General features: G+C 34.9%; 56 protein-coding genes and 1 pseudogene (2 of these 57 cut by a window edge). 44 read left to right on the top strand and 13 right to left on the bottom strand.

Features of this window, described 5'->3' with window-relative positions:
* The 21 genes from FN817_RS09145 to FN817_RS09045 form a co-directional block, all read left to right on the top strand.
* On the top strand, positions 1-31 hold the 3' end of the coding sequence (locus FN817_RS09145; protein WP_142717662.1) for an acyltransferase. Its footprint begins 542 nt before the window's first position; 31 of the gene's 573 nt are visible here — the last part of the coding sequence; the start codon falls outside the window, past its left edge; the stop codon is at positions 29-31.
* Positions 32-41: 10 nt separating this feature from the next.
* Entirely contained in the window at positions 42-1,052 is a 1,011-nt protein-coding gene (locus FN817_RS09140; RefSeq protein WP_142717661.1) for a Gfo/Idh/MocA family protein, read from the top strand.
* Positions 1,053-1,076: 24 nt separating this feature from the next.
* Positions 1,077-2,456 carry a polysaccharide deacetylase family protein gene (locus FN817_RS09135; protein ID WP_142717660.1) on the top strand — a complete coding sequence of 460 codons (1,380 nt, stop codon included), beginning with the start codon at positions 1,077-1,079 and terminating at the stop codon, positions 2,454-2,456.
* Positions 2,453-3,520, top strand: a complete 1,068-nt coding sequence (locus FN817_RS09130) for an ATP-grasp domain-containing protein (protein WP_142717659.1) — start codon at positions 2,453-2,455, stop codon at positions 3,518-3,520. The genes FN817_RS09135 and FN817_RS09130 overlap by 4 nt, the downstream gene beginning before the upstream one ends.
* Positions 3,490-4,233, top strand: a complete 744-nt coding sequence (locus FN817_RS09125) for a PHP domain-containing protein (RefSeq protein WP_142717658.1) — start codon at positions 3,490-3,492, stop codon at positions 4,231-4,233. Before FN817_RS09130 ends, FN817_RS09125 begins: the two co-directional genes overlap by 31 nt.
* Positions 4,230-5,411: a lipopolysaccharide biosynthesis protein gene (locus FN817_RS09120; RefSeq protein WP_142717657.1), complete on the top strand. Its 1,182-nt coding sequence runs from the start codon at positions 4,230-4,232 to the stop codon at positions 5,409-5,411. Before FN817_RS09125 ends, FN817_RS09120 begins: the two co-directional genes overlap by 4 nt.
* Before the next feature lie 13 nt (positions 5,412-5,424).
* Entirely contained in the window at positions 5,425-6,684 is a 1,260-nt protein-coding gene (locus FN817_RS09115; RefSeq protein ID WP_142717656.1) for an O-antigen polymerase, read from the top strand.
* Complete coding sequence (locus FN817_RS09110) at positions 6,677-7,828, top strand: glycosyltransferase (RefSeq protein WP_142717655.1); 1,152 nt, start codon at positions 6,677-6,679, stop codon at positions 7,826-7,828. Before FN817_RS09115 ends, FN817_RS09110 begins: the two co-directional genes overlap by 8 nt.
* Before the next feature lie 13 nt (positions 7,829-7,841).
* Positions 7,842-9,671: a glucosamine 6-phosphate synthetase gene (locus FN817_RS09105; RefSeq protein ID WP_142717654.1), complete on the top strand. Its 1,830-nt coding sequence runs from the start codon at positions 7,842-7,844 to the stop codon at positions 9,669-9,671.
* A gap of 31 nt (positions 9,672-9,702) precedes the next feature.
* Positions 9,703-10,947, top strand: a complete 1,245-nt coding sequence (locus FN817_RS09100) for a hypothetical protein (RefSeq protein WP_142717653.1) — start codon at positions 9,703-9,705, stop codon at positions 10,945-10,947.
* A gap of 14 nt (positions 10,948-10,961) precedes the next feature.
* Positions 10,962-12,194: a glycosyltransferase family 4 protein gene (locus FN817_RS09095; RefSeq protein WP_142717652.1), complete on the top strand. Its 1,233-nt coding sequence runs from the start codon at positions 10,962-10,964 to the stop codon at positions 12,192-12,194.
* An 88-nt stretch (positions 12,195-12,282) separates the two neighbouring features.
* Entirely contained in the window at positions 12,283-13,407 is a 1,125-nt protein-coding gene (locus tag FN817_RS23520; protein WP_317129977.1) for an O-antigen ligase family protein, read from the top strand.
* Positions 13,408-13,457: 50 nt separating this feature from the next.
* On the top strand, positions 13,458-14,060 hold the full coding sequence (locus FN817_RS09085; RefSeq protein ID WP_142717650.1) for a sugar transferase: 603 nt from the start codon (positions 13,458-13,460) through the stop codon (positions 14,058-14,060).
* Positions 14,061-14,069: 9 nt separating this feature from the next.
* Entirely contained in the window at positions 14,070-14,663 is a 594-nt protein-coding gene (locus FN817_RS09080; RefSeq protein ID WP_142717649.1) for an acetyltransferase, read from the top strand.
* A 20-nt stretch (positions 14,664-14,683) separates the two neighbouring features.
* A complete protein-coding gene (locus FN817_RS09075) occupies positions 14,684-15,820 on the top strand; it encodes an aminotransferase class I/II-fold pyridoxal phosphate-dependent enzyme (protein WP_142717648.1) in 1,137 nt (378 codons plus the stop codon).
* Between the two features lie 14 nt (positions 15,821-15,834).
* Positions 15,835-16,404 carry a sugar transferase gene (locus FN817_RS09070; RefSeq protein WP_142717647.1) on the top strand — a complete coding sequence of 190 codons (570 nt, stop codon included), beginning with the start codon at positions 15,835-15,837 and terminating at the stop codon, positions 16,402-16,404.
* Positions 16,405-16,419: 15 nt separating this feature from the next.
* A complete protein-coding gene (gene rfbC, locus FN817_RS09065) occupies positions 16,420-16,965 on the top strand; it encodes a dTDP-4-dehydrorhamnose 3,5-epimerase (RefSeq protein ID WP_142717646.1) in 546 nt (181 codons plus the stop codon).
* Between the two features lie 96 nt (positions 16,966-17,061).
* Positions 17,062-18,363, top strand: a complete 1,302-nt coding sequence (rimO, locus tag FN817_RS09060; RefSeq protein WP_142717645.1) for a 30S ribosomal protein S12 methylthiotransferase RimO — start codon at positions 17,062-17,064, stop codon at positions 18,361-18,363.
* Between the two features lie 439 nt (positions 18,364-18,802).
* Positions 18,803-19,357: a hypothetical protein gene (locus tag FN817_RS09055; protein ID WP_142717644.1), complete on the top strand. Its 555-nt coding sequence runs from the start codon at positions 18,803-18,805 to the stop codon at positions 19,355-19,357.
* A 15-nt stretch (positions 19,358-19,372) separates the two neighbouring features.
* The gene (locus FN817_RS09050; protein ID WP_142717643.1) at positions 19,373-20,086 is read left to right on the top strand and encodes a hypothetical protein; all 714 of its coding nucleotides are present in this window, start codon (positions 19,373-19,375) and stop codon (positions 20,084-20,086) included.
* Positions 20,087-20,648: 562 nt separating this feature from the next.
* Entirely contained in the window at positions 20,649-21,020 is a 372-nt protein-coding gene (locus FN817_RS09045) for a septal ring lytic transglycosylase RlpA family protein (RefSeq protein ID WP_047420840.1), read from the top strand.
* Between the two features lie 70 nt (positions 21,021-21,090).
* Here the strand turns inward: FN817_RS09045 and FN817_RS09040 are convergent, their stop codons facing one another.
* The 4 genes from FN817_RS09040 to FN817_RS09025 form a co-directional block, all read right to left on the bottom strand.
* A complete protein-coding gene (locus FN817_RS09040; RefSeq protein WP_142717642.1) occupies positions 21,091-21,855 on the bottom strand; it encodes an exodeoxyribonuclease III in 765 nt (254 codons plus the stop codon).
* Positions 21,855-22,145: a YciI family protein gene (locus tag FN817_RS09035; RefSeq protein ID WP_142717641.1), complete on the bottom strand. Its 291-nt coding sequence runs from the start codon at positions 22,143-22,145 to the stop codon at positions 21,855-21,857. Before FN817_RS09035 ends, FN817_RS09040 begins: the two co-directional genes overlap by 1 nt.
* A gap of 100 nt (positions 22,146-22,245) precedes the next feature.
* Positions 22,246-23,790 (bottom strand): T9SS response regulator signal transducer PorX, encoded by a 1,545-nt coding sequence (porX, locus tag FN817_RS09030; protein WP_142717640.1) that lies wholly within the window; start codon positions 23,788-23,790, stop codon positions 22,246-22,248.
* Positions 23,791-23,922: 132 nt separating this feature from the next.
* Positions 23,923-25,563 carry a S41 family peptidase gene (locus FN817_RS09025; RefSeq protein ID WP_142717639.1) on the bottom strand — a complete coding sequence of 547 codons (1,641 nt, stop codon included), beginning with the start codon at positions 25,561-25,563 and terminating at the stop codon, positions 23,923-23,925.
* Positions 25,564-25,802: 239 nt separating this feature from the next.
* On the opposite strand from FN817_RS09025, the gene FN817_RS09020 reads away from it, so the two are divergent.
* From FN817_RS09020 to FN817_RS08980, 9 genes are all read left to right on the top strand, one after another.
* A complete protein-coding gene (locus tag FN817_RS09020; protein WP_142717893.1) occupies positions 25,803-27,029 on the top strand; it encodes an HD domain-containing protein in 1,227 nt (408 codons plus the stop codon).
* A 71-nt stretch (positions 27,030-27,100) separates the two neighbouring features.
* The gene (lpxD, locus tag FN817_RS09015) at positions 27,101-28,132 is read left to right on the top strand and encodes a UDP-3-O-(3-hydroxymyristoyl)glucosamine N-acyltransferase (RefSeq protein WP_047420847.1); all 1,032 of its coding nucleotides are present in this window, start codon (positions 27,101-27,103) and stop codon (positions 28,130-28,132) included.
* A complete protein-coding gene (locus tag FN817_RS09010; protein ID WP_047420848.1) occupies positions 28,125-29,522 on the top strand; it encodes a bifunctional UDP-3-O-[3-hydroxymyristoyl] N-acetylglucosamine deacetylase/3-hydroxyacyl-ACP dehydratase in 1,398 nt (465 codons plus the stop codon). The genes lpxD and FN817_RS09010 overlap by 8 nt, the downstream gene beginning before the upstream one ends.
* Positions 29,523-30,317 (top strand): acyl-ACP--UDP-N-acetylglucosamine O-acyltransferase, encoded by a 795-nt coding sequence (gene lpxA, locus FN817_RS09005; RefSeq protein WP_047420849.1) that lies wholly within the window; start codon positions 29,523-29,525, stop codon positions 30,315-30,317.
* Between the two features lie 23 nt (positions 30,318-30,340).
* Complete coding sequence (locus FN817_RS09000) at positions 30,341-30,652, top strand: hypothetical protein (protein WP_142717638.1); 312 nt, start codon at positions 30,341-30,343, stop codon at positions 30,650-30,652.
* A 15-nt stretch (positions 30,653-30,667) separates the two neighbouring features.
* Positions 30,668-31,231 (top strand): elongation factor P, encoded by a 564-nt coding sequence (gene efp, locus FN817_RS08995; RefSeq protein WP_047420850.1) that lies wholly within the window; start codon positions 30,668-30,670, stop codon positions 31,229-31,231.
* Positions 31,232-31,301: 70 nt separating this feature from the next.
* The gene (locus FN817_RS08990) at positions 31,302-32,204 is read left to right on the top strand and encodes a UDP-3-O-(3-hydroxymyristoyl)glucosamine N-acyltransferase (RefSeq protein ID WP_142717637.1); all 903 of its coding nucleotides are present in this window, start codon (positions 31,302-31,304) and stop codon (positions 32,202-32,204) included.
* Positions 32,205-32,294: 90 nt separating this feature from the next.
* On the top strand, positions 32,295-33,167 hold the full coding sequence (sucD, locus tag FN817_RS08985) for a succinate--CoA ligase subunit alpha (protein ID WP_047378735.1): 873 nt from the start codon (positions 32,295-32,297) through the stop codon (positions 33,165-33,167).
* Positions 33,168-33,183: 16 nt separating this feature from the next.
* Positions 33,184-33,855 carry a porin family protein gene (locus tag FN817_RS08980; protein ID WP_142717636.1) on the top strand — a complete coding sequence of 224 codons (672 nt, stop codon included), beginning with the start codon at positions 33,184-33,186 and terminating at the stop codon, positions 33,853-33,855.
* 91 nt (positions 33,856-33,946) lie between these two features.
* Here FN817_RS08980 and FN817_RS08975 read toward each other — a convergent pair whose 3' ends face one another.
* The 3 genes from FN817_RS08975 to FN817_RS08965 all read right to left on the bottom strand — a co-directional run bounded on the left by FN817_RS08975 (position 33,947) and on the right by FN817_RS08965 (position 36,631).
* A complete protein-coding gene (locus FN817_RS08975; protein ID WP_047420854.1) occupies positions 33,947-35,257 on the bottom strand; it encodes an ABC transporter permease in 1,311 nt (436 codons plus the stop codon).
* A gap of 3 nt (positions 35,258-35,260) precedes the next feature.
* Positions 35,261-36,172 (bottom strand): ABC transporter ATP-binding protein, encoded by a 912-nt coding sequence (locus FN817_RS08970; RefSeq protein ID WP_142717635.1) that lies wholly within the window; start codon positions 36,170-36,172, stop codon positions 35,261-35,263.
* 108 nt (positions 36,173-36,280) lie between these two features.
* Positions 36,281-36,631: a T9SS type A sorting domain-containing protein gene (locus FN817_RS08965; protein ID WP_047378731.1), complete on the bottom strand. Its 351-nt coding sequence runs from the start codon at positions 36,629-36,631 to the stop codon at positions 36,281-36,283.
* A gap of 118 nt (positions 36,632-36,749) precedes the next feature.
* Here FN817_RS08965 and hemB point away from each other — a divergent pair, with 118 nt between their 5' ends.
* Positions 36,750-37,739 (top strand): porphobilinogen synthase, encoded by a 990-nt coding sequence (gene hemB / locus FN817_RS08960; protein ID WP_142717634.1) that lies wholly within the window; start codon positions 36,750-36,752, stop codon positions 37,737-37,739.
* Between the two features lie 145 nt (positions 37,740-37,884).
* Positions 37,885-38,031 (top strand): bacteriocin-like protein, encoded by a 147-nt coding sequence (locus tag FN817_RS23120; protein ID WP_167498837.1) that lies wholly within the window; start codon positions 37,885-37,887, stop codon positions 38,029-38,031.
* Between the two features lie 79 nt (positions 38,032-38,110).
* On the opposite strand, the gene FN817_RS08955 is transcribed toward FN817_RS23120, so the two are convergent.
* Positions 38,111-38,404 (bottom strand): TM2 domain-containing protein, encoded by a 294-nt coding sequence (locus FN817_RS08955; RefSeq protein ID WP_047434469.1) that lies wholly within the window; start codon positions 38,402-38,404, stop codon positions 38,111-38,113.
* A 153-nt stretch (positions 38,405-38,557) separates the two neighbouring features.
* Between FN817_RS08955 and lptB the strand changes: the two are divergent.
* Together lptB and FN817_RS08945 are read left to right on the top strand one after the other, a co-directional pair.
* Positions 38,558-39,283 (top strand): annotated as a pseudogene (gene lptB / locus FN817_RS08950) (LPS export ABC transporter ATP-binding protein); the annotation flags it as partial.
* 505 nt (positions 39,284-39,788) lie between these two features.
* Positions 39,789-41,516 (top strand): ABC transporter ATP-binding protein, encoded by a 1,728-nt coding sequence (locus FN817_RS08945; protein WP_142717892.1) that lies wholly within the window; start codon positions 39,789-39,791, stop codon positions 41,514-41,516.
* A gap of 49 nt (positions 41,517-41,565) precedes the next feature.
* Here the strand turns inward: FN817_RS08945 and FN817_RS08940 are convergent, their stop codons facing one another.
* Both FN817_RS08940 and FN817_RS08935 read right to left on the bottom strand, forming a co-directional pair.
* Positions 41,566-42,030, bottom strand: coding sequence for a carboxymuconolactone decarboxylase family protein (locus FN817_RS08940; RefSeq protein ID WP_142717632.1), 465 nt, complete (start codon positions 42,028-42,030; stop codon positions 41,566-41,568).
* A 190-nt stretch (positions 42,031-42,220) separates the two neighbouring features.
* Positions 42,221-42,793: a Crp/Fnr family transcriptional regulator gene (locus FN817_RS08935; RefSeq protein ID WP_142717631.1), complete on the bottom strand. Its 573-nt coding sequence runs from the start codon at positions 42,791-42,793 to the stop codon at positions 42,221-42,223.
* Between the two features lie 95 nt (positions 42,794-42,888).
* On the opposite strand from FN817_RS08935, the gene FN817_RS08930 reads away from it, so the two are divergent.
* Entirely contained in the window at positions 42,889-43,842 is a 954-nt protein-coding gene (locus FN817_RS08930; RefSeq protein WP_047420861.1) for a helix-turn-helix transcriptional regulator, read from the top strand.
* Positions 43,843-44,071: 229 nt separating this feature from the next.
* Here FN817_RS08930 and FN817_RS08925 read toward each other — a convergent pair whose 3' ends face one another.
* A complete protein-coding gene (locus FN817_RS08925) occupies positions 44,072-44,563 on the bottom strand; it encodes a DinB family protein (RefSeq protein WP_142717630.1) in 492 nt (163 codons plus the stop codon).
* Between the two features lie 170 nt (positions 44,564-44,733).
* Here FN817_RS08925 and FN817_RS08920 point away from each other — a divergent pair, with 170 nt between their 5' ends.
* The 6 genes from FN817_RS08920 (at position 44,734) to FN817_RS08895 (ending at position 51,949) form a co-directional block, all read left to right on the top strand.
* Positions 44,734-45,318: a hypothetical protein gene (locus FN817_RS08920; RefSeq protein ID WP_142717629.1), complete on the top strand. Its 585-nt coding sequence runs from the start codon at positions 44,734-44,736 to the stop codon at positions 45,316-45,318.
* A 341-nt stretch (positions 45,319-45,659) separates the two neighbouring features.
* Positions 45,660-48,080 (top strand): TonB-dependent receptor plug domain-containing protein, encoded by a 2,421-nt coding sequence (locus FN817_RS08915; RefSeq protein ID WP_142717628.1) that lies wholly within the window; start codon positions 45,660-45,662, stop codon positions 48,078-48,080.
* Between the two features lie 175 nt (positions 48,081-48,255).
* A complete protein-coding gene (locus tag FN817_RS08910; RefSeq protein ID WP_034699206.1) occupies positions 48,256-48,825 on the top strand; it encodes a cob(I)yrinic acid a,c-diamide adenosyltransferase in 570 nt (189 codons plus the stop codon).
* A complete protein-coding gene (locus FN817_RS08905; RefSeq protein ID WP_142717627.1) occupies positions 48,815-49,462 on the top strand; it encodes a thiamine diphosphokinase in 648 nt (215 codons plus the stop codon). Before FN817_RS08910 ends, FN817_RS08905 begins: the two co-directional genes overlap by 11 nt.
* A gap of 94 nt (positions 49,463-49,556) precedes the next feature.
* Positions 49,557-50,432 carry a tyrosine-protein phosphatase gene (locus FN817_RS08900; protein ID WP_142717626.1) on the top strand — a complete coding sequence of 292 codons (876 nt, stop codon included), beginning with the start codon at positions 49,557-49,559 and terminating at the stop codon, positions 50,430-50,432.
* A gap of 122 nt (positions 50,433-50,554) precedes the next feature.
* Positions 50,555-51,949 (top strand): type III PLP-dependent enzyme domain-containing protein, encoded by a 1,395-nt coding sequence (locus tag FN817_RS08895; RefSeq protein ID WP_047378719.1) that lies wholly within the window; start codon positions 50,555-50,557, stop codon positions 51,947-51,949.
* 247 nt (positions 51,950-52,196) lie between these two features.
* Here the strand turns inward: FN817_RS08895 and FN817_RS08890 are convergent, their stop codons facing one another.
* Positions 52,197-52,856 carry an HAD family hydrolase gene (locus FN817_RS08890; protein ID WP_142717625.1) on the bottom strand — a complete coding sequence of 220 codons (660 nt, stop codon included), beginning with the start codon at positions 52,854-52,856 and terminating at the stop codon, positions 52,197-52,199.
* Between the two features lie 200 nt (positions 52,857-53,056).
* On the opposite strand from FN817_RS08890, the gene speB reads away from it, so the two are divergent.
* The 3 genes from speB to FN817_RS08875 all read left to right on the top strand — a co-directional run bounded on the left by speB (position 53,057) and on the right by FN817_RS08875 (position 55,636).
* Entirely contained in the window at positions 53,057-53,914 is an 858-nt protein-coding gene (gene speB, locus FN817_RS08885; RefSeq protein ID WP_047095921.1) for an agmatinase, read from the top strand.
* Positions 53,915-53,983: 69 nt separating this feature from the next.
* Complete coding sequence (locus FN817_RS08880) at positions 53,984-54,826, top strand: bifunctional helix-turn-helix domain-containing protein/methylated-DNA--[protein]-cysteine S-methyltransferase (protein ID WP_142717624.1); 843 nt, start codon at positions 53,984-53,986, stop codon at positions 54,824-54,826.
* Between the two features lie 201 nt (positions 54,827-55,027).
* The gene (locus FN817_RS08875; protein ID WP_142717891.1) at positions 55,028-55,636 is read left to right on the top strand and encodes an alpha-ketoglutarate-dependent dioxygenase AlkB family protein; all 609 of its coding nucleotides are present in this window, start codon (positions 55,028-55,030) and stop codon (positions 55,634-55,636) included.
* A 225-nt stretch (positions 55,637-55,861) separates the two neighbouring features.
* On the opposite strand, the gene FN817_RS08870 is transcribed toward FN817_RS08875, so the two are convergent.
* On the bottom strand, positions 55,862-57,671 hold the 3' portion of the coding sequence (locus tag FN817_RS08870) for a CocE/NonD family hydrolase (RefSeq protein ID WP_142717623.1). 50 nt of this gene lie beyond the right edge of the window; only the last 1,810 of its 1,860 coding nucleotides appear in the window; its start codon lies off the right edge, out of view — the gene reads right to left on this strand; the stop codon is at positions 55,862-55,864.

Raw genomic sequence — 57,671 nt, 5'->3', positions numbered from 1 at the left:
GTTAGAAAACAATAAAGTTTCAAAAATTTAAAAACATACAAATGAGTGAAAAAATAAAGTTTGCAGTCGTTGGCTGCGGGCATATCGGAAAAAGACATGCCGAAATGATCTCAAGAAATGAGGAATGCGAATTGGTTGGATTGATTGATGTTAAAGATAAATCTGTACTGGGCATTGAAAATTATGAAGTTCCCTTTTTTGCATCACTCGATGAATTCTTAGCTTCCGGAATTGAAGTAGATGTTATTAATATTGCATCCCCAAACGGATTCCATTTTGAACAATCTTATAAAGTGATCGATGCCGGAAAGCACGTTGTGGTAGAAAAGCCAATGGCTCTGAAAAAACAACATGCTGAAAAACTTATTTTTCAAGCATTGCACAAGCATAAGCAGGTGTTTGCAGTGATGCAAAACAGATATTCACCGCCTTCTGCATGGGTAAAAGAAATGGTAGAGAGCGGAAAACTGGGAAAAATATATATGGTTCAGCTTAATTGTTACTGGAACCGTGATGACCGATATTATAAACCGGAATCATGGCATGGAAAGAAAGATCTTGATGGAGGAACTTTATTTACACAGTTTTCTCATTTTATAGATATTATGTACTGGTTATTCGGTGATATTACCAATATTCAGGCAAAATTTGCAGACTTTAATCACGAAATGCTTACAGATTTTGAAGATTCAGGTTTCGTGAGTTTTGATTTTGTAGACGGAGGAATGGGATCATTAAACTATTCTACTTCGGTATGGAATCAGAATCTTGAAAGTTCTATGACAATCATTGCAGAACATGGAGCAGTGAAAATCGGAGGACAATACATGGATAAAGTAGAAGTTTGTAATATAAAAGACTATGTAATGCCGGAATTAGCTCCAACGAATCCTGGAAATGATTATGGTGCTTATAAAGGATCTGCAGCCAATCACCACTACATCATTGAAAATGTTGTGGATGTACTGAAAGGAAGAAATACCATTACAACCAATGCTCTGGAAGGATTGAAAGTGGTGGATATTATTGAGAGAATATATGATAAAAAGTAGACAATTTTCATAATAGCTTAAATTTTGGTAACAAGTAATTATTTCTCAGAAATACTTTCCGATAATCAGCTGCAAGATTGGGTGGGTAATATTTTTAGAGAGAGATTTGATGTAAATGTCCAGGTTAAGTTCTCTGAGGACCGCTTTTGTCTGATTTTTTCTAAAAACAGTCATTTTGTAACGATTAACTTTACAAATAACGGTAGACAAGCATTTTTCAATAAAGAAAAAGTCTTCAGTTATGTGTCTGGAGAATCTATTTCAAAAACAGCAGGGCTGGAAATTCCAAATGAAAATTTAGTTTTATTTGGAGTTTCGGAAATAGACTGGTTTATCAGGAAAGAAAATAATGTTTTTACAATAAATTATGACTTCGTATCATACATGATATGGTCTCTCAATAGATTAGAGGAATATGGAGTGAATTCTGAAGATAAACATTCCAGATTTGAGCTGAAAAACTCACATTTATTTAAGGATGAATTATACCTGAGGCCAATAGTTGATGAGTGGGTCTATTTTATTGGAAGTATACTTTTAGCCTCTGAAATTGATTGTAAACAAAATACGTTTTCTTATGAAGTAAGCCACGATGTAGATAAAATATCAAGATATATTAGTGTTCCGAAAATTAAATTTATTGCCCTTTTTCTTATAGATTCCGTAAAAAGACCAAAATTGGCTATTTCTTATCTGATGAACAGAAAATCTTTTTTTGATAATGAGGCTTCAAATACATTTGATTGGCTTATGGATGTTTCAGAGAAACACGGTATAATCAGTAAATTTTATTTTATTCCAGCCAATACCTCTTTCAAATTTGATTTTAGATACAACTATACCAGTTTTGTAAAGCGTCTTATAAAAAAAATTAATGATAGAGGCCATGAAGTAGGTATTCATTATAGTTACAATGCATCATCAAAATTTAATATTAAGACAGAGTGGATGAAGCTCAGAAAAATTTTGTCTGAATTGAACATTCCTACAGAAATGGGAGGTAGAATGCATTATTTAAGAATTAATTTTCTCGAAACACTAAGACAAATTTCTACAGTTGGGCAGAAGTATGATAATACTCTAACCTTTTATGAAACAGGTGGTTTTAGATGCGGAACATGTTTCCCCTATAAACCATTTGATATCTATAACAAATCAATTTTAAATGTAGAAATAAGACCTCTGATTATAATGGAAGGAAGTGTCCTGGATTATTCTAAAATAAGAATAGATGATGATAAAGCTCTTAATTACGTCAAAAAAATAGTTCTTCAGTGTTATAAAGTGGGTGGGAGATTTTCATTACTTTGGCACAATGATGAATTTGAGAATGAAAAAAAGAAAGAGCTATACTGGCAGATCCTCGAATTTTGTTCAACCCTGAATAATACAAAGCAAGTATGAGAATTTTGATAACGGATGCAAATTACAAAAACTCTATAGCAATACAGCGGGAATTGTATAAAGACAATATGCATGAGGTTTTTGCTACAGATAAGGAAGCCGTTTTTTTTACTAAAAGATTGGGATATTGCAAAGATTATATTGTGGGGAATTTGGAGGAATCAGTCAAACAGATTAACCCCGAATTTATAATTCCTGTAGGGAGCGAAGCTGTAAAGATATGCTCTGAAAAATATAGGGAATTATGTTTAATACCTACAAAAGAGAGTCTTGAAATAGCATTAAATAAAGATAAAATGCTAATTTTGAACTCTCTTAGTAATGTAAATTATCCTGAATGTAAATTATTTTCAAATCTGGAGGAATTAAGACTATACAGTAGAGATAAGAATTGTGTTGTTAAATCAAGTAATGAAAGCTTAGCCAAATTTGATCCGTTATATGTAAAATTAGGTTCTGAATCCGAATTTGAAAAAATAGAAAAATACTTGTCAGGGGGAGTAAAACTATTAATGCAAGAGCAGGTGTCAGGAGTAGGCAGAGGCTTTTTTTGTATTGCTAAAGAAGGTAAAATCATTAGCTATTACATGCACCAACGTATTAGAGAAATACCAATTACCGGAGGATCTAGTACAGCTGCCAAGTCTATTTTTTGTGAAAAAATGTTTTATATATCTAAACAAATTATAGAATATTTAAATTGGTCCGGCCCATTAATGATTGAGTATAAATATGATGAGACAAAACAGCAATATTATTTAATTGAGTTAAATCCCAAATTTTGGGGTTCATTAGATTTATCTTATGTCGTAGGACTCAATTTTGGAAAAACCTTGATTGAAGCTTATTCAAATAAGGTGGAAGAACAAATTGAGAAAAAATATGAAGTTGAAAAAAAGTTCTTCTGGGTTTTAGACGGAGATCTTTTGGTTTTGCTTAAAACAGGAAAACTATATAAAATAAAAGAATATTTTTATAAGGATTCTTATACGAATTTGTTTGAAAACTTTTTCGTCGATTCAATCAAATTAATATGGACCATAAAGAAAATTTTCTCAAAGTAAATAAAATGAAAAAGGGAATTTTTCATTTTCACAGTACCTATTCCTATGATGGAATAAATACGATTGAAAAAATAGTTAAAACAATAAAAGATAAAAAACTTGATTTTGTTGTTTTAACTGATCATGAGACCATAAAAGGAAGTTTAGAGCTTCAAAGAAAAATAAAAGAACAAAATCTGAATGTAGAGATACCTACTGCTGCAGAATATAAAACGGATCGGGGAGATGTAATTGCATTAAATATAAAGAATGAAATTACAGATATGAAATGGGAAGAGTTTTATAAAAATGCAAAAGAACAAAATGCAATACTGATTTTACCTCATCCATACGACGGGCACACCCAAATAGAAGAGCTGGCACAAGCTGTTGATGTTATAGAAGTATTTAACGCCAGATCATCAGTCATTAATAACTACAAGTCTTATCTGTTGGCTCTAAAATATAAAAAACCGGTAATCTGGAGCTCTGATTCTCATATTCCTCAAACTCTCTTAAATGTAGTGGTAGGATATGAAAAAAAAGATTTGAAATTTCATGAAGCATTAACGAATGGCGAAATTGCCCCATTATTTCTTAAAAAAAGTTCAGTATCAGATATTTTTTTATCACAACTTAAAAAAGCGTATGTGAACAAAAATTTTAAATTGTTTATATATATTGTATATAAAACTCTTTTTAAGAGAACTAAAGAAGATTATTTAAATTTATGAAAAGAAAAATAATATCTTTTTTAGGGAGCAATATATTATCTCAATTAATATTACTGATTGCAGTTCCATTAACAGGAAGGATTTATTCTGATTACGAAATTGGAGTACTTTCCTTTATCTTATCAATTTCAGCCCCATTAGCATACTTTTATACTTTGTCCTACAACAAAGCAATTATGTTACCAGCAAAGAGCGAAGAATATAGTATGCTATATGCTGTTTCTATTTTTTTAAGTATAACCATCTCATTAATTTCCTTTTTCGTTATACTTATTTCAATGTTATTTTTTGATATAGATTCCTATTTTTTAATTGTACCATTAGTTGCATTTAGTCAATCTTTATATAGTGCATCAAAAGATATTCTTATAAAAAAAGGCTTGTTGAATATTGTCAGTAAATCAATGATACTAAACTCTGTGTTTGCAGTTATCATCATACTTTCCGGTTACTATATAAAATTATCATACTGGGTTTTGATATTATCTTATGTGATACCTAATTTTTTGGCGACTCTATTTATATTATTTTATATCAAAATACAAAGAAGAAATTTTGTTTACAGAGAGTTTTATAACATTATAATAAAATATAAGTCCTTTCCATTGCATCAGATGCCAGCTTATTTTATTAATACTTTTAATGCAGAGCTGCCTAGTTTCTTTATAAAGCATTATTTTGGAGAAGCTATTCTGGGAAATTATTTTATGGCTTCTAAAATTGTGAATAAACCATTAAGTTTAATATCTGAAAGCTTGAATGGGTTAATTTACAAGGATTTGTCAGAAACCAATAAAACTAAACTTAATAAGAAAATGAATACTTATGTTGGATTATTATTTTTAGTTGCCTTGTTATTTGCTATAGTATATTTAATTTTTGGTGAATATTTTTTCTCTTTATTTTTTGATATTAATAAATGGAGAAAAGCCTTCGATATGAGTAAAATAATAATTTTTACCACTATTATTTCTGCATCATTTTCTCATTACTCAAGCGGAGTATTGGTTAAGCGGAAAAATAAAATTTTTCTCGTTTGGGAGGTAATTACTACTTTGGTTTTGCTTGTTTCATTTTTTTTAGGAAAGAGTTCTACAATAGATTTATTTATATGGATTTATGTGGGAGTAATTCTATTTAGATATTTATTACTTTCTTTACTGTTTAATAAGTCTTGATTTGTTTGTTGCTATGAAGTATTTTACATTACTAATATTTTTTATTATATATAAATTATCTTTAGATTATCTCTATGTTAATTCAATATCTGTACATTACGGATATCTTGGTTATGTAAGAGAATTTAGTCATACAATTAACAATCTTTCATACGTTGCTATATTATTTTATACTTATTTTTTTAAAAAGATTTTAGAGAAAGATACTCCTGCAAGTTTAATTCTTATGGTAATATATCTCTTATACTTTTTACCGAATTTAACTTTTTGCGTATATACCAATAATTTTGAGTTCTTTTTGTATAGTGTTATATACTGTGCCATGCTCTTTTTGTTTTATATAAGATATGGAAAAGTGAAATATTATAAAATTTTTGACAATTCTCAATCGATGATTTTGTTTAAAATTTTGCTATACACAGTGGTGCTGATGATGATTGTTTTCTCCGTCATATATAATGGTTTTAATATTAAGTTTGACTTTGAAGAAGTATATGAAATACGGGCAAAAGTCAGTGAATTAAATATGCCGTCGTTTATCAATTATCTCCGCCCGATAGCAAGTATGTTTATTACCATTTCTTTTATGTATTATCTGATACAAAAAAATGTTTTTCTGAGCTGTGTATTTTTCTTCTTTGGCTTAATGATGTATTCCTTTGGTGCACATAAGACAGATTTTGTATTGTTAATATTGACCATACTTATTTACTTTTTTTATAAGAAAGAATATAATAAGTATCTCCTGCATGCATTTATCGGCTTCAATCTTATTTTGATATTTTTTGTCGAATTTGGAAGTGAGAGTGTTCAGATCAGTATTGCCGGTCTTTATTCAAGAACCTATTTTACACCTACGCTATTAGCCTATTTTCATTATGATTACTTTTCTACTCATGAATTACTTTATCTCAGAGAGCATTTCGGGCATTGGTTTGAAACCACTGTAAATCATAAGAATAATTCTCCTTATATAATAGCAGCAACCTATTTTAATGACCCGGATATGTCTTCCAATACAGGTTTGATTGGAAGTGATTACGCACAATTTGGATGGGTTTCTCTACTGGTATTTCCACTTTTGAGAGCTTTTTTCTTTAGAGTATTTGATATGTCAAGCTTTAAATTAGATGCAAGAATATATTTGATTTCTAGTTTTTCTTTCGGAGCCCTATTTATCAATGGAGCTTTTTTTACAGCACTTATTTCAGGTGGGTTTTTAGCCGTTTGCTTTTTACTTTATTTAATGCCTAGATATAAAAAAAATGAATAAAAAAATACTTCATCTTTCACCTACAGATATCCGATATGACAGTAGGATATTAAAAGAGCTGAAGGCTGTCCGGAAAATCGAAAATACCACCTTGGTTGCTTATGGCATTGATGATTCTGAAGGACATAAATACGAAACAGAACATATGCCTTTTATTAAGGTGTTCAATATCGCTACAAAAAATCTGAAATTTTTACCAAGACCTGTCAGATATTTTCTTAATCTTATAGAGGCATTTATTAGAATGGTTTTCCCTGGGATCAAATATAAACCGGATATCATTCATTGTCATGATACCCTGTATTTGCCCATAGCTAAAATGATCAAATTATTTTGTGGATCAAAACTGATCTATGATGCCCATGAACTTGAATCAGACAAGGCAGGCCAATCAAAAATACTTTCAAAGTATACTCTTTTTATTGAAAAAATATTATGGAAAGATATTGATATCCTGATTAGTGTGAGCCCTTCAATTATTGATTGGTATGATGAGCATCTTGGGAAAAAGGAAAGTGTATTAATATTAAATTCTCCTTTGCTTGATCCTTCTCAAAAAGAAAACATTAAAAATAATTATCTCAGGGAAAAATTTAATATTCCTGAAGGGAAAAAAATATTTTTATACCTGGGAATAATAAGTGAAGTAGGAAGAGGTGTAAATTTGTATCTGGATGTTTTCCAAAGAAAAGAAGTAGATTCCCATATTGTTTTTATTGGTTATGGTGAATATGTTGATGAAATTAAAAAAATAGCACTCAATAATGATAATATTCATTATCATCCGGCGGTTCCGCATCATCAGGTCGTAGAGGTGTCTACCTCTGCAGATGTAGGACTTTGTCTGGTGGAAGCTGTCTCTTTAAGTGACTATTATTGCTTACCGAATAAATTATTTGAATATGCCTTTTCAGAATTATATATTTTAGCATCAGATTTTCCTGATATCAAAAAAATTGTTGCTGAATATAATTTAGGAAAATGTAGTAGCTTGAACGCTGAAAATTTATTTGAAATTGTAAAAGATGTTGAGCATTTAGATTTGAATAATAGGGTGAAAAAAGATCTTTACCCGCTTAGCTGGAACTTTCAGGAAAGTGAGCTGCTAAAAATGTATAATAATATTTTAAAAAATAAAGAATAAATAATAAAGACAAATGTGTGGAATTTTTGGAGTCGTATCAAAGACTCATATCAACAAGCAGAAGTTTCAAACTCTGGTAAAACATTCTGAGCAAAGAGGAGTGGACTCCAGTGGTTTGATCTATTATCAAAATAATCACTATAAGGTAAACAGAGCAGATTATAGTATTGAAAAATTACTGAACAAAGTACAGCCGTATAATAATAATATTGTACTGGGACATAGTAGGTTAATTACCAATGGTCTGGGGGATAACCAGCCTGTGGTGAGAGGAAATATATGTGCTATACACAACGGTATCATTGTAAATGAAGATGAAGTTTGGAATAAATTATCAGTAAGCAGACAGCTGAAGATTGATTCCGAGGTTATTGTAGCCATTGCAGAAGAATTTCTTAATAATAAGGAGAACAAAATTGAAGATCTTCCTAAAGAAATACTTTCCTTATGTAAAGGGGTTGTTGCGTGTGCCCTTGTGTTGCCGGAAATAGGAAAGTTGCTTCTTTTCTCCAATAACGGAAGTTTATACGTGGGGTATAATGAAGATAAAACTTATTTTGCTTCAGAGAATTATGGGCTTAAAATTATTGGCTGTGAGAATATCAGTCAGATAAAAGATGAAGCTATGATTCTTGACATCCCTGTTTCAGGAGAAAAATTGGATATTGTAGATGAGAAAAGCAGAGTAGAAAATTTGATTCCTGAATTTAAATTTAATACAATTGAAGAAGGCTTACTGGAATACAAAAAAATAAACATCAAGAGATGTACAAAATGTATACTGCCGGAAACAATGCCTTTTATAAAATTTGATGAAGCAGGAGTATGCAATTACTGTAAAAATTATAAACCAAGAAATAATCCGAAACCGAAAGAAGAATTATTCAAATTGGTTGAGCCATACAGAAGAAAAGGAAAAGAATTAGACTGTATCGTTCCTTTTTCAGGAGGTAGAGACAGCTGTTATGGATTACACCTTATTGTAAAAGAGCTGGAAATGAAACCTGTAACGTATACCTATGATTGGGGAATGGTAACAGATCTTGGCCGAAGAAATATCAGCCGTATGTGTGCGGATCTTGGGGTAGAAAATATTATTGTTGCAGCAGATATCTCACTCAAAAGAAAGAATATCAGAATGAATCTTGAAGCATGGCTTAAAGCTCCGCATTTAGGAATGATGGCAATGCTTACAGCAGGAGATAAACATTTCTTCAGATATGTAGAAGATATCAAGAAACAAACGGGAATCAACCTTAATCTTTGGGGGGTGAATCCATTGGAGGTAACTCACTTTAAGACAGGATTTCTAGATATTGAACCTGATTTTGAAGAAAAAAGAGTATACAGCCATGGTGCTATGAAACAGCTGAGATACCATTCTAAAAGATTCAGAGCGATGATGCAGAGTCCGGGATATTTCAACAGCTCACTTTGGGATACTCTTTCAGGAGAATATTACCGTAGCTTTACTGATAAGCAGGATTATTATCATATTTTTGATTACTGGAGATGGGATGAAGAGCAGGTAGATGATACTCTTTTAAATCATTATGATTGGGAAAAAGCAATAGACACCACTACTACCTGGAGAATTGGAGATGGTACGGCAGCTTTTTATAATTATGTATATTATACCGTAGCCGGCTTTACAGAACATGATACATTCAGAAGTAATCAGATCAGAGAAGGACAAATGACAAGAGAAAGAGCTTTAGAACTTGTCGAAATAGAGAACGCTCCACGTTATCAGAACATCAGATGGTATCTTGATACTTTAGGACTGGATTTTGAACGTGTGATAAAAATCGTTAACAATATTCCAAAATTGTATAAGCAATAATTGATACTAATTATTAAATGCCTATTTATAGATGAAAAATTTATTAATTTATAAACTGAGGTTTATTTTTATTTATTTGTTTTGTACCATCAGCATTTGTCCGGTGGTACAAGCATCTGTAAATAAAACTTCATTAATATCGGTTGAGCCTGTTTTCAGACAGCAAAATCTGAAAACGACAGAAATCGTTACTCTCATCAACCATTACAATGATATTTTTGCTTCCGAAACAAAAATGGCAAATTGGCCCAATGCAGCTTATGATTGTGCCGCTTTTTTATATATTCCTATACAATATGGTTATGATACGAAAAATCAGGAAATTATAAAAAGACTGCAGGTGCTTTTTACTTATGAAAGGCTGCTTACCATAAAGAATAGAGCAGATATAGATGATTTAAGTAAAAGAACTTTCTATTTTACAGTTTCCGAATATCTTAGAAGAAGTGGCATACGTGGCGATGCAGAAAAGACCAAAATGTTTAATTTCATCAAAAAAGAGATATTAAACTATTGGAACAATGCCTATGCAAATATTTGGGAAGCAGAATCCAGGAAATTCTATGGAGTAAAACAGAGAGTAGAGTTTTTGCTGACGGGTGAATATAATGGAGATATGAGCTATTATAGTGCATTTACTGATCTTGAGCTTTATATTATGGGAACAGGAGTTAGTCTTTCACTTATAGAAAAAGATGCCTCGCTTACCGCTACAAGGGATTTGATAAACATTAGAAACTCTTTTTATCAGGTAATGCAGAAAAAAGTAGTATTCCAGGATAATGTATGGTATCTTCAGCCCAATGTCTGGAAAGATCACCCTAATTTTCAGGATGTGGTATTAAAAAAGAATCAAAATGTTAATTGGGATGCGTCTCATTTTTCAAGAATGCCGGCTTATCTCCATATTCTGAAATTAGCATTTCAGTCTGATACTACAAAATTTCAATATTTAGATAAACTTAATACCCTGCTTTCAAGGCAATTATTGAATAATATTGCAATGTATAACCCTAAAGATGGGATTTACACCTTCAATAATTTTGTCGATGGGAATAACAGTAATTTTAGAAGTAATCTTAAAAAAGGAGATAAGGGATTATCACCTTCTGAAGATTATACCCATATTTTTTATGGATGGTGGAAGATGTTGAATACGAACGAAGTAAATATGATGTATGATAAAATTTCACTTAAATATTCATATTATTCCAATCAAAATCCTTATATCAATGATAATAAAGGGTATTTTCAAGAAATTGTAAATTTAAAATAAACACATACTTACTGATGAATATCTGGCTGATTTCCAAATATGCCTCACCACCGCAATACGCAAAAGTTCCATCACGTTTGTTTTATCTGGCAAGAGAATTTAAAAGACAGGGGAATAATACCCTCATGATAACTTCAGATTCTAATCATTTTACCCATTGTCCTGAAACTGACAAGATCTATAATGATGAAGAACAGGATGGGGTGGCAATAAGATGGATTAAGACAAAAAAATATACTAAAACAGCATCTATAGACAGGATTTTATCGTGGTTTGATTTTGAAAGAAAGCTATTTTCTATGAAACTTTCCGGGATGACAAAACCTGATGTGGTTATTGTTTCATCACTTTCTATTTTTACTATTATTTATGGTTATTATCTGAAAAAGAAATTTGGCAGTTTTCTGGTTTTTGAAATCCGTGATATCTGGCCTTTAACGATGACAGAAGAGGCCGGTTTTTCCAAATCACATCCCCTTGTTTTACTGATAGGATTTATAGAAAAGTTTGGATACAAGAAAGCTGATCTGGTTGCAGGAACAATGCCGAGGCTGGATTTACACGTAGAAGAATTACTCGGATATAAAAAACCTTTTCATTGCTCACCATTAGGATTTGATCCTGAAAACTATTCTGAAGACTTCCTGAAAGAAAAAAATCCGTTTTCGGAGATAATACCATCAGACAAAGTAATCATTGGCTATGCCGGAAGTATGGGAGTTACCAATGCGTTGGAACCTTTTATTGAAACCATACAGATGATGAAGGAAGATCGTAATATCCATTTTGTACTTGTTGGAAGTGGTGATCTCAGAGAATCTTACGAAGAACAGTTAAAAGATTGTTCCAATGTTACATTTTTACAAAGAATCCAGCAAAGTGAAGTTAAATATTTTCTTGATGCTTGCGATATTCTGTACCTATCTACTAAAGATTCAAAAGTGTGGGACTATGGACAATCCATGAATAAAGTAGTTGAATATATGTTGGCTGCAAAACCAATTATTGCTTCGTACACCGGATATCCTTCGATGATTAATGAAGCAGATTGTGGAAAATTTATCAATAGCACATCTGCAGAGGATATCAAAGATGCAATTTTGTATTATGCCCAAATGAGCTCAGAAGAAAGAATTGCCATAGGTGATAAAGGCAGAAAATGGATTTTTGAAAACAGAACGTATCCTGTGTTGGGAAAAGAATACATGGATGCTATTTTATTTCATTCCCTAAAGCAAAAGAAGTAGCTTTGCACTGGCTGAAATAAAAAAATAGGCAATTTTGAAAATTACTATTAATAATAATTTCATTGATAAACTATTCCTGTTGTCTGTTATGGTGGGAAATACTATCGCCATTTCTTTTGCAAAACCTTTGGGAATGGACCCCAGGAATTTTTCTGTTCCCTATAGAATATTAATCATTTTGTTTTCTTTATTGATTATCTATAAAGAAAGAAGAAATATTAATCTTAAAAATGTTTCAATAATAAGCCTTGTTGGATTCTGGATTTTTTATATCATCAAGCTTATCTATTCGTTTAATAATTATCCTTTTAATCAGGAAGTACTATTATCAGAGAATGAAGACATCTTCAGGATCTTATTTATAGTACTTTTACCAAGTTTTGCATTATTATGTATTAATTACAATAAAGTCGATTTCAAGAGCATAACAAATTATTCTATCACTATTTTATGCGGTCTTCTCATTGTAAACTATATATATGGTTTTATCACATTAGATCATATTTTTAGTACATATTATATCATGTACGGACATATTGGCGCCTCATTATTTATCATATCGTTATTTCTAATTCTGTTTTGTAAAAAAGATTATAACTCATTTTTTTTATTTTTCTGTCTTTTTTTAGGTCTCTTCAATGTGATTCAGTCTATGGCGAGAAGTCCGTTATTAGCTGTTTTTGTGTGTTCTTTTTACATGATTCTTTTAAAAGGAAATAAAAAATATCTGTTATATATGATTACATTGGTTTTGTTATTCATAGGCTTGGTTATTTTACATGAATATTATGGAAACGAGCAAATAACAAGCTTTAACAGAATGTATAAATGGGTTGCACATGGTGATACATCGGGAAGAGAACCATTATACAGCAGAGCTATTGAAATCTTTAATTCAAATCGTTTTTTAGGGGGAAGGATTTTATATGAGGACGGTGTTCATCCGCATAACATCTTTTTAGAGCTTTTAATGGCTACGGGTATTTTAGGATTAATTATTTATTTCCTAAAGTTTTTACCTGTTTTAAAAAATGCTGCCTTATTTTGGGAAATTCAAAAGGGAAATATATACTATAAACTGATTTTTGCGTTATTTTTGCAATACTTTACCTTAGTACAGACTTCCTGCAATCTTTTCAATATACCGGAATTTTTGTACTTTAGCTCAATAATTATAGGTATTGGTTATACAGCAAAAACACAGGAAATTTAAAAAAATATTTATAAAAAGTATATGATGATTGATACACTTAATTTCTAAAAATGTACAAAAATTATTTAAAGAGGATTTTCGACTTTGTAATTTCTCTCATAGGAATTACCTTTCTACTACCCATTTTTCTTATTGTAATGATTGGATTGTTTATTTCCAATAATGGTAAACCCTTTTTCTTTCAACAGAGACCTGGCAGAAATGGTAAGATATTTAAAATTATAAAGTTTAAAACAATGAATGATAAAAAGGATTCTAACGGAAACCTTTTATCAGATGCAGAAAGACTAACAGCAATAGGATCTTTCGTCCGTAAAACATCTTTGGATGAAATTCCACAATTAATCAATGTTTTGAAGGGAGATATGTCACTTATCGGACCAAGACCTCTTCTGGTTCAGTATTTACCTTTATATAATCAACATCAGGCCAGAAGACATGACGTGAGACCAGGAATTACAGGTTGGGCACAGGTAAATGGTAGAAATGCAATATCGTGGAACCAAAAGTTTGATTACGACGTATGGTATGTAGAAAATATATCATTGATGTTAGATGTAAAAATCTTCTTTTTAACCGCTAAAAAAGTTTTTATAAGAGAAGGAGTTTCTGCTGACGGACATGTAACCATAGAACCCTTTCAGGGAAATTAATTGATCGTTATGTATTTATTTGGAGCAAGTGGACACGGAAAAGTAATTGCAGATATTGCAATGGCTAATGACATAAAGATTAAGGCATTTATTGATCAGGATATCACTAAAAATGAATGCTATGGATTTCCTGTATTGAATAATTTACCTGAAGATAAAGAAAAACTGATTATTTCAATCGGAAATAATTCTACCCGAAAAAAAATATCGGAACAAATTAAACATGAAATAGGTATCTTAATACACCCAAAATCTGTAATTTCTCAGTCTGTAAAGATTGAATCGGGAACAGTAGTAATGGGCGGTGTAGTGATTAATGCTGATACCACTGTTGGTAAACACTGTATCATCAATACCAATGCCTCTGTAGATCATGATTGTATGATTGAAGACTTTGTTCATATTTCACCCAATTCGGCACTTGCAGGAGGAGTGGAAATTGGAGAAGGTTCTCAGATTGGAATCGGAGCTTCGGTAATACAAGGAATTAAAGTAGGAAAATGGTGTGTAATAGGTGCCGGAGCGGTAATTATTAATGACATCCCTGATTATTCAGTTGTAGTGGGCAATCCCGGTAGAATTATTAAGAAAAATATTATATAAACAAATTACTAATCAAAAATATGAATACTAAAATCTGGTTGTCTTCACCCCATATGGGAGGTAACGAACAAAAATATATCAATGAAGCATTTGAAGAAAACTGGGTAGCACCATTGGGACCTAATGTTGACGGACTTGAAAAAGATCTGGAGCAGTTTTTGGGCGAAAATGCAAAAGTTGCCGTTCTTTCAGCAGGTACCGCAGCATTACACCTTGCACTTATTGAATGTGGAGTAGAGCATGGTGATGAGGTCATCTGCCAGTCAATGACTTTCTCAGCATCAGCCAATCCTATTGCTTACTGTGGAGGAACTCCTGTTTTTGTAGACAGCGAGCCTGATACCTGGAATATGTGTCCAAAAGCTTTAAGAGAAGCCGTTGAAGACAGAATTCAAAAAGGAATAAAACCTAAAGCTATCATTGTAGTTCATTTGTATGGGATGCCTGCAAAAATGGACGAAATTACAGCTATTGCTCAGGAATTCCAGATTCCTGTTATAGAAGATGCCGCAGAAGCTCTTGGTTCTACTTACAAAGGACAGGCTTGTGGAACATTTGGACGTTTTGGAGTATTAAGCTTTAACGGGAACAAAATTATTACCACATCAGGAGGAGGAGCTTTGGTTTGCCACACTCAGGAAGATAAAGATAAAACGGTTTTCCTTTCTACTCAGGCAAGAGACAATGCACCTCATTACCAGCATTCACATATTGGTTTCAACTACAGAATGAGCAATATTGTTGCAGGAATAGGAAGAGGGCAGATGGAAGTACTTAAAAATAGAGTGGAAGCGCGTAGAGCAATGCATGATTTCTATTTTGAGACTTTCAAAAATATTGAAGGAGTGACCGTATTCTCTGAGCCTGGAAATGATTTTTATTCAAATCACTGGTTATCTGCCATTATTGTTGATCCGCAGGTTACAGGAAAAAACAGAGAAGGTTTAAGACTTGCATTTTTAGAAGATAATATAGAATCAAGACCACTTTGGAAGCCTATGCATCTACAGCCGGTTTTTGAATCTTCTCCTTATTACGGAGGAAAAATTTCCGAGAATCTTTTTGATAACGGATTATGTCTTCCATCAGGGTCTAACTTGTCAGATGATGACAGAGAAAGAATAGCAACCGTCATCCGTAGCTACTTTGGAGCTTAATATCATTGCATTTAATGAATCAGTACAAATATTGGAAAGTTGTTTTTGATTTTATCTTAGCGGTAATATTGATCCTCTTTCTTATGCCGGTACTGATTATTTTATTTGTGGTTGCAAGTCTTGATACATCATCAAATGGAATTTTTTTTCAGACCCGGATAGGACAGCATGGAAAGCCATTTACCATATATAAATTTAAAACAATTCATGATAACAAAAGAATATGCTCCAAAATAGGGCAGACCCTCAGGAAATTTAAATTTGATGAATTTCCCCAGTTATTTAATATTTTAAAAGGTGATATGAGTTTTGTGGGCCCCAGACCAGATATTGAAGGGTATTACGATAAACTTGCCGGAGCAGATAGAAAAGTTCTGGAATTAAAACCAGGGTTAACCTGTGAAGCAAGCATTAAATACAGGGACGAAGAAAATCTTCTGAACAACCAGGAGAATCCGTTGAAGTATAATGATGAAATATTATTTCCGAACAAAGTAAAAATGAATCTTGATTATTTTGAAAATATGTCTTTCAAAAATGATACAAAGATTTTATTTAAAACAATAATAACCATATTGAAATAGAGTTTTTTTACTATTATGAAAATTAAAGAAACCCCGCTTAAAGATTGCTATATCATAGAGCCTACCCTATTTGAGGATGAAAGAGGCTACTTCTTTGAAAAGTTCAACGAAAAAAAATTCGAAGAACTCACAGGAATGAACGGCCACTTTGTACAGGATAATATTTCCAGATCATCTTATGGTGTATTACGAGGATTACATCTCCAGAAAGGGGAGCATGCACAGGCAAAACTGGTATCTTGCCTGGAAGGCAGTGTATGGGATGTTGCCGTAGATCTTAGAGAAGATTCTCCTACCTTTGGGAAATGGTTCGGAATAGAGCTTACCGCAGAAAACAAACTACAGCTTTATGTACCGAGAGGTTTTGGACACGGGTTTGCCGTATTAAGTACTCACGCTGTATTTTCCTACAAATGCGATAACTTTTATAACAAAGAATCAGAAGGCAGCGTAAAGTTTAATGATCCGGATCTTAATATCGATTGGAAAGTGGATGAAAAAGATGCCATACTTTCGGAAAAAGACCAGAACGCTCCTGGATTTAAAGACAAAAACTTTTAAAATATATCCCTGAAAACCACTTTTATAAAGTGGTTTTTATTTTTTAATTCTTAACTCTTCAATATTTTGTATCTTTGCAGACTCAAAATCAAAACGATGCGTACAAAATCTGTAGGGAAGAAGAAAATCAATGTAGTCACTCTTGGGTGTTCCAAGAATGTATATGATTCTGAAGTATTAATGAGCCAGCTGAAGGCTAATGGCAAAGAAGTGGTTCATGAAGACCGTGGTGACATTGTTGTCATCAATACCTGCGGATTTATTGATAATGCTAAAGAAGAATCTATTAACACCATCCTTGATTATGTGGAGGCTAAAAATAGAGGAGAGGTTGAGAAAGTATTCGTTACAGGATGTTTATCAGAAAGATACAAGCCGGATTTGATAAAAGAGATTCCGGATGTAGACCAGTATTTCGGAACAAGAGACCTTCCGGTGCTTCTTAAACATCTTGGAGCAGATTATAAACATGAACTGGTAGGAGAGAGACTTACAACGACTCCAAAACATTATGCCTACCTTAAAATTTCAGAAGGTTGTGACAGACCATGTTCTTTCTGCGCAATCCCATTGATGAGAGGAGGACATATGTCAACCCCTATCGAAAAGCTGGTTTTAGAAGCTCAGAAACTGGCAAAAAAAGGAACAAAAGAATTGATTCTTATCGCACAGGATCTTACTTACTATGGTCTTGATCTTTATAAAAAAAGAGCATTAGGAGATCTTTTAAAAGAATTGGTGAAAGTAGAAGGTGTAGAATGGATTCGTCTTCATTATGCTTTCCCAAGCGGTTTCCCTGAAGATGTTCTTGATATTATCCGTGAAGAACCTAAAGTTTGTAACTATATAGATATCCCTCTTCAACATATCAATTCCGATTTGTTGAAATCTATGAAGAGAGGAACTACTCATGAGAAAACAGATGCTCTTTTAGGAAAGTTCAGAGAAATAGTTCCGGATATGGCAATCAGAACAACGCTTATCGTTGGATATCCTGGGGAAACAGAAGAAAGATTCCAGGAACTGAAAGACTGGGTAAGAGAGCAGAAATTTGACAGATTGGGATGCTTTACTTATTCTCATGAAGAGAATACTACGGCTTACGTATTAGAAGATGATATTCCACAGGAGGTAAAGGAAGCAAGAGTAGAAGAAATCATGGAATTGCAGTCTCAGATTTCGTGGGAGAAAAACCAGGAAAAAGTAGGTAAAATATTCAGATGTATTTTTGACCGTAAAGAAGGGAATTATTTTATCGGAAGAACGGAGTATGACTCACCGGATGTGGACAATACAGTTTTGGTTTCTGCTGAAGATACTTATATCTCTATAGGTGAATTTGCAGAGGTTAAAATTACTTCAGCCGAAGAGTTTGACTTATACGGAGAATTAGTCTAGCTAAATACTTATTAATCAGTTGGAAGTAAGATTTGTAAAATTAAGTTATTAACGAAAATTAACATAGAATTTTCTCGGTGGCTTGTTTTTATTTTATTGATAATCAATTGGTTGATATTTTGCATAATTAAGATTTTTCAAATTTCTTTTATAAAGTATATAAATTCGAAAATTATATCTTAAATTTGCGCAATAAGCAATATTTTTAAATAATATGCTTTCAATAAGTTAATCATTAAAATGAAGCTTAAATTCAATTAAAATTATAATTAATGAATTGCTTCAATATAATATTCGCAAGTTGGGATGCATCTACCATTTTGGAAATATTGATGAAAAAAATGTAATTAAAAATCTTTAAAAACTTATGAAAAAATTTTTATTAACAGCAATTATGCTTGTTGGCCTTTCGGCCCTTTCTAAGGCTCAGCAGGGGCGAGTGGGGATTAACACAACCACACCTGCCGCAACGCTAGATGTAGCAGCAAATACTACTGACAACACTAGACCTGACGCCTTATTAGTCCCTCGTATGACAAGAGCACAATTATTAGCTAAAGATGCGGCTTATACTACAGCTCAAAATGGAGCGCTTGCTTTCGTTACGACGATTGACGGTACAGCAACTCCTAAAACAACCAACGTTACAGCTGTAGGTTTTTACTATTATGATGGCCAGACTACAAACACCTGGATCGCTGTAGGTGGTGGATCTGTTGCTCCTGCTGGAATGACAGTAAGAGCACAAACAGCTTCTACGATCTCTGATGCAGACTTGAATAATGCAGTTCTAGTTACATCAAATGTTACATTTAACTTAGCTACATTAACAAAAACCAACGGTAAAACTATTACATTCATAGATGCAACCAATGGATCTTTTTTTAGTGTAACGGGAGTTCACAGTACAGCTTCAACGACACCTCTTCAATCTGGTGGATCTTTGTCTTACATTTGTGATGGAACAAATTGGTATAGCTATAACTCATTCTAAAAACAAAACACAATTATGAAAGTATATTTAACATCAGCATTGTTTGCCATTGTTGCGGCATCAAGCACGTTTTTCGCTCAATTAAGATCAAATGGTACTGTGAGTGCTACAGTAGCTACACAGTCTGTATTTTTAGATGCTTCTGCAAATGGATTTACAACATCAACTAGTAATGGTAAAGGATTAGCATTTCCTAGAACAAATTTAACCACCTTTACTTTTGTTACACCGGTAACGAGTGCTCTAAACTTCCCTACTGCATATGATGGGATGATTGTTTATAACTCTACTGCAGGTACTACTCCTGCTACAGGATCAGGTATCGGAGGACAAACTGTAGGTGTAGGCTTTTACTATTTTAGCAATCCTACTCCAACACCAGCATTTTCTTCTGCTTCAGGACAATGGTTACCATTAGGTTCTTCTGGGAAAGAAAATATTCTTACAACTGAAACAGTTACAAACAGACAAGTAAACAACGCTCAGATATATGGTGTAAAAGGAACTTTTGCAGCAAGTGGAACTTCCACTTCGGTAACAATTCCTGCTCCTGCTGGAATAACTTCAATGTACGGAATCACTATCTATAAAGCAGGTACAAATACTGTATATTCCAGAGAATTATATTCTTATGATACCTCTACCGGAGCTGCAGTTACAGGATCACCAAGTATTTCTGTAGTGTATCCTAACGGTACATACGATTATGTATTAGAATATTTAAAATAAGACATTATTTAATTACATACAAAACCAATGAGAAATCATTGGTTTTTTTCTTTTAAGAGGATTTACGTTCATTTATTTTTCGGGTTATAAATCATCACGTATTCATTTTTTTGAATGATTAAAGCGGATATTTGTTGAACAATGAACCGGTCTGTAAATTTTAACAAAATAAAAAGGTGTTAAAAAATAATTCTGGTGTCTTGCTTTATATAAGCAGAGATCGTCTGTCAGAAAGTTTTTCCGGAGTGCGGTTCTTAAGACTTTAAATTTTTTGAGATTGATTTCTGATTTTATTTTAACTTTATCAATTTTGTAATTTATTGATTTTCAATTTGTTTTAAAAGTGTGAAATTTAAATTATGTACAAATTAGTTAATTATGTTAACTTTTCGCGTGTTTTTTTAACACTTTTTAACGCTATGCTCTAAAACCCCTGTTCATAGGAGGTTACAGCGGTATTTAACATTTGATTAATCTTTTGTTAACAGTTTTTAACATGTTGAATAGGGTTTTCTAAAGATTCCTGATACTTTTGCTCCGTCAAAACCAATAAAAGTTCAAGATGATGAAAAGATTCATTCTCGTAATCATAATGATGATTTCAACCTTAGGTGTTTATTCTTTTACGAATAATGCCTCAGATGCGAAAAAAACAAGTTATGCATCGTACTACCACGATAAATTTAACGGTAGAAAAACCGCTAGCGGAGAAGTCTTTGATAATTCAAAGTTTACTGCAGCAAACAGAACGCTTCCATTTGGAACAAACGTTAAGGTAACTAACCTTAAAAATGGTAAAGAGGTAATAGTGAGAATTAATGATAGAGGGCCTTACCATTCATCAAGATCTTTAGATATGTCTAAAGCTGCGTTCGATGAGATTGGAGATATCAGTCATGGTACAATTCCGGTCGAATATGAAATTGTCGATTAATTTTATGATTTAAATTAAAAAAAAGCCAGCTGATTCAGCTGGCTTTTTGTATGTGATAATATCCCGTTGATTACACATCCAATTCCAATAAAGCAGGACAATGGTCAGAATGTACAGCTTCTTTTAAAATAACAGCCCTGGAGAGCTTGTCCTTTAAACTGTAAGAGGTGAAGTTATAATCCAGCCTCCATCCTTTGTTTCTGGCTCTGGAATTTTGTCTGTAGCTCCACCATGTATAATTGTCCGGATCACTATTAAAAAACCTGAAACTGTCTATCAGTTCACATTCATTAATGAAATTCGTCATCCACTCTCTTTCCATTGGAAGGAAACCTGAAACATTTTTTAACCCGATTGGATTGTGAATATCGATTGCCTCATGACAAATATTAAAATCACCGGATATAATCAGGTTGGGAATTTCTTTCTTTAAATTTTTGATATATTCCAGGAAGTCATGACAAAATTGCATTTTAAAATCCAGTCTTTCAATATTGGACGCAGAAGGAACATACACCGAAATAGCTGAATATCCGTCAAAATCTGCACGGATGATTCTCCCTTCATTATCATAGCTTTCGATACCGCAGCCATACTCTACATGATTGGGTTTGATTTTTGAGGCAATTCCGACCCCGCTATAGCCTTTTCTTACTGCTGAATGCCAATAACTGTGATAACCTAATTTTTCAAGACTTTCGATGTCTATCTGATCGTTTCCGGCCTTGCTCTCCTGAATGCAGATAATATCCGGATCAGCAATTTTTAGCCAGCCCAGGAAATCTTTCGTAAAAGCGGCTCTGATTCCATTGACGTTGTATGTAATTAATCTCATTAGTCTTCTATAAAAAGTTTAAAATTTTCATGGTATTTCGAAGGGATAAATTCCGTGATGTCATAATCCGCTACCTGATGAATATAAAAAGGATCTTCAAAAATAATCTGCTCAACTTCATTTTTAGATTCTGCATTGGCTATAATGATCCCTCCCGTTCTTGGTTCTTTTCTACCCGAAGCAATAAACCGTCCGGATTCATAATGCTTATTAAGAAAAATATTGTGCTGGGGAATAAGACGTTCTACATTTTCAAGAGAACTCCTGTAGGTAAGCGAAATAATAAACATGATTTATTTTTTACGAAGATATGAACTATAAAAAAGAAGCGGAAAAAATCGAATGATTTTTTCCGCTTTAAACCCAAAATTAAATAAACTATGAAAAAAACTACTTGGGTTCTAAAATGCTGATAGGAATGATGCACTCTTCCAGTGAAATTCCTCCATGCTGGTAGGTTTCTTTATAGTAATTAACGAAATGATTGTAATTTTTAGGATAAGCCAGGAATGTACTGTTTTTAGCAAAAATATATTTCGAGCTTAAATTTCCTTTTGGAAGGAAAAGTTTTTCAGGATTGGTAATCGCCCATACATCACTGTCGTCATACGTTAAACTTTTACCTGTTTTATATCTGATATTAGTAGAAGTTTCTCTGTCTCCTACCACTTTACTTGGCTTTTTAACATATACCGTTCCGTGGTCTGTAGTAATGACCAGTTTATAGCCGTTTTCTGCCGCTGCTTTTATAATCTTCAGCAAAGAAGAGTTTTCAAACCAGTTGAAGGTAAGAGAACGGAAGGTTTTATCATCACGGATCAGCTGATCTACAATGTGGTTGTCTGTTTTCGCGTGGGAAAGAATATCAATAAAGTTGTATACAATGACCAACAAATCATTGTTTTTATGCTGATTGAAATCATCATAGATTTTTCTTTCAAAATCGGCATTCAGTACCTTCAGATACTTCATAGACTTTGACCCCAAACCTATTCTCTTCATTTGATCTTCAAGGAAATCACGCTCAAATTCATTTTTATTTCCCTCTTCATTATCATTAAACCATTTGTCAGGGAAACGTTTTTCAATTTCAGACGGCATCAATCCTGCAAAAAAAGAGTTTCTTGCATATTGAGTAGCCGTAGGAAGAATACTGTAGTAATAATCTTCCGAAATCTTATTGTAATATTTTGTAAATAAAGGTTCAATCACTTTCCACTGGTCGTAACGAAGGTTGTCTACCATCAGCAAAAGAACTTTTTCTTTTTCAACCTCAGGTTTTACTTTCTCCTTGAAAAGGGTATGGCTCATAAGAGGTTTGTCTGAATCAACAAGCCAGTCTGTGTAGTTTTTTTCAATAAACTTGGCAAACTGAATATTGGCTTCTTCTTTCTGAGACTGCAGAAGGTCTGCAAATTCATTATCCGCTACCTTGTCAAATTTGATCTCCCAGCTAAGGATTTTTTTATAATATTCTGCCCATTCCTGATACGTTCTCAGGTATGACAATTCCATAGAAAGGTTTCTGAATTCCTGCTGGTACTGCAAAATAGTTTTTTGCTCAACAAGATTATCTTCCTGAAGGTTCTTCTTTAGGGAAAGTAATATCTGGTTAGGATTTACAGGCTTCAATATATAATCGGCAATCTGAGACCCGATAGCCTCTTCCATAATGTGTTCTTCTTCGCTTTTGGTAACCATCACAATCTTTAAGGAGTTATCTTTTTCCTTGATCATAGGAATGGCTTCCAGTCCGGAGATACCCGGCATATTTTCATCAATTAATGTTAAAGCAAATTTCTCTGAATCCATAAGTTCCAAAGCCTCATTCACATTATTAACAGGGGTTACCTGGTAGCCCTTTTTTTCTAAAAATACAATATGAGGTTTAAGTAAATCTATTTCATCATCAATCCATAATATCTTTTCTGACATAATTTATTTTTTACATGGTTATTCTATCAAAATGTTGACCAATTCCTTCTAAATTCTCACAAAATAGAGAGATTAAAAGTTAAATATTAGTTAAATGAAAATACCGTTTGATATTTCACTTTTCTGTTTCATTCAATCCATGGCTTTTATATATTCCAAAGCCCTTTCCAGCACTTCATCTTTTCCGTTTTTAAGCCCCTCCACCGTCGGTTTTACAAGAATGTCGGGAGTGATGCCTATTCTTTGCGTTTCCCTTCCATCAGGATAATAAGCACCAAGTCCTGTAAACCGGGTATCAACATCGGCAATTTTAAACATTATCACATCACCGTTGGCTCCTGAAGTATTGCTTCCGATAATTTTAGCCTTCGGATGCTGTTTGAACATCATTGTGGTGGTCTCTGCTTGGCTTTGCGTATTCTCATCTACTAAAACGATTACATTTCCTTTATAGTATTCAGGATTTTTTCTGCCGGTAACATTTTGTCTGCTGTAAAATTTACCGGGATAAGAAGGATCTGGAAAAGTAAACTGATAATAAACGGACGGCACAGGAAGCAAAAGATAGCTTAAAGGGATGATCGTTTGCTTTGGATAATTTCTAAGATCAAAGATAATAGATTTTGAAGATTTTAAACTGTTGTACATTTCATTCAGATCTTCCTTTTCTATCATCTCCATATCAACATACCCGATTTTCTTTTCCTTATCCATGAATTTCCACTTACGGGGAACTTTATTTTTTTCATGAATAATATCTTTGGAAAAATACGTTCTGGTTTTGATTTCCAGGTTTTGTCCTTCTCTCTCAATTTTTACAGAAACAGAATCGTTATTGCTGAACAGAAGTTTGCTTTTTGCTTTATTGAATTTACCCCAGGAATTGCAGGCTGGAATATATTTTCCAAAGCTGTTGACCATTTGCGGAATCGTTTTACCTTCAATATCATAAATAACATCTCCTACATGAAGCAGGCTTTTATCCCTGAATTTTGTAGCATTGATCTTAGTAATCACAAGTTTTCCTTCTGCATAAGAATACTCTATTGGCACCCTTCGGCTTCCGTATTGATGCAGCTGAATTTCCTTTGATGAAAGATAGGCATGGGAATCATCTGTTTTGGTAACCAGTTCCGCCAATGTTAAATGATAATTTTCATCAGTATCAATCATAAGAAATTTGGGAATCATTTCTGTAAGAACATCATTCCAGTTCTGATCAGTTTCATACTTATAAGGAAAAAAATATTCTACATAATTCCAATATCTGAATAGCTCCAGAAGGCTGATCTTTCCTGAAGTGAATCTTGAACCATAAGACTTTTCATTTCTGAAATATATTTTCCTTCCACCTTTCCCGAAATAATGATTATCTCCCAGATTCCGGTTGTTTTCAATGTAACGAAGCTTTTGAGAAAGATCTCTGGAGAAAATTTGACGGTTGTCTATCCAGCTCAGATCAAAATTTTTAAGAAAATACACTTTATTATCCTTTGCCGAACATTCTTTGCAGGGAGCGACTTCTCCGAGACTTTTGATCCAGTCAGCGTAAAAATTATTCAACGCCTCTTTATCATTGATAGATTCAAGCTCATCAATCTTCTGAAAAAGCTGTTGATCCCAGTTCAGATTTCCTTTTGCTACATGAGGATGGTAATACTTTAAAAATCCCCATATTCTGCAGAGGGATTCCAGTTTTTGTGTTTCAGTTATAATTTGTGCGGAAAAATTTAAACTTAAAAGTAATAAAAGGAAAAGAGAATACTTTCTCATTAAGGGGGATCGTGTTTTCTCTCAAAGGTAGTCCTTTGCAACAACACTGGCAAAAGGTTTTCAAAAAAATATGAATTAAAAATCAAAATGGATCAGAGAAATTTTTAATCATGTAAAGAACATGTTATTTTGTGAAGAATATGAATGATATCAGTTTTTAAGCCTTATGTTTTAATAGTAATTTAATAAAAGTCTAAATTTTAAAATGCCTAACTTTGTTTACTAATATTGACGTTTCAATGCAGAATAAGCTAAAAATCATCAACGATCCTGTTCATGGATTTATCAAAATTCCCCACGAAATTTTATTTGATATCATTGAGCATCCTTACTTTCAGAGGTTAAGAAGAATCGGGCAGACCGGACTTCTGAACCTGATATTTCCGGGCGCTACTCATACAAGATTTCACCATGCTTTGGGAGCAATGCACCTGATGTTTACTGCTTTGGAAACATTGAAGCAAAAAGGGGTGAAAATTTCTGAAGAAGAGGAAAAAGGGGCGATGCTGGCTATTCTGATGCATGATATTGGTCATGGCCCGTTTTCTCATGCGCTGGAAAGTATGCTGATGGACGACTGGCATCATGAAAACCTTTCTTTACTCCTGATGAATAAGCTGAATGAGGAGTTTGATGGCCAATTGTCAATAGCTATCGAAATGTTCCAGGGAAAATATCATAGGAAATTTTTCAACCAACTGATCTCTTCCCAGCTGGATGTAGACCGTTTGGATTATCTGAAAAGAGACAGTTTTTTTACGGGGGTATCGGAAGGAAATATTAATACACAGAGAATTATTTCCATGATGAACGTCTGTGAAGAAGGTGAACTGGTGATTGATGCGAAAGGAATTTATTCCATTGAAAATTTTCTGACGGCCAGAATGTTCATGTACTGGCAGGTCTATTATCATAAAACGTCAGCTTTGGCAGAATTTCTTTTGGTTAAGATTCTTGAAAGAGCGAAATACCTTATTTCTCAGGGAACGGAGCTTCCTGCGACGGATAATCTGAAATATTTTTTATACCGTGAAAAGAGTGCTGCAACGGATGAAGATATAGAACGATTTACCAGTCTTGATGATAATGATGTGATCCAGGCGATGAAAGAATGGCAGAATGCGGATGATTTTGTACTGTCATATTGGTGTAAATGTGTAATTCAGAGAAATTTACCTAAAACAATTATTTCATCGCATCCATTTGGACAGGAAATAATTGATGAAAAAATAAAAAATACCAACGAATTTTTCAAAATTGATAATGGAAAAGAATTGGTTCATGAAATAAAAAGAAAACTTTTGCCCTATCATGCGGAGAAGCAGCCCATCTATTTACTGCATAAAAACGGTAAAAGAACGAGGCTTCATGAGTCGGAAGATCAGCTTTTATCAGGGTTAATTGTAAATAAGACGACTCGCTATATCCTTATGTTTCCAAGAGATATCTCAGGGCTGGACTCTTAAATAATATTAAAATTTACGATCTGAAACCAAAAAATGTTTGCAAATTCTAGAATTTCTTATCTTTGCAGAATATGGAATTTACAGCTTCGCAAATTGCAAGTTTTATTGACGGAAAAATAATAGGTGACGAGAATGCACTTATTACGGGTGTTTCACCAATTGAAAATGGGGAATCAGGACATCTTTCTTTTATAGCACAAGATAGATTTTCTCATTTCTTGGATACCTCACGATGCTCTGTTATTATCATTTCGGAAAAACTTCTGGAGAAAAATAGTTATAACCCTACCTTAATCGTTGTAAAAGATGCTTATCTTTCTTTTCAGATCCTGATGAATTTATACCAGGAAATGCAGGGAAGAAAAGAAGGTATTGAAAATGGTTCTTCCATTCACGATACGGCTGTCATAGGAGATAAAGCCTATATCGGAGCATTTACATATGTTTCCGAGAAAGCTAAAATCGGGGAAGGGGCACAGATCTATCCACATGTATATATAGGAAAAGGAGTGAAAATTGGTAAAAACTGCAAGATAGACAGTGGTGCCAGAATTTATGACTATTGTATTATTGGAGATAACTGTGTGATTCATTCCAATACGGTCATTGGAGGTGACGGGTTTGGTTTCCAGCCAACTGCCGAAGGTTTCAAAAAAATACCGCAGCTTGGAAATGTAATTATTGAAGACGATGTAGAAATCGGCTCCAACTGTAGTATAGACAGAGCAACAATAGGCTCTACCATTATAGGAAAAGGAACCAAAATTGATAACCTGATTCAGATTGCCCACAATGTGAAAATAGGCCAGAACAATGTAATTGCAGCCCAGGCAGGAATTGCAGGTTCTACTACCATTGGTGACTGGAACCAGATTGGGGGACAGGTAGGTGTTGTAGGACATATTAAAATAGGAAATCAGGTGAAAATTCAGGCCCAGAGTGGTGTGAATTCCAGCGTTAATGACAGAGAAACACTGTATGGCTCACCAGCCATCAGTTATAATGACTATTTGAGGAGTTATGTTCATTTCAGGAATCTTCCTGGAATAGTAAATAGAATAAATAATCTTGAGAATAACTCAAAAGATAATACTAATGAGTGATATGCAAAAAACACTTCAGCAAGAGATAACTCTTTCTGGAATTGGTCTTCATACGGGTAGAGAAGTAAAACTTACCATTAAACCTGCTAAAGAAAATACAGGTTTTGTATTTGTAAGAACCGACTTAGAGGGACATCCTCAGGTAGAAGCAGATGTAAATTATGTTGTAGCAACAGAAAGAGGAACTACATTAGAAAAATTAGGGGTAAAAATTACCACGTGCGAACACCTTTTGGCAGCTCTTGTAGGTTGTGATATTGATAACGCAATCTTAGAAATGGATGCCTCTGAACCACCTATCCTTGACGGATCTTCAAAATACTTTGTTGAAGCTATTGAAAGCGTTGGTGTTGCAGAACAGGGCGTAGCGAGAGAATATCTGGTTGTAAAAGAAGTTCTTACCTACAGTGATCCGGCTACCGGTTCGGAAATCACAATCATTCCTTCAGATACTTACGAAGTAACAACAATGGTAGATTTTGGGACTAAAGTATTAGGTACTCAGAACGCCACTCTTAAAAATATTTCAGAATTTAAAGACGAAATCTCATCAGCAAGAACATTCAGCTTCCTGCATGAATTGGAAATGCTTTTAGATCACGGTTTGATCAAAGGTGGAGATATTTCCAATGCCATTGTATATGTAGATAAAGATCTTACTCCTGAAACTACAGAAAAACTAAAGAAAGCCTTTGGAAAAGATAATGTATCTATCAGACCAAACGGTATTCTTGACAATCTTAATCTAAACTATCCTAACGAGGCGGCGAGACACAAATTATTAGATGTAATTGGTGATCTTGCTTTGGCAGGGGTGAAAATAAAAGGTAAAGTTATTGCCAACAAACCGGGACACTTTGTGAATACCCAGTTTGCGAAAAAACTGAACCGCCAGTGGAAATTGCAGAAAAAGAAAAACGTTCCGGATTTTGACCTGACAAAAGAACCCGTATTCGATATCAACGGAATTATGAAGCTTATGCCTCACAGACCTCCGTTCTTATTGATCGACAAAGTTCTTGAACTTTCAGACTCTCACGTGGTAGGGTTGAAAAACGTGACAATGAACGAACCATTCTTCGTTGGGCACTTCCCTAAAGAACCTGTAATGCCTGGAGTACTTCAGGTAGAAGCATTAGCACAAACAGGAGGTATCCTGGTACTGGCCAGTGTTCCGGATCCTGAGAACTATTCTACTTATTTCATCAAAATTGATAAGGTGAAATTCAAGAGAAAAGTAATTCCTGGAGATACGCTTATATTCAAAATCGAATTGATAGAGCCTATCAGAAGAGGAATTGTTCATATGCAGGGGTATGGATACGTAGGAGATACAGTGGCAGTAGAAGCAGAGCTTATGGCTCAAGTTGCAAAAAATAAAGTTGATTAAATGATCCATCAATTAGCAGCCGTAGATAAACGCGCGAAAATCAGCAAAAATGTAATCGTAGAACCTTTTACTACCATTGCAGGGGATGTAGAAATTGGAGAAGGAACCTGGATTGGTCCTAATGTAACCATCATGGATGGAGCAAGGATAGGGAAAAACTGCAGGATCTTTCCTGGGACGGTAATCTCTGCAATCCCTCAGGATCTTAAATTTGATGGTGAAGATACCCAGGTAATAATTGGTGATGATACAACAATCAGAGAATGTGTTACAGTAAACAGAGGTACAAAAGCTCTGGGATTTACCAAGATAGGTGCTAACTGTCTTATTATGGCTACTTCACACATTGCTCATGACTGTGTTATCGGAGATCACGTTATCATTGTAAACGGCTGTGGTATTGCAGGACATGTGGAGATAGGAGATTACACTGTAATGGGAGGTTTATCTGCTGTACACCAATTTGGTAAAATCGGAAAGCATGTGATGATTTCCGGAGGTACTTTGGTAAGAAAAGATATCCCGCCTTATGTAAAAGTTGCAAGGGAGCCCATGTCTTATGCTGGTATCAATTCTGTTGGTTTAAGAAGAAGAGGATTTACCAATGAGAAAATCTTTGAAATCCAGAAAATCTACAGAGCAATATTCCAAATGAAAATGAACGTTTCTCAGGCCATTTCACATATTGAAAAAGAAATGCTGCCAACGGCCGAAAGAGATGAAATTTTACAATTTATTCAAAATTCTCCTAGAGGTATCGTAAAAGGATACGGAACCGGAAAGGATAGAGAATAATTAATCATAAATACTATCGGATTATGAAATATTTAATCATACTTACAGCACTTTCAGCAACATCTTTTTTGTTTGGACAGCAAAAGGAAAAGCCTTTTACGATTGAAAGAAAAATTTCTGAAGTATCTAATGATAGTATTGCCAGGAATAACTTAAATGGTATTCTGAAACAGAAAAATACCGGAAGCTCAATTTTAGGAACAGCTGATCAGTATAAATCTGATATTCAAATGAATGTAAACAGATTGAATAACAATGTAAATACATTCAATAATAATATATTTAACAGAATGATGCCTCAAGGACAAGGTATTGAAATTAAAAAAAGAAAATAAATATTTATATAATTAATGGCAACAAGTAACGATATCAGAAAAGGGCTGTGCATCGAATATAGCAATGATATTTTTAAAGTAATTGAGTTTCTTCACGTAAAACCAGGAAAAGGTCCTGCTTTCGTAAGAACAAAATTAAAGTCAGTGACTAACGGTAAAGTAATTGATAATACTTTCTCCGCAGGACACAAAATTGATGAAGTAAAAGTAATCACCAGAAAGTTCCAGTATCTGTATGATGATGAGAACGGATTCCACTTCATGAACAATGATGACTTCTCTCAATTATATATCAATAAAGAAATGATTGAAAACGCTCAGTTTATGAAAGCTGGTGAAGAAGTAACAATCATTTTGAAAGAAGCTGATGAGACTCCGCTTTCTGCTGAACTTCCACAGTCAGTATACCTGGATGTGATTGAAGCTGATCCGGGTGTAAAAGGAAACACTGCAACTAACGCTCTTAAAAACGCAATCGTTGAAACAGGAGCAAGAGTAATGGTTCCTTTGTTCATTGAGCCGGGAGACAAAATTAAAGTAAGCACTGAAGACGGTAGCTACTTAGAAAGAGTGAAATAATAAATAAAATTTACATAAATTCGGTTTGCATTAGCACTCCGAATTTTGTTTTATAAGAAAATCTATTGTTATGAGATTCCATTCTCCGCAAAAGCTTAAAACGATTGCAGATTTAATAGGCTCAGCATTTGTTGGCCCGGAAGACTTTGAAGTATTGGGAACCAATGAAATTCACATGGTAAAACCAGGGGATATCGTTTTTGTGAACCATCCCAAATATTATGACAAGGCATTAAACTCTGCAGCAACTATTATTTTAATTGATAAAGAAGTGGCGTGCCCGGAAGGCAAAGCACTTTTGGTTTCTGATGATCCTTTCAGAGACTTTAATAAAATCAATACTCATTTTACCAGAATATATAATTTCACAGAAGAACTTCATGATGTGGAAATAGGAGAGGGTACAAAAATTCACTCTTCTGCAGTGATCGGGAACAATGTGAAAATCGGAAAAAATACCCTTATTTTTCCAAATGTTGTGATCGGTGACCGTACGGAAATCGGAGATAATGTGATTATTCAGTCTAACACTGTTTTAGGAGGTGACGCCTTTTATTACAGAAAGTTAAACGGAAACTTTGACCGTCTGATTTCTGTTGGAAATGTTATCATAGAAAACAATGTGGAGATAGGAAATGGCTGTACCATTGACAGAGGCGTTACGGATTCTACCATTATTGGAGAAGGTTCTGTTCTGGATAACCAGATTCAGATAGGACATGATACCGTTATCGGGAAAAAATGCCTTATTGCGTCTCAGGTAGGAATTGCAGGATGCTGCATCATCGGAGATGAGGTAACATTATGGGGACAGGTAGGAATTGCTTCCGGTAATAAAATTGAGGCAGGATCTGTACTTTTAGGAAAAACAGGAGTCAACAGAGATCTTGAAAAAGGTACCTATATTGGGATGTTTGCAGAAGATTTCAAAACTTATCTGAAAAAAGAAGTAAAGCTGAGAAATCTCAAATAAACTATTCCAAAGGTTTTATCCAAAATCAAAGAAATTTAAGTAAATTTGTGAGCATTAATAAAATAATAAATAAATTAAAACAACAATAAAATGTCAATTTTAGTAAACAAAGATTCTAAAGTAATTGTACAAGGATTTACAGGGAACGAAGGAACTTTCCACGCTGGTCAGATGATTGAATACGGAACAAATGTAGTAGGTGGTGTTACTCCAGGAAAAGGAGGTAGCGAGCACTTAGGAAAACCGGTATTTAATACAGTGGCTGATGCTGTTGAAAAAGCAGGAGCAAACGTAAGTATCATTTTCGTACCACCGGCATTTGCAGCAGATGCTATCATGGAAGCTGCTGAAGCAGGTATCAAAGTAATCGTATGTATTACTGAAGGTATTCCTGTAGCTGATATGGTAAAAGTAAAATCTTATATTGCTGACAGAGACTGCAGATTAATCGGACCAAACTGCCCTGGAATCATTACTTCTGAAGAAGCTAAAATTGGTATTATGCCAGGTTTCGTTTTCAAAAAAGGTAAAGTAGGTATCGTTTCAAAATCAGGTACCCTTACTTATGAAGCTGCTGACCAGGTTGTAAGAGCAGGTTACGGTATTTCTACTGCAATCGGTATTGGTGGTGACCCAATTATTGGAACAACTACAAGAGAAGCATTAGAATTATTTATTAATGATCCTGAAACTGAAGCTGTTGTAATGATCGGTGAAATTGGTGGAGGTCTTGAAGCTGAAGCTGCAAGATGGTACAAAGCAAGTGGTTCTAATAAACCGGTTGTAGGATTCATCGCTGGACAAACTGCTCCAAAAGGAAGAACTATGGGTCACGCAGGTGCTATCGTAGGTGGTGCTGAAGATACAGCTCAGGCTAAAATGGAAATCATGAGAGAAAACGGTATCAACGTTGTAGATTCTCCTGCTGACATTGGTGCTACTGTAGCAAAAATTCTAGGATAATATAAAACCACATCATATGAAAAAACTTTTATTAGCCTCAGCTTTGACGCTTTCCGCATTATCTTTTGCACAGGTGCAATGGAATAATACAAGATTCGGTCTTACAGCAGGTTTAAACTACTCAAGAGTAGCAAATGCCCACAATCCCTCTGGCCCAAGATATACCTTCCAAGGTGGAGCTTTGGCTTTGATCCCTGTAGGGAAGGCAAACCAGTTCTTTATACAACCTGAAGTTCTGTACTATGGTGCGGGAGAAACCGGGAAAGATAAAGATGCTAAAGGTAAAGACGGTTACGATGCAGTATATGCAAATAACTATCTGAGTGTACCACTTTATTTCAAAGGATACTTTTCAGAAGCTGAATCAGAGTTCTTTGGAATGATTGGACCTAGATTTAACTTTTTAGTAAGTCAGGACGTAAAGAATCCTCCGGTAGGAAGACCTTACTATGATCCGGACGTTACTGATCCTACACAACCGGCAGGAGTAAACGGAAAAGCAAAAAGCTTTAACTGGGGACTTGGACTAGGCGTAGGGTATAGCTATAAGAGACAACTCGAAGTAGCTTTAAAATATGATTTAGGACTTTCTGATACTTACCCTGGTCTTGTAAACGAGAAAGGAGGTACTGATAAGAAAAAATCAGAACAGGTAATTGCACTTACTTTAAGCTATATATTCAAATAGAATATCTCAGAATATAAAAAATCCCGGAAACTAAGTTTCCGGGATTTTTTTATTATAATTTAAGCAGGCTTACTTTTCAGCCTTTTCCAGATTATCCTTTGATCCATTTCCAAAGCTCTTTTAAAGTAGCTTTATTACCGTACATTAAAATCCCTACACGATAGATTTTTCCGGCCAGGAAGATCATAAAAACAGTTGTTGCCAGTAATAATCCAATGGACAGCGCAATCTGCCACGCAGGAACTCCAAATGGGATTCTTGCAATCATTGCCACTGGCGAAGTAAACGGAATGATTGACAGCCAGAAGCCTAATGGTCCATCAGGATTATTCATCAAGGTGAAACTTCCATACATCCCCAATGTTAAAGGTAAAATTGCAAACAAAGTAAATTGCTGGGTTTCTGTTTCATTGTCTACTGCAGAACCAATTGCTGCATATATAGAACTGTAAAAAATATAGCCTAAAAGGAAGAAAACGATGAATACAAAAATAATTAATGGGAAATTCAGTTCCAGAAGACTGTGAGAGATCTGGGTAGCAAGCTGCCCCACATCCAGTTTACTGGCAATCTCATCATTTCCACCCGGAATGCCTTTCTGAAGAGGTGAGAAACCAGTATTTAAAACCAGTGCTCCTATTACAGACATCGTGATCCAGATCAGAAACTGTGTCAGCGCCACCATGGTTACTCCTAAAATCTTCCCCATCATCAGTTCAAAAGGTTTTACGGAAGAAATAATAATCTCTACAACGCGGTTGTTCTTTTCCTCAAGTACACTTCGCATTACCCTTACCCCATAAATAATGATAAACATAAAGGTAACATACATCAGGATCATACTCAGCCCGGATTTAACCCCGAAAGCAAGATCAGAATCCTCTTTATTATTATCACTAACATTAATGGTCTTTAATGTAAAGCTTTTATCAAGATCAATTAACTGGGTCTCCTGAATGCCCAGCTGCTTGATTTTTTCTTTTTTAACAACATTGCTGATGTCAGAAATAATTTGCTGCTTTGTGTCGAATCCTATTTTGCTGTTGATTACCAGCCTTGCCTCTTTTTCAAGCGCGTCGAAATTCTGATTTTTCAATTCCGGAAGAATCAGAATACCATCCAGGGATTCATTTCCTTTTAAATTATTGATCTTTGATTTTTCATCTGCAGCAGAAACAAAAACATAATTTAGTTTATCATTAGATTTCAGCTGATTCATGAACAATCCGCTCTTATCAACCACTTCTATAATACTGTGTGATTCATTTGCCTTAAACATTAATCCTATCACAGCTCCAAAAGCAATGATCATAACAGGAGCAAGCAGCGTTAATATAATGAAGGATTTCTTCTTAACCTGTGTAAGAAATTCTCTCTTGGTAATTAAAAAAATATTATTCATAAATTAAGGATGGTTACTTACAGCATTAATAAACACTTCATTCATACTGGGAATTCTTTCATCGAATGACCTCACTTTGCCTACTTGTACCAGATCAAGAAGAACATTATTCTGGCTCTCTTCATTTTTCAGGTCAAAAGAAACAAGATTATTTTCATTTGATAAATTGAAGATGTCATATTTATTCTTGAAATGGTCAAAATGATCATTGTTGACTTCAGAAAGGGTAACTCCAAAAATATTTTTCTTGAATTTTTCCCTTACGTCAAAAACCCTTCCGTCAATGATTTTTTTAGAATTGTTGATCAAAGCAACATAATCGCACATTTCTTCCACACTTTCCATTCTGTGGGTAGACAAAATAATGGTTGTTCCGTTATTTTTAAGATCGATGATCTGATCTTTGATTAAGTTGGCGTTTACAGGATCAAAACCTGAAAAAGGTTCATCAAGAATTAAAAGATGGGGTCTGTGAAGAACGGTTACTACAAACTGGATTTTTTGCGCCATCCCTTTAGAAAGTTCAGACAGCTTTTTCTTCCACCATTGGTCGATATTTAGTTTTTCAAACCATTTTTTGGCCTCACTCAGGGCATCGCTTTTACTCATCCCTTTCAGTTCCCCGAAATATAAGATCTGATCGCCAACACTCATGTTTTTGTACAATCCTCTTTCTTCGGGCATATAGCCGATGTCTTTAATATGATCCGGGTTCAGTTTTTGTCCGTTGATGAAGATCTCTCCGGAGTCTGCCTGCGTAATTTGATTAATGATACGGATAAAAGAAGTTTTTCCGGCTCCGTTGGGTCCTAAAAGGCCATAAATACTGCCTTTTGGAACATGGATGCTGAAATCATCCAGGGCGACCTTTTTTCCGGCATTGTAGGTCTTTTTAATATGTTCAGCTTTTAGCATTAAAATTATTCTTTTTACAATTAGTATAAAAAGGTCCCGAAAGTTACGGAAATATTAAAACAGAATTAATGTAAAAGAAAAAATCCTGATGATTATCAGGATTGTAATTTATTGTTTCACGATTTGAGTAACTTTCTGCGTGTTGTCACTTAAAATATAACGGATCATATATTTTCCGGGTTTCAATTTTTCAATATTGATCTCACCGGAATTCATATTCACTGTATAATTAGCGACCTGCATACCCAAAATAGAATAAAAAGTCACACTTTTGATTCTTAAAGAAGAATCTTTTGCCTTAATGATAAGGAAATCCTTTGCAGGATTTGGATAAGCAAGCAACACCCCATCATCTGCTTTCTGAGTGATGGAACTCGGCTCTCTAAGCTGAGCTTTTAAATTGTTGGAAAATCCAACAAAAGTGCCTACAAATAGAAATAAAAGTAAAAGTTTTTTCATCAAATTTATAATTTCTCGGATATATGTAACAAATGTAATAAATTCTACAAATTCATACAATAGTTTTTTGTAGAACTTATATTAAATTTGTAGAAACTTATTCAAAAAGTATTCCAAAATGATACATTCAAGAAATAGAAGACTTAGAGTTAATGAATCTATCAGAAGTTTGGTAAGAGAAAATGTGCTTACAACTGATGATTTTGTAATGCCGATCTTCGTAATGGAGGGCGAAAACAAGCAGGAGGCAATCCCGTCTATGCCGGGAATTTTTAGGCGGAGTATAGATTTAACCGTGAAGGAATGTAAGGAATTATTTTCTTTGGGAGTAAAAGCTGTCAATTTGTATATGAAAGTGTCAGAAAACCTGAAAGACAATACAGGAAAAGAAGCCTGGAACAGAGATGGACTGATGCAGCGTACGATCAAGGCAATCAAAGATGCCGTTCCGGGAATGATCGTGATGCCGGATGTAGCCTTAGATCCTTATTCAATTTACGGTCACGACGGAATCATTGAAAACGGAAAAGTTATCAATGATGCTACCAACGATGCACTGGCAAGAATGTCAGTATCTCATGCTGAAGCAGGAGCAGATCTTGTGGCACCCAGTGATATGATGGACGGAAGAGTACAGGTTATCCGTGAAGCATTGGAAGAAAGCGGCTTTACAGACGTAGGAATTGTAAGCTATGCTGCCAAATATGCAAGTTCTTTTTACGGACCTTTCAGAAGTGCGTTAGACAGTGCTCCAAAAGATGACATGGAAATTCCGAAAGATAAAAAAACATATCAGATGGATTTCCACAATACCCGTGAAGCATTGAATGAAGTATTTAAAGATATTGACGAAGGAGCGGATGTGATCATGATCAAACCGGGACTTCCTTATCTTGATATTGTTTCCAAAGTACGTGAAGCTATTGATCTACCGATTGCAGTATACAATGTAAGTGGAGAGTATGCGATGGTAAAAGCGGCGGCGCAGAACGACTGGCTGGATAATGACAAAACGATCATTGAAAGCCTGACTTGCTTCAAAAGAGCTGGAGCAGACATGATCTTTACTTATTTTGCAAAAGAAGCTGCGATACTTTTGAACAAATAACGGTTAGAAAATCGTGATCCGGAAACTAACGTTAATGTTAAGTTAATGGTCCGGATTAAAGACTTTCGTGTAAATAAAAAATATACTTTTGAGTAAAGCTAATTTCGAGAAACGAAAATAATTAAAACATCAAAAGAATTTATTTATGAGAAATCTTAAAAAGATTGAAAGAAATCAATTGAAGGAAATCAAAGGAGGGGAAGTGATTATTGATGATCCGAATTGCGGAACATGGTGCAAGGGAGTCTGGCATCCATGTACAATTAATCATTTAGCGTGTCCACCTGAGTGATCATTCCAATAAAAAATAAACAGGCTGTTCCGATAAGAACAGCCTGTTTTATTTTCAGACAGGTCAAAGGGTTATCATTTTATAACCACCCTTTTTTCCCGTAAACATAGGTGTCATCAAACTGTTTGTCGCTCATGAAAAGATATAAAATACCTTCAATAAAAGGAATAATAGAAGCTGCACCTAAAGTAACAACATTCAGAACCAGCTGAATGATTCCCTCTTTCGTATAGCCCAGATAAAACTTATTTAAAGCCAGCCAGCCTACAAGAATCCCCAATAAAGCCGCTGGAATTTTCTTTTCCGAACGATAAGGGACGTTGCTTTGCTGGTTTTGTACATTTTCTGTTTTTGTGTAACCGTAATTTTCCATTTCTTAATGATTGTAATTGATTGTGATGTTTTACGATAAGTAGTTGAAAATGATAAAAAGTTACAATGATTTGGAAGTGAATAAGTTTACATTTAAATCAACAAGTTGCTATTAACATATAAGTGAAGTTTATATTTTTGATATATTTGCCCTATGATTTTACGAGGAGAAAACTTAATCAAGGAATACGGTCCTAAAAAAGTTGTAAAAGGCGTTTCTGTACAGGTTCAACAGGGAGAAATTGTTGGTTTGCTGGGTCCGAACGGAGCAGGAAAAACCACATCGTTTTATATGATCGTAGGGTTGGTTAAGCCCACTTCAGGAAAAATTTTCCTGGATAAACAGGAGATTACTACCGATGCGATGTACCGAAGAGCCCAAAAGGGAATCGGATATCTGGCCCAGGAAGCTTCCGTTTTCAGAAAACTTTCCGTGGAAGAAAATATTATGGGGGTATTGCAGCTGACCAAGCTTTCAAAACGTGAGCAGCAGATCAAATGTGATGAACTGATTGAAGAATTTTCTTTACAGCATGTCCGTAAAAACAGAGGAGATCTTCTTTCCGGGGGTGAAAGACGTAGAACAGAAATTGCGCGCTGTCTTGCTACAAGCCCGAATTTTATTCTTCTGGATGAACCTTTCGCTGGGGTAGACCCCATTGCCGTTGAAGATATTCAGAAAATCGTAAGAAGTCTTGTCGATAAAAATATCGGAATTCTGATTACCGACCACAACGTGCAGCAGACATTGGCCATTACCAACAAAACTTATATTATGTTTGAAGGAAAGATCCTGAAAGAAGGACTTCCGGAAGACCTGGCCAATGATCCGCAGGTAAGAGAAGCATATCTTGGTGAAAACTTCGTGTATCAAAGCATTTTGGATAAACCTAAAAAGAAAAAATACGCTTACAATATCTGGGCAGGTAATTTTGATTCAAAAACGCAGTTGCAGGGATTTGTAGATGAAAATTTCAGACAGTTTGATGATCTGAGACTTATGTATGGTTTTGAAGATATCAGCTTTGCTTCATTAGCGAACTCTGAAATTGAACATATTTTTAATGACGTGGTAGATAAAAATGCTAATAACTCATTTGTTTTCCAGAAAAAAGAAATCAATTCTCAATATTCTTTAGAACAGGCAGAAGCGGAATCTAAAGAGGCTGGCAGAAAGGAACTGCATTACCTTACCACTTATCTGTTTGAAGGATAAAATATAAAGCATTTATTTGCTGAACATGATAATAAAACGTACCTTTTTCTTTTGAAAACGGTACGTTTTTCATTTAAAAATGATTTCTATGGCTAAACCTTTTAACAGAACAGTCACTTTATTCGGAATTTATAAGCAGCTTGTCCCATTCATCAGACCTTACCGACCCATGATTTACGGAACTTTGTTTCTTACTTTTCTGGGAGCTCTCGCAGCACAGGTAAACCCGATTGTTCTGAAATATACGGTAGATGAGGTCACCAAACTTACCCATCTTCCACATCCCATGTCAGAAGGAATTCATATTCTCATTATTATTTCCATTATTTTATTGGGAAAAGAACTGTTGAATATCTTTATCAATTTCGGGCAGAAGTTTTATGGCGAAAAAATCAGGATCAATGTCAGTTCTGTACTGGCTCAGTCAGCTATTGATAAGATTCTTACTTATAGAGTTGCTTATTTTAACGATGAAAACCATGAGTCAGGAAAATTACAGATCAGAATTGACCGCGGAATAGAAAGTCTGACAAAACTGGTGCAGAATTTTTTTATTGATATTCTGCCTCTTTTTTCCAATGCGATCATTGCCCTGATCATTATGTACATGCAGAATGTGTATGTAGGACTTGTTTCAACCATTATTGTTCCCATTTATTTTTATATCAGTTCCCTTCAGGCCAAAAAACTGAACGGAGTTCGCCGCCAGCTTAGAAATCAAAGAGAAAAAAAGACCTCAGGGCTTCTGAATCTGATCAATTCCATTATGGTGATTAAAAGTTTTGTCCGGGAAAAGTTTGAAGGAAAAAAACAATATGATCTTCAGATGGAACTGATGGAAAGTCAGATGATCACAAGAAGAACCAACTTTATTTATGATGGTTTAAAAACGTTTATTGAGCAGTTCGGAGTTGTTTTGATCATTCTTTTAACCGTTTATCTCGTTCTTGATCAGCAAATGACCATCGGTGCAATCATGCTTCATATTATGCTTTTCAACAACGTTTCAGCACCTATCCGCCAGCTGCACAGGATTTATGATGATATGAATGATGCCATGATCTATGCTGAAGGCTACTTTGATATCCTGAACGCAGATAATGAAACCGAATCGAATGGAACCTTTGTGGAAAAAGAAATCAAAGGAACTTTTGAACTGAAAAATGTCGATTTTACTTATCCCAACGGAACAAAAGCCTTACATGATGTTTCCATGAAAATTGAAAACGGAAAAACGACAGCTTTGGTAGGACTGAGCGGTGCAGGAAAGTCAACGATCATTAATCTTTTGTGTAAATTCTATTTTCCGGATTCCGGAGAGATTCTTCTGGACGGAGTAAATCTCAATGAATTTGACAATACTTTTCTTAGAAGTGATCTTGGACTCGTACTTCAGAGAAATCATATCTTTCAGGGAAGTATAGAAGATAATATCCGCTATGGGGATATGAATGCCAGTTTTGATGAGATTCAGGAAGCCGCAAAGAAAGCGTATCTGCATGAACAGATTATGGATCTTCCGGATCAATATCAGCATGATGCTACTCAGCTTTCCGGTGGGCAGCAGCAAAGAATTGCCATTGCCAGACTGTTTCTGAAAAATCCTCCGATCATCTTTCTGGATGAACCTACAGCCAGCCTTGATGCCATCGCCACCGAACAGATTAAGAATTCTCTGGATGCCATAAAAGAAGGAAGAACCGTGGTCATCATTTCCCATTCTTTGTCACAGATTCTGGATTCGGATATTATCTATGTGATGAAAAAAGGAAGAGTAGTAGAAAATGGGACTCATGATGAACTTTACAGTAAAGAAGGTACTTACCGTGAGATCTTTGATGCATCAGCCCGCAGTCTGAATCTTGATAAACTGGTGAATACTTTCAAAGAAAATTAAATAAAAAAACTCAGCGGACAGGCTGAGTTTTTTATTTTGATAACAATTTTTAATGCACTTTTTCAGGAACCTGATAAGTACCTACATCTGCTCCGAAAGCAATATTAATTCTGTTGTAGCTGTTGATGGCAATAACGGCCATTGTTAAATCTACTATTTCAGTTTCAGAGAAGTAATGGCTTACTTTTGCATAAATTTCATCATTCACTTCCTTACCATTTAAAGCGGTTAAAGTTTCAGCCCATAGCAGTCCGGCTTTTTCTTTATCCGTATAAAACGAACATTCTCTCCAGGCGCTTACCAGAAATATTCTCTGTTCAGTTTCACCTTTTGCTCTTAGTTCTTTGGAATGCATATCCAGGCAGAAAGCACATCCGTTCATTTGTGAAACCCTGAAATACATCAGTTCAAGAAATGAATTGTCCAGTGATGAATTCTGTACCTGAAATCCCATGTTGTGAAGTGCATTTACAGCCTTGTTTCCGATCGCAAATGCGTTGATTCTTTGTGACATAATATTTGTTTTTTTGATTAATTATGTGACAAATGTAGAACTGTATTTTCCTGAATTTTTTTACAAATGATAAATAATATGAAGAAAGAAATTCTGAAGCTGAAGGCTGGAAGCTGGAAGTTACTATTAGGTAGATGATATATATATCCGGTCTTCAATAACTTCCCTCTTCAAGCCTCCAGCTTCCTTTCTAAAACTTCTGTGCTCTGATTCTGCTTAAAGAAACCTGAGTGATTCCGATATAGTCTGCCAGATCTCCAAGACTGATGCGCTGGATAAGATCGGGTCTTTGTTTCATGAAATTATGATAACGTTTTTTTCCGTCGTCTTCCAGCATTTCACTGATCCTTCCCATCATATTCACCGGAGCTTTTGAATAAAGCTTGCTGAAAAGTGTTTCTGCCGTGTGATACTTTTTACATAATCCTTCAATAACATCTCTGTGCACACGGAGAACTTCAGTAGGTTCCAGGGCAACGATCATGTATTTTGACGGCTGTCCGGTAAGAAAACCGCTCAGTTCAGCGAAAAAAGCATTTTCTGCAAAAAATGTCATGATAAAATCCTTATCACCATTGTCAAAAAATAGCTTGACAAGTCCCTTTTTGATAAAATAGAAATACCGGCAGGTTTCGTCACCTTTTAACAGGAAATCTCCTTTTCTGTAGGATTTGGATTCCAGATGAGAAACAAGTTCGTCCATGACTGCCTGTTCCGGTTTTAAAACTTTTTCAATAGACTGAACAAAATGAGTGTGAAGCATAAAGAAGAAACTGTTTTGTGAAAAATAAAATTAATAAAAAAAGCAGTCCCATTGATAAGACATACCTCGAAAAAGAATTTTAGCTTTGCTGTATCATGAATGATCACTATCTTAAAAAACTTGATCGGGTAACGGCTATCCTTACCCAGTTGCAGTCTAAACCTGTTGTTCGGGCGCAGGATCTGGCTGAAAAGTTCGATGTAAGTATCAGAACCATTTACCGTGATGTAAAAACCCTGGAAAACGCAGGCATTCCTATTGTGGGCGAAGCAGGTAACGGCTATTCCTTAATGGACGGATATAAACTTCCTCCCATTATGTTTACCAAAGAAGAGGTATTAAGTTTCATTACCGCCGAAAAGCTGATGCAGAAATTTTCCCACCAAAGTTTGGGAAGCCATTATCAGGCAGCCATGGAAAAAGTACGTTCAGTATTGAGAAATTCTGATAAAAATCTCATTCAGAATATTGAGAAACAGATTGATGTTTTTAGTTTCCATACCGATTCCGGAGATTCTCTTAAAAATGTGATTCCTATTATTTTAGAAAGCATTGCAGACAAAACCCAACTGAATATCAGATATCAGACGGTAGATGGAAGGATAGACAACAGAACGATTGAAACTGTCGGAATGTTTTTTGAGTTTAATTTTTGGTACATCATGGCATTCTGTACCCTGAGAAAAGATTTCAGACAATTTCGGATAGACCGGATTTTGGAGATTTCAAAAACCCTGAATCCCTTTTTACAGGAATACGGCCAGGTAAATGATTACCGTAAAAAATCAAACGGAAATAAAGTCAGAGCTAAACTGTTGGTAGACAAAAAAATAATGTCTCATCTGGTGAATTCCAAAAAATATTATGGACTGACAGAAGAAGTGGAGACTGAACAAGGGGTAGAACTCACTTTTGAAACAGAATGGATCAGCGATGGATTTCCCCGCTGGCTTATCACTTTTGCAGATTATGCCACCGTTCTGGAACCGGAAAGTCTGCGTATCCGTTTGAATGAACTGCTTGTAAAAATGGTTGAAAGACATCAATAATAAACCCCAACAAGACAGCTGTTGAGGTTTAAAGACTTAATTGAGGCAATAAATGAAATGGTTAACAAGTAAATGGTAAAATCGCAAAAAAGCTAAATTTGTTTAGTCGCAAAAAATGATATAAGTTGTTGAGATGGAGGGAAATCACTATAATAAATGACATTACAGATGTATTTTTTTTATGATTTCCGCCTTTTTGCAATTTTACCTCTTCACTTCTTTATTAAAATTAAAATCTTTCCCAGAAGAAAGGTGGTTCTATTCCTAAAGCTCGCAGATAAACATATCCTTGTCCGCGGTGGTGAACCTCGTTATCTACAAAATAAAGGATGTTCTGATATACCGGGAATTCATATTCTCCGAATAAATTGAAAGTTTCCTGGAAGCGCTCTTCAGAAATCATATTAAAATAATGGTTGATTACTCCTGTTTCTTCATCCCACTTCTTTAAAAGTTCTTCTTTTGTTTTTGGATTAAAAGCTTCTTCGTTGTAAGCTTCCATAGTTCCTTCAACAATTCCCTTCAAAGCAGGTCCGCCAATGCCAATCAGCTCTATTGCCAGTTTTGCAAACGGTCTCATTCCACCTATTGAAAATTCAAATAAATCTTTTTCTGGAAAAGCTTCAATAACTCTTCTCGTCAGATTTCTGTGTCCCTGCCAGTCGTTTAATAGCTGTTCAGAAGTCATGAATTGTTTAGTGGCTGTTGCTGTAGTTGTCATAATGTTTTGTTTTTGTTTGTTGTTGATACAAAGGTAAGACAGGGTTATGACAACAGTTTGTCAGCAGGATTTTGATAGTAAAAAAATATTTTTTTCTTTGCTAAAATATCCTGACCTGTTTTCCGTTAGAAGGAAGGATATTAATAAACAAAATCGCTATTATTAGAATTATGAAGAAGTATATTTTGCCTGTTGTTGCCACTTTTTTATTAGTATCATGCAATAAGATTGAGGAAAAAATTGACCAGACGGTTCAGAAAACAACAGAAACTGTGCAGCAGAAGGCACAGCAGGCTGTAGAAGAAACAGTGAAGAAAACGGTCAATGAATCTATCAACACAATAACCAATTCCGAGGATGTAAAATTCAATGAGGTTTTCCCTGGGACGAGTGCCGCTATCGTTTCTGAAGAAAAAGGAAAAAAGATTAAAATCCCGGGAAGATCTGAAGGTTACATTTTTAAATACAAAGCAGACATTGCCGTATTGCTCCCGTTTTTAGAAGGCCAGCCAACTTCTGACGAAAGTAAATCAGAAAAGAAAGCCCGCAAGATTGATGGGCAAAACATCATTGATAAAATCAGTTTTTTATCAAAATTTCTTCCTGATAATACCTTTGATACAAGTATTCTTGAAGATATAAAATCAGATAAAAACATTCAATACTATAAATTGAAAAGGTTTCCCAACAGTAGTACAATTATCTACAACCCAAAAAATCAGACCATCATACAATACGTAGAGGTAAATAAATAATTTGGATATGGCCGTTTTAACGGCCATTTTTTATTCTTAGTCATTTCGTCATTGCGAGCCATAGGCGAAGCAATCTCAACTCGCTTGAAAATTACAAATCAAAAAGATTGAAATCATATTTATTCCCAGATGTAATTTAATCACTTTTTCATACGTAATTAGGAAATTATTACTACGTTTCTTTTTGTATTATTAATAAATTACTTGATGTTTGTGAATTTACCGCTGTTTTATAAATAAATATTATTTGTGTATTTATGAAGTATTATTCATATCATATGATTTATTTTTATGTTTAATATTAATATTTTTATTAGATTTATTAAATAATTGTCAATTATATGAAAAAGGAACTATTTAATAAAAAAATCTGTGTATTAGTATTAAGCGGAGCTGGTGCAATGGGGTATGCCCAAGACAGCATAAAACAAAATAAAATAGATGAAGTTGTGGTTACAACGGGTAGAACTAAGCCCAGAACCATCATTACCTCAGCAATTCCTATTGATAATATTTCTGCTGTGCAATTAAAATCCACAGGGCAAACTACTTTTGATAAAGCTTTAACTTATGCTGTTCCATCTTTTAATTCATCACAGCAAACAGTCTCTGATGCAACGGCTCATTTTGATCCGGCAGATTTAAGAGGATTAGGGCCATCCAGAACATTAGTGTTAGTCAATAATAAAAGAAAAAATCAAAGTGCTCTTATTTATGTCAATGATACACCGGGAAAGGGTGAGGTAGGTACAGATCTGAAAAGTATTCCATCTGCTGCCTTACAGAATGTAGAGGTATTGAGAGATGGGGCATCTGCGCAATATGGCTCTGATGCTATTGCGGGAGTAATCAATATTATTCTTAAGAACAGCGTTGGAAAAAGCACGGTCAATCTTTTTTCAGGTATTACTTCAAAAGGAGATGGCTTTAATATAGGAGCAGATTTTAATACAGGAATCAAAGTCGCAAAAAACGGAAGCCTGAATCTTACACTAGGATTTTCATCCCAAAATAAAACTAACCGCGCAGGTTCTGTTACAAAAGATGAACTTTTTGGTGTGGATAATGCCTGGACGCAGGCTAATCCTGGTTTAGGAATGATCATTGGGCAGCCGGAGACAAAAGTTGCTAATATGTTTGTAAATTTTGAATTGCCAACAAGTGAAACAGGTAAATTTTATGCTTTTGGGGGTACAACTTACAGAAGTGGGACCAGTTTTGCTTTATACAGAACTCCCTATTGGGTAACTTCAGATTTTGGTTTATTAACTCCACAAGGACAACCTTACAACGGATTTCAACCGCAATTTAAAACAGATGTTTATGATTATAATTTAACCTCCGGGTGGAAAGGAATGTTTGGAAAATGGAATTTTGATGGGAGTGCAACCTTTGGCTCTAATGCAGTAGATTATGTTGTAGGAAATACCATTAATGTTTCTTTGGGTGCCAATTCACCAACCCGTTTCAAAGCAGGCGGCCACCAGTTCAGTAATATTATAGGAAATATAGATATCAGCCGGGATTTTGGTGCGTTTGTTTTAGGAGCCGGAGCAGAAGTGCGCAATGAAAACTACCAGGCGAAAGCAGGAGAAGAAGCATCTTATATAGGAAGTGGTGCAGAATCATTTCCGGGACTGCAGTCTCAAAATGAAGTTAATAAAAATCGTCAGAATATTGGAGCTTATATAAATGCCGAATGGGATGTTACAAAAAACCTGTTATTGGGAGGTACTGTGAGATATGAAAATTTCAGTGATTTTGGAAATAATGTTTCATGGAAAGGAAATGCAAGATATAAGTTCCTGGATGATAAATTGGTTTTCCGTGGATCTGTTTCTACAGGATTTAGAGCACCTTCATTACACCAGATTTATTATTCCAATGTTCAAACCAAAATTACAGGGAATACGGTAGCTAATCAGGGTACCTTTAATAATGACTCTCAAATTGTAAGATCGGATCTGGGTGTACCAAAATTAAATGCTGAAAAAGCCTTTAACATTACTGGAGGATTTGCCGTAAAACCTTTTAAAAACCTTACGATTACAGCAGATTATTACAGAATAAAAATTAAAGACAGGGTACTTTTCTCAGGAGATATCGGTTATAAAACAGGTGCTCCGGGGAGTCCGGATCTAACAAACCCTGTGGAAGTAATATTAGACAATAATAAAATAACTTCCCTGAAGTTTTTCACCAATGCTGTAAATACAGTTACTCAAGGGGTAGATTTCGTTGCAAATTATTATACTTCCGCTATTGGCAAAGGAAGGTTGGGAGTTATTGCTGCTTTCAATTATAACGAAACTAAAATAGTAGATAATATTGCCGTTCCGAATATTCTGGCTGAAAATGGGTACTCAGAAAACTTTTTTGATAGAAAAGAACAATCCAGAATTACCTCTGCAAGACCTAAAACAAAAACTATTCTTAGTCTTTCGTATGACATTTCAAAGTTTAATTTTAACCTTAATAATACTTACTTTGGTTCGGTTACCTGGCAGCATGCAACTGATCCGGCCAAAGATCAGACATTTTCTGGTAAGGTAATTACTGACATCGTTTTAACCTATAAAATCACGCAAGACCTTAAAGTTTCAGGAGTTGTAAATAATTTGCTTAATATTTATCCGGATGTAATAGATAGCAAAGGAGATATAGTAACAGATCTTGGAGGAAGATTCAAATATCCTTGGGAGGTAAACCAGTTTGGATTTAACGGAACAACTTTTCAGCTCAATGTTAATTATACCTTCTAAATAAAAGAATTAGCATTTGCTTTTTGCTTAACAAAGGGAAAGTAATCCTAAAAAGATATAAAACCCCGTCTACACAAATATTAACTGACATTAATTTCTAATGTCAGTTTTATTTTTGGGAAGTTATTACTACATTTTACTTTTTACATTCTGCAAAAAGAGGTATTTTAGTACTATGAAAATTTATACGAAAACAGGAGATAAAGGTCAGACAGCATTATATGGCGGAACAAGAGTTTCCAAAGCCAGTGCCAGAGTAGACAGTTATGGAAATATAGACGAGCTGAATTCATTCATCGGGATTGCAAAAAGTCATATCGAAGATGAAGAAGTATTGAGACAGCTTAAGAAAATACAGTTTGATTTGTTTACCGTAGGTTCTGAAGCTGCTACACCAGTAGATAAACTGATGCTGGCCAACGGGAAATCACGCCTTCCGATCATTATTTCAGAAACAGAAATTGAAGAACTGGAACAGTGGATGGATGCTTTCGATGAAAAGCTGGAACCGCTTCAGTATTTTATCCTTCCCGGAGGTGGAAAGTCTGCAACTTTTTTACATGCAGCAAGAACCATCTGCAGAAGGGCAGAACGTTCATTGGTGTTTTTGAATGAATCAGAAGAAGTACGTCCTGAATTGATTAAATATTTAAACAGGCTTTCGGATTATCTTTTCGTGTTGGCAAGATATATTTCAAAACTGAACAACGAACCGGAAGAATACTGGAACCCGAATGAGAGATAAAGCACTACTTTTCATCAACGGAGATGCTCCCCAATCTTTCCCTGATCCTGATCATTATGGCTTGATTGCCTGTACAGATGGTGCTTTTCATTATCTAAAAAGACTGGGTTTTCCTATGGATAAGCTGGATTTTATTTCAGGTGATTTTGATTCACATTCCGGATCAGATGAAGAAATGTATCAGGAAAAATTTATCCTTACATTGGATCAGGATAAAACAGATTTTCACAAAGCGTTGGAAATCATTTTGGAAAAAGGATTTTCGGAGATTGATGTTTTCGGAGGAAGTGGAGGCGAGCAGGATCATTTTCTTGGAAACCTTACCGTTGCTTATACATTCAAAGATCAGATGGAAATTAAATTTTATGATGAATTTTCAGAATATTACTTTATTCCCAATCATTTTAAATTGGAAGGTGCAAAGAATAGAATGATTTCTCTCTATCCATTTCCATCAGTGAATAATATTACAACAAAAGGACTCAACTGGCCTTTGACGAATGAAACTCTGAGCATTACTTCAAGAATAGGAACCCGAAACTTTGCCGTTGAAGATGAAATTTCCGTAGAATATGAATCAGGTGATGTCCTGTTATTTGTAGGAATCAGTGAAATAGAATATCCAGCAATCTATTAAAGAATCAATTATCAATAGAAACGGGCTTTAGCCCGTTTAGATAAATAAAACAAAGTCCGTTGGCTTTAGCCAAAACATATTATAAAAAAGGCTATTGAATAAATTAATCAAAATATCAGTTTTCACCATTTCATTATGCAGTATTGTTTCATGCAAAACACAGCATTTTGAAACACCTGAATATGGTAAAAATGAAACTGAAAAAGTAATTCATGTTAAGAAAGTAACGAATTTCCGTACGGTAGGAAATATTAAAAATACAGAAGGAAGAACTTTAAAAGAGGGAAGGTTCTACAGAAGTGCCCATCTTCATAAGCTTAAAAAGAAATCTTTTGATGATATTGATAAGCTGGGAATAAAAGAAATAATTGATCTTAGAAACCCGAAAGAAATCTCGCAGAAACCGGATCAGCTTCCTGCATCGGTAACCTATAAAAAATATTCAGCGTTTGAAGATGAAGGAGACCAGTTGGCCCAGGCAAGAAAGCTGGTGCTGAAAGGTAAAGTAAATGCTTCTGATGCAGACAAAAGAATGATAGATTTCTATCGGGAATATGTTACAGAAAATCCGGAAATCATAAAGAAAATTATTACAGAAATTCTGGAATCTGAAGATCCGGTTTTGTACCACTGTACGGCAGGAAAAGATAGAACCGGGATTACTACTGCTCTCATCTTAATGATTCTGAAGTTTGATAAAGAAACCATTTATAATGAATATCTGCTATCCAACAACTACAGAAAAGATATGGTTGAGAAAAGACTTCGCCTTGCCAATCGCTTACATTTTATCTATCCAAAGATGGATTTACAGGTGCTGGAAAAACTGAGCTGGGTAGAAAAAAGATACCTTGATGCAGCTTTTGGGGAGATTGATAAAAAGTATGGCTCTACAGATGCCTATATCCAGCAGGTATTAGGGATTTCAGATGCGCAAAGAACTGCGTATATTCAAAAGTTTACCTATTGATTATCAGAGATAAATTTTTGAAGGACCTGATATTGGCTCTTTATTTAAAATTATAATAATTTTAACACCCGAAAACCAAACTTTTTTAGCAATTTTGCATTTCTTAATTCACTTGTTTAGAAATGAAAATAAAGTACTCGGAACTTATTGATCAGACATTATATTTTCCTACAGAGGAGTTTAATGTATCTGAGAACAATTTGTTGTTTCACGACGTTCCATTGATGGATGTGGTTGAACAATTTGGCACTCCGCTAAAGATTAGCTATCTGCCGAGAATTTCTCAAAATATTCAGAAGGCCAAAAGCTGGTTTAAAGAAGCTTTTGAAAAAACCGGATATAAAAAGAATTATACCTACTGCTATTGCACAAAATCCAGCCATTTCAATTTTGTATTGGAAGAAGCTCTGAAGAATGATATTTCAATAGAAACATCTTCTGCTTATGACATGGATATTGTAAAATCTCTTTACGAAAAAGGGAAGGTAGATAAAAACATTGAAGTAATCTGTAACGGCTTCAAAACGGATGATTATCTGACAAATATTTCAGATATGATCAACAACGGTTTTGAAAATATTACCCCGATTCTTGATAATTACAGAGAATTGGATAAACTTACGGAAAGCATCGATTCTACTTTTAATATCGGAATCAGAATTGCATCGGAGGAAGAGCCGAAGTTCGAATTCTATACCTCAAGATTAGGAATCGGATATAAAGATATTATTCCTTATTACAGCCAGAAGATTGCCGAACACCCGAATGCAAGATTGAAAATGCTTCACTTCTTCATCAATACCGGAATCAAAGACACTTCTTACTACTGGAATGAATTGTATAAATGTCTTCGTGTATATGCACGTTTGAAGAAAATTGCTCCGGAAGTAAATTCATTGAATATCGGAGGTGGTTTCCCAATCAAAACTTCTTTGAATTTTGATTATGACTATCAGTATATGGTAGAAGAAATCGTTTCTCAGATCAAAAAATTCTGTGAAGAAGAAGGAGTAGAGGAACCTAATATTTATACGGAGTTCGGAAGCTTTACCGTAGGGGAAAGCGGAGCGAACCTTTACAAGATTATTTCTCAGAAACGTCAAAATGACAGAGAAAAATGGAATATGATTGACTCTTCTTTCATGACCACTCTTCCTGACACATGGGCAATTTCAAGACACTTTATCATGCTTCCGCTAAACCGTTGGGAAGACTCTTATGAAAGGGTATTCTTAGGAGGACTGACATGTGATTCAGATGATTATTATAACTCTGAACAGCATACCAATGCCATTTATTTACCGGTTTTCAGTGATACTAAACCATTATATATCGGATTCTTCCATACAGGAGCGTATCAGGAAACAATCGGAGGATATGGTGGAGTACACCATTGTCTGATGCCTCAGCCAAGACACGTCCTGATTCAAAAGGATGAAAATGGTGAATTGCAATATGAAATTTTCCGTGAGAAACAAGAACCGGAAGATATCCTGAAAATCCTTGGGTATAAATAAGACCTTAATCTGTCATTGCGAAGAACGAATGTGACGAAGCAATCTCATCTTAATAATCTTAATCACTCAATGGATCTTAATGTTTTAAAATTTAACCATTAAGTTTTTCATTAAGGATTAAGTATAGTTAAGGATCTTCACTTCGTTCAGATGACAAAGTACATACAAAACAAAAGCTCTCAGATTCTAGAGTGCACCCAAAAGTTTAGACACTTTTTAGGGGCAGTCTATTCTGAGAGCTTTTTATTTAAAAATACGTTGAAATTTTATCAAGTTCGAGTTCCTCATAATCAGTAACTACAGTATCGGCCAAGGTATAATCCTGATTTTTTGAATGAGGGCTTCTGTATGCCGCACAGAAAATTTTAGCCCGATGTGCAGCAAGAATTCCGTTAGTAGAATCTTCAATCACCATACAGTTTTCAACAGGTTCACCTGCCATTTCTGCAGCCAGTAAAAAAACTTCAGGATGAGGTTTTGATTCTTTTAAATCGGCACCGCTGATTTTTCCGCTGAAATATTTTTCCAACCCGAATTTTTCAAAAACCATATTGATCGTTACCATGGTAGCCGAAGAAGCCAGGATAAGTTTGAGTCCGTTTTCATGATAATGTTCAATCAGTTTTCTTACTCCCGGGATTAAATCAAATTCATCATCATTATAAAAATAATCTTTGAAATGTGCTCTTTTGATTCCTGCAATGGATTCATACGTCTGGTTGAGATTGAATTTATTGATCAAAGTTTCAGAAACTCTTTTGGTTGATGCTCCGGTAAAAGAGGTGTACAATTCTTCGGAAACCGCAATCTCCAATTCATCAAACGTTTTGAAATAAGCTTTTCTATGTAATGGTTCTGTATCTACAATTACTCCATCCATATCGAAAAGAACAGCTTTTAAAGGCATATTAAAAGTTTTTTACAAAAATAGTTATTTGAACCGAAAGTGGAAAGGAATGAGGTAATAGATGCTAGGTTGCAGGTAGCAGATAACATACAGCAAAAGGAAAGTGTATAACTCATAAACTCTCCGACACTCGTACTCTTCAACTCGTAAACTCTTTGTATCTTTGCGAAATCATTTAATTTTTTAATTAATAATTATATATGAAAACATACGCAGGAATTCCCGAAGAAAACGCAACGTTAGAGAATTCAAAAGTAATGTTGGTAACTGTTCCTTATGACGGGACTTCAACATGGGGAAAAGGAGCTGATAAAGGTCCTGAATTATTCTTAGATGCTTCTGAAAACATGGAGCTTTATGATATTGAAACCCAAACAGAACCTTATCTTCAGGGAGTATATCTGGCAGGAGAAGTTTCTGAAAATTCCAGCCCGGAAGCAATGACAGAAGCTGTTTACCAGAAAACCAAAGAACTTTTGAACAATGAAGGGAAAGTATTTACTTTATTTGGAGGTGAACACTCTGTGTCTATCGGTTCTATCCGTGCAGTAGGAGAAAAATTTGAAAACCTTACCGTTCTTCAGCTGGATGCTCATACAGACTTACGTCCTGAATTCCACGGTTCTACTTCTAACCATGCTTGTGCGGTGTTTGAAGCTAACCAGAAACATAACTTGGTTCAGGTGGGAATTCGTTCTATGGATGCGGAAGAAGCTCAGTATTTACCGGAAGGAAGAGTATTCTTTGCTCACGAGATTGCAAACAATGAGAACTGGGTGAATGATGTATTGGAAAAAGTTTCAGGAAACGTATATATTACAATAGACCTTGATGCTTTTGATCCTTCTATTGCTCCTTCTACAGGAACTCCTGAGCCAGGTGGATTACAATGGTATCCAACACTGGAATTATTAAGAAAAGTATTTGAAAAATGTAATGTAGTGGCATTTGATATTGTAGAATTAATGGATTCTCCAATGGCTAAGCCAACGGCTTTCCTTGCTGCTAAGCTATATTATAAAATGCTTGCTTATAACGATATTTATAACAACAACTAATATTCCGCAAGAATCGGATTTTTTCTGCCGTATATTCTTTGGAAATTTGTGAGGTAAAATAACAATACAATGTCCACACAAAGTCAGATAGATTATAACAGAATTGCTAAGGCGATAGAATATATCCAGAGCAATTTCAGGCTTCAGCCAAGTTTGGAGGAAGTGGCAGAGAATATTCACTTAAGTCCCGCCCATTTTCAGAAAATCTTTACAGATTGGGCAGGAACAAGTCCGAAAAAGTTTTTGCAGTTCATCAGTCTTGAACATGCCAAAAGCTTATTGAAGGAAGAAAAAGCAAGTTTGTTTGATACTGCATACGAGACAGGATTTTCCAGTACCAGCAGGCTTCATGACCTGTTTGTGAAGGTGGAAGGAATGTCTCCGGCAGAATATAAAAATGGCGGAAAAAGCCTTAGTATTCATTACAGTTTTTCTGAAAGCCCTTTCGGAAATATAATAGTAGCGTCTACAGAAAAAGGAATCTGCTATATGGCTTTTGAAGACCATAAAGAAACAGCATTCGGGGAGCTGAAGCAAAAGTTCCCCAATGCTTCTTTTACTGAGCAGCAAGATGCCCTTCAAAAGAATGCACTGTCCATATTCGATAAAGACTGGACTAAGCTCAATACTATAAAATTACATTTAAAAGGAACCGATTTTCAGCTTAAAGTCTGGGAAAGTCTGTTGACAATCCCTATGGGGAAACTGTCTACTTATGGCAGCCTGGCTGAAAAAATAGGAAATTCTAAGGCATCCAGAGCGGTGGGAACAGCTATTGGAAGTAATCCTGTTGCATTTCTGATACCTTGTCATCGCGTGATTCAGTCTACAGGACATCTCGGTGGATATCGATGGGGAAGTGAAAGAAAGCAGCTGATTGTAGGCTGGGAAGGCTCACAGATTTATTCCTGAAATAAAACATATTGATAAGTTTTGGCTAAAGCCAATGGATTAACCCTCTTTTTTATTAAACGGACTAAAGTCCATTCCTATTGATATAAAATTCGTGTCATTTGTGAAAATATTGGTGTAATTTGTGTTTAATTATTAAGACCATAAATACATTTTACATTGTTCTTACACTACAAAAGCATTTAAATTAAAAAAGCTATGATGAGTCTCTTCGAAGAAATATCAGACTATCCGATCAATATACTTCCGAATGACGGAACCGTTCATTATTACGGAAAGGTTTTCTCTAAAGAACTTTCTGATTCTTTTTATACCTATTTGCTGAACGAGATTCCCTGGGAAAATGATGAAGCAATTATCTTTGGAAAACTGATTTTAACAAAAAGAAAAGTGGCCTGGTTTGGAGAAAAGCCTTTTGAATATACCTATTCGAAAAGAACAAAATATGCAAAATTCTGGACTCCGGAATTACTGGAACTGAAGAAAAAATGTGAAGAAGTTTCAGGAGAAACCTATAACTCCTGTCTGCTCAATTTATATCATGACGGAAGTGAGGGAATGGCCTACCACAGCGATGGTGAAACAGATTTGAAGAAACATGGTGCCATTGCTTCTCTGACCTTTGGAGCAGAAAGAAAATTTTTATTTAAACATAAAAAGACCAAAGAGAAAGTAGAAATATTCCTGGAGAACGGGAGCTTATTAATTATGAAAGGAACCACCCAGGATAACTGGCTTCACAGGCTTCCCCCCACTACAAAAGTGAAAAATCCCAGAGTAAACCTGACTTTCAGAACCATTGAAGAATAATTTTTTTTAGAGATACTTTACCCACAACGTTTGTCATTCCTTAGGAATCTCAGTACAAATTAGATCGGTTACGCAGACTTTAATATTGAATAATCGAAAAGTAAGCTAATCATTTCTATCAATAGAAGTGGGCTAAAGCCCACTTGAACAGAAAATACAAATTCATCCGGCTTTAGCCAAAACCTAAAAAAATAAAAAGCTGTTCGTCTGAACAGCTTTCTTAATTTATTTTAAAACCTCAGCTTCAATAGAGCTGTCATTATATACCTTAATAAATGCTTTTGTATAATCCTCTTTGGTTGCGAAATTTGGATTATCCATAAACTTCTGCGGATTGATGGCGAAAAGCGGGAACCATGTACTGCTGATCTGAATCTGGATTTTATGTCCTTTTTTGAAAGTGTGAACCACATCCTGAAGTCTGAAATTAACAGCTGTTTTCTGGTTAGGAACCAAAGCTTCTCCTTTTTCTTTCGTATTTCTGAACCTTGCAGGCATTATTTCACTTCTTACCATTTGATGGTAGTTTCCATAGATAACACCTTCCTTCTTTTCTGCAGGTTTGAAATCTTCAGGGTAAACGTCAATCAGTTTTACTGCAAAATCGGCATCTGTAGAAGAGGATGCAATATTCAGCTTGGCCATGATCTCTCCGGCAAACGCGATATCTTCTGTCAGAACATCTGTTGTGAAAGTCAGAACATCAGGTCTCCCAACAGCAAATCTCTGGTCTTCTGACATATAATTTTTCGGGGTGAAGCCATTGAAATCTTTTAAATGATCAGAACTTAAAACAGGGTTATTAGGATCACTGTAATATTCAGAATATCCTTGTCCGGAAGTTTTCTTCAAGGTATTGTCAGCTAAGTAAAAATTAACTTTCTGAGCATTTTTAGGCGGATAAGAAGCAAATTCTTTCCATTCTTTAGCTCCGGTATCATACATCAGTGCTTCAGGAAGTCCGGCATCTTCTTTTGTATTGCCTTTCAGGTAATGATTGAAGAATCTGGTTTCAATATTCTTCTGATAGTAGGTTGCAATGCTGTCTCCAAAATACGTTTCACTGTGGAAATGTTTCCCTTGCTCCTGAGACCATCCGCCATGAGAGAAAGGCCCCATTACAATGGTGTTTTTAGCTTTAGGACTTGTTTTTTCAATGGTTTTATAAATATTCAGGGGACCGGAAAGATCTTCTGCATCAAACCATCCGCCAACAGTCATTACAGCGTGATTGATGTTCTTCAAATGAGGAAGAAGCCCTCTTTTCTGCCAGAATTCATCATAGTTGGTATGATTCATTATTTCTGTCATGAAGAAATTATTCTTGTAATATTTTTCATATCCGTCTTTCAGCGTACCCATGTCTCTGTAGAATTTTAATCCGTCTTCAGAAGTTTGTTTAATGAAAGAATCCATATACCATGCTTGTTTTTCCGGCTGTGTTTTCTGAACTCCAAAAACCGGGAATGTTCTGAAATAGCCCAACATAAACCTTCCGTTGTGAAGAAAATCGTCATTCCAGAAATCTGAGATAGGGGCTTGTGGAGAAGAAGCAACCAGGGCAGGGTGCTGTGACAATGTTCCTACGGCTGTATAGAATCCCGGATAAGATGTTCCAAACTGACCGGCTTTACCATTATTGTCCTTGATATTTTTCAAAAGCCATTCGATGGTATCATAAGTATCTGTACTTTCATCAACATCTTTTTTGGTTTTACGCTCTACCTGTGGAGTCATATTGGTAAAAGTACCTTCACTCATATATCTTCCGCGTACATCCTGGTATACAAAAATATACTTGTCTTTCATCAGATAGGAGTTGGGACCTACCTTTGTTTTATATTCATTCTCTCCGTATGGGGCGATGCTGTAGCAGGTTCTCTGCATCAGAAACGGATATTTGTTCTTGTTTGATATATCTTTCGGGATATATACGGCTGTGAAAAGTTTCACGCCATCACGCATCGGAATATAAAATTCTTTCTTGGTGAAATTGTCTTTAACAAAAGTATCTTTCTGTTCCGTCTTCTGAGCT

Source organism: Chryseobacterium rhizoplanae, from assembly GCF_900182655.1.
GTDB classification, from domain to species: domain Bacteria; phylum Bacteroidota; class Bacteroidia; order Flavobacteriales; family Weeksellaceae; genus Chryseobacterium; species Chryseobacterium rhizoplanae.
Note: the sequence above shows the minus strand (reverse complement) of the source record. Positions and strands in the feature narration are given on the sequence as shown.

Excerpts from the sequence above, each read along its gene's own strand:
- FN817_RS08970 (WP_142717635.1), bottom strand. The coding sequence starts at position 36,172 with ATGCTAAAAGCTGAACATATTAAAAAGACCTACAATGCCGGAAAAAAG.
- FN817_RS08980 (WP_142717636.1), top strand. The coding sequence starts at position 33,184 with ATGAAAAAACTTTTATTAGCCTCAGCTTTGACGCTTTCCGCATTATCT.
- porX (WP_142717640.1), bottom strand. The coding sequence starts at position 23,790 with ATGTCAGAAAAGATATTATGGATTGATGATGAAATAGATTTACTTAAA.
- FN817_RS09050 (WP_142717643.1), top strand. The coding sequence starts at position 19,373 with ATGAAAGTATATTTAACATCAGCATTGTTTGCCATTGTTGCGGCATCA.
- FN817_RS09115 (WP_142717656.1), top strand. The coding sequence starts at position 5,425 with ATGAAGTATTTTACATTACTAATATTTTTTATTATATATAAATTATCT.
- FN817_RS09110 (WP_142717655.1), top strand. The coding sequence starts at position 6,677 with ATGAATAAAAAAATACTTCATCTTTCACCTACAGATATCCGATATGAC.
- FN817_RS09035 (WP_142717641.1), bottom strand. The coding sequence starts at position 22,145 with ATGTTTATTATTTCGCTTACCTACAGGAGTTCTCTTGAAAATGTAGAA.
- FN817_RS09125 (WP_142717658.1), top strand. The coding sequence starts at position 3,490 with ATGGACCATAAAGAAAATTTTCTCAAAGTAAATAAAATGAAAAAGGGA.
- FN817_RS09130 (WP_142717659.1), top strand. The coding sequence starts at position 2,453 with ATGAGAATTTTGATAACGGATGCAAATTACAAAAACTCTATAGCAATA.
- FN817_RS09010 (WP_047420848.1), top strand. The coding sequence starts at position 28,125 with ATGAGTGATATGCAAAAAACACTTCAGCAAGAGATAACTCTTTCTGGA.
- FN817_RS09000 (WP_142717638.1), top strand. The coding sequence starts at position 30,341 with ATGAAATATTTAATCATACTTACAGCACTTTCAGCAACATCTTTTTTG.
- FN817_RS09025 (WP_142717639.1), bottom strand. The coding sequence starts at position 25,563 with ATGAGAAAGTATTCTCTTTTCCTTTTATTACTTTTAAGTTTAAATTTT.
- FN817_RS08890 (WP_142717625.1), bottom strand. The coding sequence starts at position 52,856 with ATGCCTTTAAAAGCTGTTCTTTTCGATATGGATGGAGTAATTGTAGAT.
- hemB (WP_142717634.1), top strand. The coding sequence starts at position 36,750 with ATGATACATTCAAGAAATAGAAGACTTAGAGTTAATGAATCTATCAGA.
- FN817_RS09020 (WP_142717893.1), top strand. The coding sequence starts at position 25,803 with ATGCAGAATAAGCTAAAAATCATCAACGATCCTGTTCATGGATTTATC.
- FN817_RS23520 (WP_317129977.1), top strand. The coding sequence starts at position 12,283 with ATGGTGGGAAATACTATCGCCATTTCTTTTGCAAAACCTTTGGGAATG.
- lpxD (WP_047420847.1), top strand. The coding sequence starts at position 27,101 with ATGGAATTTACAGCTTCGCAAATTGCAAGTTTTATTGACGGAAAAATA.
- FN817_RS09095 (WP_142717652.1), top strand. The coding sequence starts at position 10,962 with ATGAATATCTGGCTGATTTCCAAATATGCCTCACCACCGCAATACGCA.
- efp (WP_047420850.1), top strand. The coding sequence starts at position 30,668 with ATGGCAACAAGTAACGATATCAGAAAAGGGCTGTGCATCGAATATAGC.
- FN817_RS08875 (WP_142717891.1), top strand. The coding sequence starts at position 55,028 with ATGAGTCTCTTCGAAGAAATATCAGACTATCCGATCAATATACTTCCG.
- FN817_RS08880 (WP_142717624.1), top strand. The coding sequence starts at position 53,984 with ATGTCCACACAAAGTCAGATAGATTATAACAGAATTGCTAAGGCGATA.
- FN817_RS08925 (WP_142717630.1), bottom strand. The coding sequence starts at position 44,563 with ATGACAACTACAGCAACAGCCACTAAACAATTCATGACTTCTGAACAG.
- FN817_RS08920 (WP_142717629.1), top strand. The coding sequence starts at position 44,734 with ATGAAGAAGTATATTTTGCCTGTTGTTGCCACTTTTTTATTAGTATCA.
- FN817_RS08955 (WP_047434469.1), bottom strand. The coding sequence starts at position 38,404 with ATGGAAAATTACGGTTACACAAAAACAGAAAATGTACAAAACCAGCAA.
- lpxA (WP_047420849.1), top strand. The coding sequence starts at position 29,523 with ATGATCCATCAATTAGCAGCCGTAGATAAACGCGCGAAAATCAGCAAA.
- FN817_RS09120 (WP_142717657.1), top strand. The coding sequence starts at position 4,230 with ATGAAAAGAAAAATAATATCTTTTTTAGGGAGCAATATATTATCTCAA.
- FN817_RS09040 (WP_142717642.1), bottom strand. The coding sequence starts at position 21,855 with ATGAGATTAATTACATACAACGTCAATGGAATCAGAGCCGCTTTTACG.
- FN817_RS08910 (WP_034699206.1), top strand. The coding sequence starts at position 48,256 with ATGAAAATTTATACGAAAACAGGAGATAAAGGTCAGACAGCATTATAT.
- FN817_RS08905 (WP_142717627.1), top strand. The coding sequence starts at position 48,815 with ATGAGAGATAAAGCACTACTTTTCATCAACGGAGATGCTCCCCAATCT.
- rfbC (WP_142717646.1), top strand. The coding sequence starts at position 16,420 with ATGAAAATTAAAGAAACCCCGCTTAAAGATTGCTATATCATAGAGCCT.
- rimO (WP_142717645.1), top strand. The coding sequence starts at position 17,062 with ATGCGTACAAAATCTGTAGGGAAGAAGAAAATCAATGTAGTCACTCTT.
- FN817_RS09045 (WP_047420840.1), top strand. The coding sequence starts at position 20,649 with ATGATGAAAAGATTCATTCTCGTAATCATAATGATGATTTCAACCTTA.
- FN817_RS08965 (WP_047378731.1), bottom strand. The coding sequence starts at position 36,631 with ATGAAAAAACTTTTACTTTTATTTCTATTTGTAGGCACTTTTGTTGGA.
- FN817_RS09100 (WP_142717653.1), top strand. The coding sequence starts at position 9,703 with ATGAAAAATTTATTAATTTATAAACTGAGGTTTATTTTTATTTATTTG.
- FN817_RS08945 (WP_142717892.1), top strand. The coding sequence starts at position 39,789 with ATGATTTACGGAACTTTGTTTCTTACTTTTCTGGGAGCTCTCGCAGCA.
- FN817_RS09140 (WP_142717661.1), top strand. The coding sequence starts at position 42 with ATGAGTGAAAAAATAAAGTTTGCAGTCGTTGGCTGCGGGCATATCGGA.
- FN817_RS09105 (WP_142717654.1), top strand. The coding sequence starts at position 7,842 with ATGTGTGGAATTTTTGGAGTCGTATCAAAGACTCATATCAACAAGCAG.
- FN817_RS09075 (WP_142717648.1), top strand. The coding sequence starts at position 14,684 with ATGAATACTAAAATCTGGTTGTCTTCACCCCATATGGGAGGTAACGAA.
- FN817_RS09085 (WP_142717650.1), top strand. The coding sequence starts at position 13,458 with ATGTACAAAAATTATTTAAAGAGGATTTTCGACTTTGTAATTTCTCTC.
- FN817_RS09070 (WP_142717647.1), top strand. The coding sequence starts at position 15,835 with ATGAATCAGTACAAATATTGGAAAGTTGTTTTTGATTTTATCTTAGCG.
- FN817_RS08895 (WP_047378719.1), top strand. The coding sequence starts at position 50,555 with ATGAAAATAAAGTACTCGGAACTTATTGATCAGACATTATATTTTCCT.
- FN817_RS23120 (WP_167498837.1), top strand. The coding sequence starts at position 37,885 with ATGAGAAATCTTAAAAAGATTGAAAGAAATCAATTGAAGGAAATCAAA.
- FN817_RS08935 (WP_142717631.1), bottom strand. The coding sequence starts at position 42,793 with ATGCTTCACACTCATTTTGTTCAGTCTATTGAAAAAGTTTTAAAACCG.
- FN817_RS08915 (WP_142717628.1), top strand. The coding sequence starts at position 45,660 with ATGAAAAAGGAACTATTTAATAAAAAAATCTGTGTATTAGTATTAAGC.
- FN817_RS08975 (WP_047420854.1), bottom strand. The coding sequence starts at position 35,257 with ATGAATAATATTTTTTTAATTACCAAGAGAGAATTTCTTACACAGGTT.
- FN817_RS08930 (WP_047420861.1), top strand. The coding sequence starts at position 42,889 with ATGAATGATCACTATCTTAAAAAACTTGATCGGGTAACGGCTATCCTT.
- FN817_RS09080 (WP_142717649.1), top strand. The coding sequence starts at position 14,070 with ATGTATTTATTTGGAGCAAGTGGACACGGAAAAGTAATTGCAGATATT.
- sucD (WP_047378735.1), top strand. The coding sequence starts at position 32,295 with ATGTCAATTTTAGTAAACAAAGATTCTAAAGTAATTGTACAAGGATTT.
- FN817_RS08940 (WP_142717632.1), bottom strand. The coding sequence starts at position 42,030 with ATGTCACAAAGAATCAACGCATTTGCGATCGGAAACAAGGCTGTAAAT.
- speB (WP_047095921.1), top strand. The coding sequence starts at position 53,057 with ATGAAAACATACGCAGGAATTCCCGAAGAAAACGCAACGTTAGAGAAT.
- FN817_RS08990 (WP_142717637.1), top strand. The coding sequence starts at position 31,302 with ATGAGATTCCATTCTCCGCAAAAGCTTAAAACGATTGCAGATTTAATA.